Source organism: Phytomonospora sp. NPDC050363, from assembly GCF_040655735.1.
Taxonomy (GTDB): Bacteria; Actinomycetota; Actinomycetes; order Mycobacteriales; family Micromonosporaceae; genus Phytomonospora.
In genome coordinates this window covers 230687-287816 of record NZ_JBFAKK010000009.1, presented here as the reverse complement: position 1 = coordinate 287816, position 57130 = coordinate 230687, and the positions used below count along the sequence as shown (strand labels likewise).

Here is a 57130-nt window from a genome sequence, read left to right as displayed (position 1 = left end):
CTTGAAGGTCTCCACCAGGTTCACCGCGCCGTACATGAAGGCGCCGGAGAGCAGCCCCGTCGACAGCAGTGCGACGACTCTTGCCAAGCGGTCGAACATCGGTCCTCCAGGTTTACTGAGTTAAGACTCAGTAAATGTACTCCGCGTCATCCGATGCCTTGCGCAGCAATGGATCTATCCCGCCGTCAGGCCCGGGATCAGCACGTCCACGATCTCGCCGACCGCACCGGGCACCGGCCCGCCGAGCCCGGCGAACACCGCCCGCTGGTGCGCCGCGCCCATCACCAGCAGTGCCGCCGACTCCACGTCCAGGTCGGCGCGCAGCCGGCCCGCCTCGCGCTCGGCCGCGAAATACGCCGCGATCGGCGCGACACCCCGGCGCGGCCCGATCACCTCGCCGGCGCCCCGGGTGGCGAAACGCGCGCGCAACTCCGCGTCCGACTGCACCGCCGCCAGGATCGGCGCGATCCGCGTGTAGAAGGCCTCCAGCGCCTCCACCAGCGCGACCAGGTTCCCGCGCAGCTCGCCCTCTCCGGCCCGCAGCCCCTCGGCGACGTCCTTGAAGCGGGGCAGATGCAGCGCCACCACCGCCTGGAGCAGCCCCAGCCGGTCGGTGAAGTGGTAGAAGATGCTCGACTCGGCGACACCCGCCCGGCGCGCGATCTCCTTGGTCGACAGGCGCGCCACGCCCGCCTCGGCGAGGATCTCCTCGGTCGCCGCCAGTACCGCCTCGCGCACGCCCGTGCTCGGTCGTCCGCGGCGCCGGCCCGAATCGGTCATGCCGACATCCTGCCGCACCTCTTCCATTTGACGATCTTCGCGACTACCCTCCGAGCCCATGGAGTTTCACAACCTACTTTCAAAATCCCGCCTCGACCGGCCCCTGACCATCGCCATCGCCGGTGCCGGCGGACGCGGCGGCCAGTACGCGCGCATGAACGCCCTGCTGGACACGCCGGCTCACATCACCGCCGTCGCCGACGCCAACGACGTCCGCCTCGACACCATGCGAAGAGAGCACGGCGTGCCGCCGGAGCACCTCTACGCCGACTGGCGCGACCTGGCCGCCCAGCCGCGCCTGGCCGACGCCGTCGTCATCGCCACCCAGGACGCCGACCACCTCGAACCGACCGTCGCCTTCGCCAAACTCGGCTACGACATCCTCCTCGAAAAGCCGATGGCCATCTCGGAGGAGGAGTGCGTCGCCATCGAGCAGGCCTCGCGCAAGTACGGCGTCTCCATCGCCGTCTGCCACGTCCTGCGCTACACGCCCTACACGACCAAGCTCGTCGAGCTGCTGCGCGCGGGCGCCATCGGCGAGATCGTCAGCGTCGAGCACCTCGAACCGATCGGCTTCGACCACTTCGCGCACTCCTACGTCCGCGGACCGTGGCGCACCACCAAGGAGGCGGCCACGATGCTGATGGCCAAGTCCTGCCACGACATCGACTGGCTCTCCTACGTCATCGGCAAGCCCGTCGAGCGCGTCTCCTCCTTCGGCGGCCTGCACCACTTCAAGGCCGACCAGCAGCCCTCCGGCGCCGCCGACAAGTGCGTCGAATGCCCCCTTGTGGACTGTGAGTACGACGCCCGCAAGATCTACCGGATCGGCCGGCTGCCCTTCGCCCTGTCGAAGATGCTCGGCGGCCGCGAGCCCACCGAGCAGCTCATCGGCGAGGCGCTCGCCGAGAGCCCCTACGGCCGCTGTGTGTACAAATGCGACAACGACGTCGCCGACCACCAGGTCGTCAACCTTGAGTACGAGGGCGGGGTCACCGCCGCCTTCACCGTCACCGCCTTCGCGATGATGGGCGGGCGCCGCACGACTTTCTTCGGCACCCACGGGGAGCTCTACGGCGACTCCGACCGTATCGAGATCACTGATTTCCGCACCCGCGAGAAGACCGTTCACGAGACCGCGCCGGCCGACCACTCCGCATCCGGAGGTCACGGAGGCGGGGATCTGGGGCTTATGAAGGCATTCGTCGAGGCGATTTCGCTCGGTCGTCCCGAGCTGATTCTCACCGACGTCTCAGAAAGCCTCGCCACTCACCGCATCGTCTTCGCCGCCGAGCGTTCCCGCACCTCCGGAGAGGTGATCGCCCTATAGGGAACCCGGGCGGGCAAAGGCTTGCGCTGGCGGTGATCCGTACGGGAAGGTGTTGCAGCAGCCTAGTTCCTTAGTAGGGGAGGAGCCCGGTGCGTAATCGCACACGCCTTTTCACCGCCGTAGCAGCGGTGGGAGTAATGACATTCGGGGTGGTGACGCCTGCCCAGGCGTCACCCCCTGTTGACGACTCGGAGTCCCTGACCGCGCTCAAGACGGTCGACCCCAAGAGCACCGAACTGTCCGGTGAGGAGCTTCCGCTCACGCCGCAGCAGCTTGAGCAGCACCAGCGCAAGATGGACGCGGTCAGCGCCGTCGTCGGCGGCGAGGCCGCCATCCAGTCGCGTGGTGAGTCCCGTGGGGTGCAGTTGCCCGACGGGACTTGGGTTCAGTGGGGTACTCCCAAGACCGAGAAGATCCTGAACTTCCTGGTGGAGTTCGGCGACCAGATCAGCGATCACGGCGGTGAGGCGGGACCGAGGGTCAACGAGATCCCCGAGCCCGACCGCACCAAGGACAACTCGACCGCGTGGGCCCCCGATCACAGTCGGGAGTACTTCGAGGAGATGCTGTTCAGCAAGAAGGGTCCGTCCATGACGGACTTCTATCTCAAGCAGTCCACCGGCCGCTACACCGTCACCGGTGCGGTCGAGGACTGGGTGACGCTGCCGTTCAACGAGGCCCGTTACGGCAACAACACCAACGAGAGCGAGGGCTACGGCGCCTTCCTCGCCGACACCGCGCAGGCGTGGTACGACGCCCAGATCGCGGCGGGCAAGTCCGTCGCCGAGATCCGCGACCACCTCGCGGAGTTCGACGTCTGGGACCGCTACGACTACGACGCCGACGGCGACTTCGACGAGGCGGACGGCTACATCGACCACTTCCAGGCGATCCACGCCGGTGAGGGCGAAGAGGCCGGCGGCGGCGCTCAGGGTGAGGACGCCATCTGGTCCCACCGCTGGTTCGCCCAGTCGAACCTGCCCGGCCCGGCCTGGAACCCCGGCGGCGGTGTGCCGATCGGTGACACCGGCCTGTGGCTCGGCGACTACACCACCGAGCCGGAGAACGGCGGCCTGGGCGTGTTCGCCCACGAGTACGGTCACGACCTGGGTCTGCCCGACCTGTACGACACCCAGGGCGGCACCAACGGGACCGGCTTCTGGACGCTCATGTCGAGCGGTTCGTGGCTCAACCCCGGCAAGAACGCCATCGGCGACGTCCCCGGCTACATGGGGCCGTGGGAGAAGTTCTTCCTCGGCTGGCTCGACTACGACATGGTCGACCTGGACGACAACCTCTCCTTCAGCCTGCTCGGCGCGGCCGGCGGCACCTCCGCGTTCAAGGAGGCGACGCTGGTCAACCTGCCACCGGTGACGGTGGTCAAGGAGTACACCAAGCCGTCCAGCGGTTCCTACGAGTGGATGGGCGGCGACGGCGATGACATCAACGCCGCGCTCACCCGCGACATCGACCTGACGGGCGCGACGAGCGCCTCGCTCTCGGCGAAGGTCCGGCTGGACACCGAAGAGGGTTACGACTACTTCTTCGCGCAGGTCTCCACCGACAACGGCGGTACCTGGCAGGTTCTCGGCGACAAGCTCGACGGTGACAACGGCGGCTTCGCCGACGTCTCCTTCGACCTGAGCGCCTTTGCCGGCCAGAACATCAAGTTCCGCTACCGGTACACCACCGACAGCAACACCCACGGCACCGGCGTCTTCATCGACGACGTCGTGCTGACCGTCGACGGTGCCGCCGCCTGGACCGACGACGTCGAGAACGGCGACAACGGCTGGACCGCCTACAACTGGACGCGGACCACCGGTACCGAGGAGCAGAGCCGCGCGCGGTTCTACCTGGTCGAGAACCGGCAGTACACCGGCTACGACAAGGGCCTCAAGACCGGCCCGTACAACTTCGGGTTCGGCAACACCGCCCCCGACTGGGTCGAGCGCTACAAGTACCAGGACGGCGCGCTGATCTGGTACGTCGACACCACCCAGGGCGACAACAACGTCTCGGTCCACCCCGGTCAGGGACTGGTCCTGCCCGTCGACGCCCGTCCGGCCCCGCTCTTCTGGGCCAACGGGACCACGAAGCTGGGCAACCGGATCCAGACCTTCGACGCGACCTTCGGCAACGCGAAGACCGACAAGACCACCCTGCACCTCAACGGTGTGGAGAAGGTCATCCCGGCCAGCTCCGGGATCCCGGTCTTCGACGACTCCGACCCGCTGCGCTACTGGCGGGCCGACAATCCGCAGAACTCGGTGAAGGTCGCCGGGGAAGGCGTGAAGATCCGCATCATCTGGGACGGCTCGGCGCTTCTGCCGATGCTCATCTCGGTGACGCGCTCCTAGCGAGAACCTGGAAACGGCCCCCGACTCGCGTCGGGGGCCGTTTCGGCGTTCAGGGCGGGCTGGTCAGTCGCCGCAGAGCTGCCGGATCTCGGCGGCCCGCGCGTCCTCGCTGCTCTTGGGGCAGACGCGGGCGCAGAACTCGCCGTCGGTCTTGTACGCCAGGCAGCAGGCGGCCGACACCGGCGAGAGCGCCTCGCGGTCGCCGGCGAGCCGGACGCTGGTCCAGCGGCGACGCTGTTCGAGGGGGCCGCGCCCGGCGAGCATCGACTCCAGCAGCTCGCGCGCGGCGCGGGCGCCCGGGTCGGCCGGGTCTTCTGGGAACAGGGCCTGGACGAGCCGGTCGGCGACCATCGCCCACACGGTGCGGCGGCCGAGCCGCGAGTGCGGCAGCGCGTAGGCGACCACGGGCGTGAACAACTCGGTGAGGTGGATGACGAGGGCGGCGTCGAGGTCGCCCCCGTCGACGGTCACCGGCTCGCCGATGGCGATGGCGTTGAACCAGCCGCCGGGGTCGCAGCGCACGAAGGTGTCGTCGGGGTCGAGGAGCGGCACGACGCCGGCGGTGCGCCGGGCGGCGACCATCGGCGCGATGACGGCCGCCGCGAGCCAGCCGACGACGTGGGTGACCTGGACCTCGGCGGGGGAGTCGGCGCGGGCCGACTGGCGCGCGAACTGGCCGCGCATGGCCTCACCGCCGATGAGTTCGCGCAGACTCACCCAGTCGCCCTCGCCGTCCGGCGAGGTCAGCACGGCCGGGAAGCTCACCTCGGAGGCGAGTCGGGCGGCGAGCGCCGGGGCGAAGCTGAGGGTGGTCATCGGGCTCCTCACGAAGCGGTTGCTAAGGCGAGGCTAAGCTAAGGCTTCGGTGAAGTCCAGGGCGGGGTTGATCACACCTTGAGGAACTCGGCGATCATCCGTACCGGCAGCGAACCCGCCGGGGGGAGCTGCTCGGGGCCGAGCGCGGCGACCTCGTCGCGGGTGAACCAGCGCGCCTCGGCGATCTCGGCCGGGTCGACGCGTACCTCGGTGCCGGCCGCCTCGGCGCGAAAGCCGGCGAGCAGCACGTCGGGGTCGCCGAAGGCGCTGGGCGCGCTTCCCGCGTAGGTGAGGTCCGACAGGCTCAGCCCGACCTCCTCGGCGACCTCGCGCCGCGCGGCGTCCTCAAGGGACTCGCCGGACTCCAGGTAGCCCGAGACCAGTGCCCACATGTGCTGTACGGCGTAGCTGTGCCGCACGAGCAGCAGTTTGTCGCCGGAGGTCACCATCACCAACGCGACCGGGCCGAGCCGCACCAGGTACAGCTGCTCGCAGATCGGGCAGCGCCGGGACAGGAAGCCCGGGCAGTCGAGCAGTGGCGCCGCGCACGAACCGCAGTAGCGGTGAGCGGCCCGCCAGCCCACGACCTGCACCGCGCGCACGACCGCCGCCGGGCCGTGCGCCGGGTCGGCGGCCAGCGCCGTCCACGGCGTGTACGAGCCGACGGCCGCGGCCTCGCCGGTCCACACCAGCCGCTCGCCGTCGGTGCCCACGCAGACCATCGTCGCGTCGCCGGCGTCGGCGACGGTGAGCCAGCCGCCACCGGGGGCGTGCCCGACGTCCTTTCCTCGAACGGGGATCCACAGGTCGTCGGGCTGGGCTTCGCGGCTTGCGGCGGTGACGGGCACGAATGGCATGCACCGATTGTGGTCCTGCCCGGTGACCGGTGACAACCGCGGGCGCGGCCGTGAGGTGAGGAGTCGGCCGCGCCCCCGTGGGCTTCTATGACGGACGAGCGGACGGCTTTCCGGCGAGTGCCATCGCGGCGGGCAGGAGGACCCCGCGCACGAGCGTCGCGTCGATGAGGATCGCCACCGCCATGCCGACCCCGAGCATCTTGTACTCGATCGCCGAGAGGGCCACGAAGACCGTGAACACCGCGATCATGATCGCCGCCGCGCTGCTGACCACGCCCGCGCTGCCGGCGACACCGCCGACGACCGCCTCGCGTACGGACACGCCCGCCGACAGGCGCTCGCGGATCCGGCTGAGGATGAAGATGTGGTAGTCCATGCTCAACCCGAACAGCAGCACGAACATGAACAGCGGCAGCCAGTCGACGACGCCCCCGTAGGGCTCGAAGCCCAGCACGGAGGCGAGGTTGCCGTCCTGGAAGACCCAGGTGAGCATCCCGTAGGCCGCGCCGATCGACAGCAGGTTCAGCAGGATCGACACCACCGGGATCGCCAGGGAACGGAAGGCCGCCACCAGCAGCGCGAAGGCCAGGACGAGCACGAAGGCGAACACGAGCCAGGTCCGCTCGGCGACCCGCGCGGCGAAGTCGTGCGCGAAGGCCGTGCGGCCCGCCACCGCGAACTCGATCCCGTCGACCTCCCCGAGCGTGGCCGGCAGATCCGTCGCCCGCAAGTGTTCCAAGGCGGCGTTGGAGGCGTCGTCACTGCCCGAACCCGGCATGGGGACCCGCACGACGATGGCGTCGCCGACGTCGGCGGTGCTCACCGGCACCCCCAGCCGCGACGCCAGATCCCCGACGGCCGCCGTCGTCTCGGCCGACATCGCGCGCGGTCCCCACACCACGATCCGCGCCGGAGTCGGCGCACCCGGGAAGGCCTCCTGCATGCGCAGCGCCGCCTCGATCGTCGGCACGCTCGACGGAAGGCTCTCCACCTGCGCCGGGCTTTGCAGGCGCATGCCGAGCGCCGGCAACGCCATGACGACCAGCACCAGCGCCGCCGCCGAGCCCCACCACAACGGCCGCCTGACCACTGTGCGGGCGATCGCCGCCCACACCCGCGACTCCTCCGCGCCCGTCCGCCGCCGCCCGATCCACGGCAGCCGGCCCAGGTTCACCCTGTCGCCCAGCAGCGCCAGCGCCGCCGGCAGCACCGTCACCGAACCCAGCAGCGCCAGACCGACCACCAGCACCGTGCCCAGCGTCAGCCCACGAAAGTTGTCCAGCCCGGTCAGCAACAACCCGGTCAGGCACAACATCACCGTCAGGCCCGAGACGATCACGACCCGGCCCGACGTGCGCGTCGCCGTCGCCAGGGCCGTGTCGAGATCATGCCCGGCGGCCCGCTCCTCACGCACCCGCCGCAGGTAGAACAGTGCGTAGTCGACACCGACGGCCATGCCCACCAGCATGATCATCACCGAGGTCGCGCTGTTCACCGCGACCCAGTTGTCCAGCACCGCCAGCAACCCGAACCCCGTCGCCACGACGCTCGCCGCCAGCAGCAGCGGAATCGCAGCGGCGACCAGCGCCCCGAACACCACGAACAGGATCGCCAGCGTCAACGGAAGCGAGAAATGCTGCGACCGGCTCATGTCCTCCTTGAGCTTCTCGTCGACCACCGTCGACAGGCTCAGATCCCCCGCCTGCGCCAGCAGCGCCTCGGGATGGCGCTCGCCGACCTCGGCGATCAGCGCGGTCGCGGCCTCGAAGTTCGCGCGTACCGACTCCTCGGCGCCCGCGACGCGGAAGGTCACCAGCGCCGAGGCGCCGGAGAGCAGGGCGGGGTCGCCCCCGTCGAGCGGTGAACGGACGTCGGCGACCAGGTCGGCGCGCGCACGCAGGCTGTCGGCGAGATCTTCCACGGCCCGCGCGGGAAGATCCGTGCCGTTCGCGGGCTGGACGAGCACGTTCTCCAGTGCCGGCTCGTAGGCGTCCTGGGCGCGCAGGACCTCCTGCGCGACGCCCGACTCGCCCGGGTCGGTGGCCGAGGCGTCCTCGCCCGGCACGAGCGCGCTGCCGAGCAGCGCGGCCGCCACGAGCGCGAACCAGCCCGCGAGGGCGAGCACTCGGTGCCGGACCGACCAGCCGGCGACCCTGTCGACGAAGGGTTGCTTCGCGGGTGGGGGAGAGGTCGTGGGCGGCGAGAGCGCGCCCGATTTGCTTTTGGGCAGCATGAGGTGCTGTCCTTCCAGGTGAAGGGGTGTCGCGATGAAGACCCGCCCTCGGGCGGGGTGGTGCCCTTTCGCCGCCGGACCGCCGAGCTGCAACTCGGCGGGCCGGCCTCGGCGCAAGCCCTAGGGCGTGTCCGGTGGATCACTGCGGGGCTGCGACGGGCTCAGCGTTCTTTGGAGCACAGGTCCCCTGGCGGCGCCGTTTCACGGCCCGAGTACAACACCGGTACCAGGGCCGCGAAACGTCTGGCCAGAAGAAAAATGATCTCCGCCTCGCACCCACAAGACCCACAGGACAAGCCCTAGTCGACCTCTTTGAGGATGTTCTCGACGCGTTCCAGTCGCGCCCGCAGGTCGGCGAGTTCGGTGTCGCGGACCGAGCGCTCCCGGGCCAGGACGAGGCGTGTGCGGCGGTTGGCGTTGATCTGCCAGACCGTCACCAGCACCGTCGAGATCACCAGCGTGAACAGGCCGATGGCGCCGATGACCTCCGTCCAGTCGTTGCCGCTCATTCCTGGCTTCCCTTCGCGTCGTCGACGGTGAGGTCGTCGGCGGCTCGCGCGACCGACGCCGGTGTGAGGTGGATGTCGAAGGCGGCGAGTTCGTAGAACTTCATCGCCTTGCCGTCCTCGGAGAGTTCGAGCTTCGAGGTGACCAGGCCGCAGGCCTCCAGCTTCTTGAGGTGGAGCTGGAGGAGGGCGCGGCTGATGCCGAGCCGGCGGGCGAGGCCGGAGACGTAGTGGCGCTCGCGCGCCAGGGCGGCAACGACCCGCATCCGGTGCGGGTTGGCCAGCGTGGCGAGCGTGCGGACGAGGTCGTCGCCGCTCGGTGTCGGCACGGTGGTCATAGCAGAACCCGGCACATGCCAAGAGAATCTAGCAGGTGCCGGGAGATGTCGCCAGTCGAGAACTCACGAGCAGGTCAGAGGCCGGGGTGCCCCGGTGAGACGAAGACCGCGATGCCGTTGTCGACACCCGGCAGCGGCTCCAGCCGGATCCAGCCGATCTTCTCGTAGAACGCGACCGTGTCGACCGCCTTGCCCTTCGTCAGCAGCCACGCACCGTCGGGCGCGCCGTCGACCAGTTCGGCCAGCAGTCGCCGGCCCAGTCCCGTTCCGCGGGCACGCTCCCGCACGGCGAGCTCCTCGACCTCCAGGGCGCCCACGATGAGCCGCTCCAGCCGCTGCGGCCCGAGCTGCTCGGCGACCTTGCCGTAGGCGCGGTTGGCGGGGAAGGGCGCCAGGGTGGTCCAGCCCGTCGCGAAACCGTCGACGCCCGCCGCCGAGCGGGCCGCCACGGCCCGGAAACCGGGTCGGGCGACGTCGACCTCCAGGCGGGCCGGGAAGGACGTGGAGAGCTCCTCAGGGTCCTCGTCCCATGGGGGAGCGGAGAAGACCTCGACGTAGAGGTCGGTGACCTCGCCGGCGATGTCGAGGATCTTTGCGTCGTAGACGTCCATGGGGCCTCCTGAGGGTGAGGTCGACCAAATTACCGCCCGGCTATCCTCGCCACTGCCCCGAACGATCAAGCGAGGAGGACGACGTGGAACAGGCCGAGCCGTGGATCGCCGACCCCGTCGCCGTACCCGTCCGCCGCCTCACCGGTGACGACCGCGAGGCGTGCATGGACCTGGCCGTGGACCGCGAATGGGGCCGCGAGGAGCCCAAGTGGCGATTCCTCTTCGAGGTCGCCGAGGTCTACGGCGTCGACGCCCCCGACGGAGGCCTCGCCGGGTGCTACACCCTCACCCGCTACGGGACGGAGAGCGCGGCCATCGGCATGGTCCTGGTCGCCGCCCGCTACAACGGCCGGGGCCTCGGCCGCCGCATGATGAACCACGCCCTCGACATCGCCGGCGACGCCCTCGTGTCGCTGTACGCGACCGAGATGGGCCGCCCCCTCTACGAGAAACTCGGGTTCGAGGTCGTCGACGTCAACACCTCGCACATCGGCGTCTTCAAGGGTGCCGCCCCGGGCCTGTCGCGGCCGGTCACCGCCGGCGACCTGGACACCGTCCTCGCCTACGACCGCGACGCCTTCGGCGCCGACCGCACCCGCCTGCTGACCGTGCTGCACGCCAGTGCCGCCGCCTTCCGCGTCGTCGAGGCCGACGGAAAGGTCACCGGTTACGCCGCCGCCTGGCGCAACACCCACCACCTCGTGATCGGGCCGGTCGTCGCCGAGGACCTGGACACGGCCGGCGCGCTGATCGCCGACCTCTCCGCCGGCGCGGAGGCGCCGGTGCGCGTCGACGTGCTCCACTCCCGGCCGGCACTGCGGGAATGGGCGACGGCCAACGGGATCGGGCCGGGGTTCGACGGGACGTTCATGGTCGTCGGCGGCGCGGCGGTACCGGGGGACCCGGCGCGGGTGTTCGCGCCGGTGACGCAGGCGGTCTGAGCCGTCGCTTGCTCCAGCCCGCGACAATGACCGCGCCGCTACCCCCGCACGTCGACTGACGAGGACCCCCATGGCCGCCAGACGCAACCCCGCCGCGCCCTCCGACCGGCAGGTCCTCCATGAGTGGTGGCCGACGCTCACCGCCCCGGGATTCCTCGCGCTCCCACCACCCGGGGTCGGCCGCCAACGGGCGCAGGAAGCCGTCGCCGAGGCCGCCCGGACCGCCGCGGCACAAGGCCTGCCCGCCGGCACGTCCTTCGCCTGCTGGCTAGCCTCCGGCACAGCTGTCTTCACCCGAGCGGGCGCGCTGGCCGGCCCGCTGCCGCTGCACTGGGGTGGCGATCACGCCCTGGTGCGAGCCGCGCTCGGCACCCCGCCGGCCGGGTACGCCGTCACCGACGGCGGCCCGGGCGCCGTGTTCGCCTTCGACCGCCAGACCGCCCGCGACGCCGAGGGTCTGCCGTTCCCGGACGACCGGGCCGGTGTCCGCCAGTTCCTGGCCGGACTGCGACCCGAGGTCCCGCTCACCGGCGCCGAGGCGGCCTGGCTTCACGACCGCCTGAACGACCTGTCCGACCTCGAAGCCATCGCGCCCTTCATCCGCGCGCTCGATGACCGCGAACTGCTCACCCCCGACGAACTCGACCGCCTCCTCGCCGCCCGCCGCGCCGCCGGCCGCCCCGGCTACCTGCGAGGCCGCCGCGCCCTCCTGCGCGCGCTCCTGCGCGCCGAACACCCCGAAGCCTGGAACCTCGCCGACGAGGACGGGCCCGACGCGGCGCACGCGCTCGCCGAGGTCCCCTCGGAGCGCGGCCTCCAGACGGTGCGGAGCCTCGTGCTCAACACCGGCGACGTCCGAGCCGTCGACCCGTGGCTGCGGATCCGCCGGGCGCTCCACGAGCGCGACCTCGCCGAGGCCGCCGCCGCGATCGCCGCCGAGATCTCCGGCGACGACCACATGGTGCGGGCCCTGGTGCGCGCCACCCGCGCGGTGCTCGTCGCCGAGTCGGCGCCCGACGGCGACGTCGAGGCCGCCGGCAAGTCGGCCTCCCTCCGGCTCGCCCTCGACGAGCGCCTTCCCCGCGAGGCACGGGTCCACGCCGCGCACATGACCCGCGAGTGGATCGACCGGCTATGGCCGCGGCCGTCGGAGGAGTTCGGCGCCGACATCGGCCGTTTCGAGAGCCTCGCCGGGGACCTGCTGTCGGGGACGGGCCCGGACCTGACCGCGTCCGACGCGAATCTGGGCGACATCTGGCACCGGTACCGCAGGCTCTCGCCCGACGAGGCGGGCCGGCTGAAAGCGCGGATCGCCGACCCGTCGACCGACCAGAAAGGCGTCGCGGTCAGCCTGGAGCTGCTGTACGCCCACGGGATGGCCACCGCCGCGGAAGCCGACGCGCTCGCCGGACGCTGGAAGTCGCTGCTGGCCAAGACCTACCGCACCACCTACACCGAGTGGCGCCACCCGATGGTCACCCTCACGTGCCTGGCGCGCGACCTCGGCCATCCCCTCGCCGAGGAACTTGAGAAGTGGTGGGTGAAGCCCGCGCCCAAGTGGAAGGACGCGCTGCGGCCGCTCACCTGGCTCGGCGCGCCCGGCGAGGACACCGCCGCGCGCCTGTGGTCGTACGCCACCTCCGGTGCCCACGACTCCGGGCACCTGCTGACCTGGGTCCTGATGCGCGCACGCCTCGACGGGGTCCCGCCGAGGCAGGTCGCCGCCGGCCTCGTGGGCAGGCCCGACCTGCGCGAACACGTTCTGAAGCGGGTGCTGGTCGGCGCCGCCGACCCCGCCCAGCCGCTGTGGCACTACGACGTCGACCCGCGCAGCTGGAGCTGGTGGCTGCGGGCCGTGGAGTTGGCCGAGGGCGCCGAGCTGCCGTCGGCGGCACGGGCCCTCGCGCGGAAGGTCGCGGGAGAGCACTACCTGCTGCGTTACCCCGACCAGGTGGCGCCGAGGCCGACGGCGGCGGAGATCGTGGCGGCCGTGAGGTGGGTGGAGGGGGAGGGATAGGGGCCGTCAATCCGCCTGCCGCGGGTGCTCCCGCTCGATCGTAAGACGGCAGCGTTCGGCCTGCCCGGCCGCCTGCTCCATGAACCAGCGCATGATCTCGTAGGGGATGACGTGCTCGTCAGGGCTGCTGGGGCTGGAGACGTGGACGGTCGGCGCTCCAGGCTCGGATCCTCGTCGGGTATCACCGCGACCACCATGGCGGCCCCGGGCAGGTGAGTCTGTGACCCGAAGGCCCTGCGAGCCCCGCCCGTCTCTGCCGTCGCGACGGGTGTCGAACCGCCGGCCGCCGTGCGGAGCCGACGGCCCGGGTGTGGCTGGGGGCGGGAACACGTGCCGTTGGCTCAAGCCAGGAGCCACACCGCGTCGAGGGGGACATCCCAACGGATATTCAGCCAGTTGGAGAGGGCACGCGCCCACGCGAAAGGGCGGCCCTCCCGGACCGCCCCCTCACACGAACTAACTCACCCGAAGGCCCTAGGAGTCCCCGCCCGTCTCGCCCGCGTCGGCGGCCGTGACGTCGGTGATCGCGTACTTCTTCGCCGCCTGCACGGCCGCCTCGGCCGGCACGACCCCGGCCCGCGCGAGCTGCTGCAGCGCGCCGACGGTGATCGACTCGGCGTCGACATTGAAGTGCCTGCGCAGCGCGCCGCGGGTGTCGGACTGCCCGAACCCGTCGGTGCCCAGCGACAGGTACTTCGCCGGCACCCAGGGCGCGATGAGGTCCTGCACAGCGCGCATGAAGTCGCTGACGGCCACGACGGGCGCGTCGCTGTCGCCCAGCTTCTGCGCGACGTACGGAACCTTCTCCGCGGCGTCGGGGTGACGCAGGTTGTGCTCTTCGCACTCGACGGCGTCGCGGCGCAGCTCGGTCCACGAGGTCACCGAGTACACGTCGGCGGCCACGCCCCAGTCGTTGGCGAGCAGTTCCTGGGCCTTGAGGGCCCACTGCATGCCGGTGCCCGACGCGAGCAGCCGTACTCGCGGCAGGTCGGGGTGCCCCTTGGCGGGCGAGTACAGGTACATGCCCTTCAAGATGCCGTCGACGTCGACGTTCTCCGGCTCGGCCGGCTGGAAGATCGGCTCGTTGTAGACGGTGAGGTAGTAGAAGACGTTCTCCTGCTTCTCCCCGTACATGCGCTTGAGGCCGTCTTCGACGATGTGCGCGATCTCGAACCCGAAGGCCGGGTCGTAGGCCACGACGGCGGGGTTGGTCGCCGCGATGAGCACCGAGTGCCCGTCCTCGTGCTGGAGGCCCTCACCGTTGAGGGTGGTCCGCCCGGCGGTGGCGCCGAGGAGGAACCCGCGCGTCATCTGGTCCGACGCCGCCCACAGCGAGTCGGCGGTGCGCTGGAACCCGAACATCGAGTAGAAGATGTACATCGGGATCATCGGCTCGCCGTGCGTGGCGTAGGAGGTGCCCGCAGCGGTGAACGCGGCCGTCGAACCGGCCTCGTTGATGCCGAGGTGCAGGATCTGCCCCTTCTCGGCCTCCTTGTACGACAAGAACAGGTCCCGGTCGACCGAGAGGTAGTTCTGGCCGTGCGGGGAGTAGATCTTCGCCGTCGGGAACATCGCGTCCATGCCGAACGTGCGCGCCTCGTCGGGGATGATCGGCACCCACCGCTGACCGGTCTCCTTGTCCTTCATGAGGTCCTTGAGGAGCCGCACGAAGGCCATGGTGGTGGCCACCTTCTGCTTGCCCGATCCGCGCTTGACGAAGTCGTAGGTGCTCGACGGCGGCAGGTTCAGCGGGATGACGGTGGTGTTGCGCGACGGGACCGAGCCGCCGAGCGTGTTGCGGCGCTCCATGGCGTACTGGTACTCGTCGGATTCGGTACCCGGGTGGTAGTACGGCGGCAGGTACGGGTCCGACAGCTCCGAGTCCGGGATCGGCAGGTACAGCCGGTCGCGGAAGGTCTTGATGTCGTCGGCGGTGAGCTTCTTCATCTGGTGCGTGGCGTTGCGGCCCTCGAAGTGCGAGCCGAGCGTCCAGCCCTTGATGGTCTTGGCGAGGATGACCGTCGGCTGGCCGGTGTGCTCGGTGGCCGCCTTGTAGGCCGCGAAGAGCTTGCGGTAGTCGTGGCCGCCTCGCTTGAGGCCCCAGATCTGGTCGTCGCTGAAGGGCTCGACCATCTTCTTCGTGCGCGGGTCGCGTCCGAAGAAGTTGTCGCGCACGAACGCGCCCGACTCCGCCTTGTAGGTCTGGTAGTCGCCGTCGGGCGTGGTGTTCATGAGGTTCACCAGCGCGCCGTCGGTGTCGGCGGCCAGCAACGGGTCCCACTCGCGGCCCCAGACGACCTTGATGACGTTCCAGCCGGCGCCCCGGAAGATCGACTCCAGCTCCTGGATGATCTTGCCGTTGCCGCGGACCGGCCCGTCGAGGCGCTGGAGGTTGCAGTTGACGACGAAGGTGAGGTTGTCGAGCTCCTCGCGCGAGGCGAGGTGGATCGCGCCGAGCGACTCGACCTCGTCCATCTCGCCGTCACCGAGGAAGGCCCACACGCGCTGCTGCGAGGTGTCCTTGATGCCCCGGTGGTGCATGTAGCGGTTGAACTGCGCCTGGTAGATCGCCGACAGCGGGCCGAGGCCCATCGAGACGGTCGGGAACTCCCAGAAGTCGGGCATCAGCCGCGGGTGCGGGTACGACGGCAGACCGCCGCCGGGGTGCGAGAGCTCCTGGCGGAATCCGTCGAGCTGGTGCTCGGTGAGACGCCCCTCCAGGTAGGCGCGGGCGTAGATGCCCGGCGAACCGTGCCCCTGGATGAAGATCTGGTCGCCGCCGCCGGGGTGCTGCTTGCCGCGGAAGAAATGGTTGAAACCGACCTCGTACAGACTCGCCGACGAGGCATAAGTGGAGATGTGACCGCCCACACCGACGCCGGGGCGCTGCGCGCGGTGAACCATCATGGCCGCGTTCCAGCGGATGAAGGCGCGAATCCGGCGCTCAATGTGCTCGTCCCCGGGGAACCAGGGTTCGCGTTCCGGAGGGATCGTGTTGATGTAATCGGTGCTGGTCAGGGCGGGGACACCGACCTGGTGCTCGCGAGCACGCTCCAGCAGCCGCAGCATGACGTACCGTGCTCGCTGCCGTCCCCGCTCGTCGAGCAGGCCGTCCAGGGATTCCAGCCATTCGGCGGTCTCCGCGGGATCGATGTCGGGCAGCTGGCTTGGCAGACCGTCGCTGATAACCGGGCGCTTACGTTCGGTGGACACGGGCGTTCCCTCATTACTCGACGATGTGGACTACGGTGTCGCTCCCCATCCTGCCTCTTGTGGCCGCGACCGGTAGCGTGAGGACCCGATCTACTGGGACGGCGACCACACGTCGGGCTGGCGGGCATTCCTCAACCACGCATGGGCGGTCTTTCGCTATTCTCAGGGCGCGCGATGACCGAACAACCCATGCGTACGTAGAAGGAGGCACCACACTGTGAGCGCGACGGCTGGCCAGGCGGGCGAAGTCCAGAGCCTGGCGGACCGGCTCAACATCGAGTCGGGACAGGTCGTTATGGAGGTCGGCTACGACGATGACGTGGCCGTAGACCTCCGCGACGCGATCATCGAACGGGTCGAGGAGCTCGTCGATGAGGATACCGACGAGGTCTGCGACGCCGTGCTCCTGTGGTGGCGGGACGAAGACGGCGACCTCGTCGACGTCCTGGTCGACGTCCGCACACCGCTCGCCGAGTCGGGCGTCGTCTGGCTGCTCGTGCCCAAAGCGGGCCGCGACGGCCACATCGAGCCCAGCGACATCGCCGAGGCGGCGCAGACGGTCGGTCTGCAGCAGACCTCGAACGTCAACGCCGGCAAGGACTGGATCGCGACGCGGCTGGTGAGCCCCAAGGTCGGCCGGCGCTGACCCGCCGCCGACGTAGGCTCCCCCGTATCTGACTGATTCCGCAGAGGAGAACACATGCCAATCGAGGTCGGCGCGACCGCCCCGGGCTTCACGCTCAAGGACCAGAACAACCAGGAAGTGAGCCTCGCCGACTACCGCGGCGAGAAGAACGTCCTGCTGGTCTTCTACCCGCTGGCCTTCACCGGTGTGTGCGAGGGCGAACTGTGCGGGGTCCGGGACAATCTGTCGGCTTACCAGAGCGAGGACGTGGCGGTCCTCACCGTCAGCGTCGACTCGCCGTTCACGCACAAGGTCTGGGCCGAGCGCGAGGGATTCGACTTCCCGCTGCTCTCGGACTTCTGGCCGCACGGCGAGGTCGCCGGCGCCTACGGCGTCTTCAACGATGAGAAGGGCTTCGCCAACCGGGGCACCTTCGTCATCGACAAGGAAGGCGTCGTCCGCTTCGCGGAGATGAACCTTCCGGGCGAGCCGCGCGACCAGACCGCCTGGACCAAGGCGCTGGGCGAACTCGCGGGCTGACCGACGAGACCGATCCGACGGTTCCCAGGCGGTGGACGCCGCCTGGGAACCGGTGGGTAGGCTGATCGGACCCGTTGGGGCGCGTAGCTCAGTGGGAGAGCATCCGCCTTACAAGCGGAGGGTCGCAGGTTCGAAACCTGCCGCGCCCACAGTTGGAAGATGCACGGAGCACGGAAGCAGCCGTTGACCTCGCTGAATCGGGGTCAGCGGCCGTTTTGCCTCTGGCCACCGGAGCCTCTCCAGCTCACCCGCGAGGGCGTTACCTGGCGAACAGTCGGTGCTCTTCGGCACATCCGGCGCCACGTGGTTCTCCGGGGAGAGCCGGGATCTCCCGCCTCAGCCTCGCCTGCGTCGCCCGCCGCCGGTTCGACTCCCGCCACGGCTCCCCGTTGGGCGAAGCGCGAACTTCGCGAACGCCGGAGGACCGCCGCCCGATCCGCGCGAGCCCCGATCCGCGCGGCCGAGACCCACCGAATCCCCTCCGGCACCAGGTCACGACACCCGCGTCGCCTCCTTGAAGACCTCGAACACCGCCAGGTAGTTCTCGCCGCCGCGGCCGTCGGCGATCGCGCGCTCGGCGATCGCCCTCATCAGCCGCGGCTGCTCGGAGTGCACGCCCTGCTCCACGCAGGTGCGGGTGATGTGCTCCAGCGCGTTGAGGTTCATCTCCATGGTGCCGAGCTCGCCGGGATAGTGGCCCTTGTCCAGGTCGGCGGCCTGCTCGACGAGGGTCGCGTCCAGCACCGTGGGCATGAACCAGTTGAGCGCGAGGTCGGCGAACGCGACCGCCGGGACCTTCGCCGACCCGACCAGCGCGGTGGCGTGCAGGAAGCCGTTCATGGTCGCGTACATCATGTCGAGCAGTGCCGCGTTGTAGAGCACCGCCAGGCCGGGATCGGAGCCGAGGTACCGGGGGTCGCCCAAGGTCGCCAGCGTCTCGCGGTGCCCGTCGAAGACGTCCTGCGACCCGCTGTAGAGGAAAACGGACTCGGGGTTCCCGACGAGCGGCGGGGGCACCATGACAGCGCCGTCAAGGTAGCCGGCGGCTCGCCCGCTCGCCCAGCCGACCGCGGTGCGCGCCTCACCCGGGGTCCCGGAGTTGAGGTTCACCAGCACGCGCCCCCTCAGGGCGTCTCCGGCGGGGTCGAGAACCGCGTACATGGTCTCGTAGTCCTTGAGGCACACGATCGCGACAGGGCTCGCCGACAGCGCCTCGGCGACGGTCCGCGCGCGGTGGGCCCCCTTGGCGAGGAGGCCATCGGCCTTCTCGGGAGTGCGGTTCCAGACGGTCGTGGGGTGGCCGCGTTCCAGAAGTGTCTCGGCCAGAGCGAGGCCCATGGGGCCGAGGCCGACGACGGTGACGGGTGCGTTGAGCGGACGTGATGATCGTTGGTCGGTCATGCCGCATAGACTGCGATCTCTCATCGATGTGAGAGTCAACCGAACATGGCGGTCATCACATGCACATGGGGGAGTTCTCCCGGCGGACCGGCGTCAGCCAGCGCCTGCTGCGCTACTACGAGGAGCAGGGGCTGCTCAGGCCGTCTCGGCGGCCGAGCGGATACCGCGAGTTCACCGAGGACGACGTCGCCACCGTCAAGGGGATCCGCCTGCTCCTCGGCGCAGGTCTGGGCACCGCCACGATCGCCGAGCTGATGCCCTGCATGGCCCACGACGGGGAGACCCTGGTGCCCGCCTGTTCCGGCATGCTGCCCGATCTCAACCGGGAACGTGAACGCATCAACGAGGCCGTGGCGGGCCTGCTGGCCGCACGGGACACGCTCGACACCGTCATCGCCGCCACCGTGACCACCGGTGGCGACGACCCGGAAGCCTGCCGCGCGGCCGGAATCGGCGTGTGACCACCCGGCCGGCGTCCTACCCGCCGCCCATTCCCACCATCACCAGCGCGTGCTCGCCCGGCCGTCCCTCGGCCGCGGCGACCGCCAGCAGCTGCCCGCCGCCGTAGCCGAGCGTCTCGACCGGCAGGGCCCGCACCGCGCCCGAGGCGAGGTTCACGGTGTAGGTCCAGGGCGCGGAGGCGGGCGTCAGCCCGAACCCGCCCTTGATCACCAGCCAGTCCTCGTCGGCGTGGGCGCCGCTCTCGGTGAACTCCTCCCACGCTTGCGCGTCCAGCGGGGTGCCCCATAGTTCGGCGCCGCTGGTCATGTCCGTTCCGCGCGCGACGGCGTCGGAGACGGTCACGGCGACGCCGTTGCGCGCGATGAGGGGATGCTCGCCGTCGAAGGCGGGGCCGACGGTGCCGTCGGCGAGGTCGAGGAGGCGGCTGAGGCCGCCGTCGCCGGTGCTGTCGAGGAGTTTCCCGCCCGACAGGAGCGCCGCCGGCCGCTGGGGGTCGTTGGGGTCGCGGTAGGGCTCCACGCTCCACAGCCGCTTGCCCGTGACGGGGTCCACGGCGCCGGCGTGCCCGTGGTCGGTGCTGAGCAACCTGCTCCCCAGCACGGCGTAGTCGGTGTACCCGCTCTGCGGTGCCACCCACTCGCCGATGGTCTCGCCGGTGGCCAGGTCGACCGTCTCGACGCGGTCCCCGGGCCCGTCGGTGCTCTCGACGAGCGCGAAGAACCTGGCCTCGGGGTCGGGACGGGAGTCGGCCGGCCGAAACGGAGCCTGCGCCGCCCCCTGGTGCTCCCAGTCGACCAGCGGCCTCGGCCAGACCTGCGTTCCCAGTCGAAGGGCACGGCGCCAGCGCGCCTCGCCGGTGTCGAGCCCGTAGGCGGTCATCTCGCAGGCATCGGCGCGGCAGCCGACGAAGAGCAGCGACTCGGTGGTGATGTGCGAGTAGTGGGTCCAGGGCAGCTCGGGCGGTTCGGGCGCCAGCTCGAAGCGCAGGTTGCCGTCGTCGAGGTCGAGGACCCGGTACCTCGTGGTTTCGACGTCGTCCCGGTCGGTGATCACGACGGCGCCGGGGACCATCTCGACGTCGTCGCCGGTGACGCCGGACAGGTCGGCCTCGAAGCCGTCACCGGGGTCGTGTCGCCAGAGTTCGGCACCGTTCACGCGGTCGTAGGCGGCCAGGCCGTTCCTCGCGGTGACGACCACGACGCCCTCGGCGAAGTCGGCCATGACGGGCGGCCCGAGTTCGAGGGCTAAGCCCGCCGTCCACTGCGGGGGCGCCTCGGTGAGGTGAACGGGCGGAGGGCTGGGCTCGACCGTCTTTACAGCGATGACGCCGCCGACGACGGTCAGTACCGCGGTCACGACGAGCCAGCGAGGCGGGCGGGCGAGCCGGGAGGCTCCGCCGGTGCTCTCGGGCGCGTCGAGATCGATGTGAATCTCGGGCATGTCCGCATGGTAGGCAGCCGGACGCGCGCGTAGGGGGCGCTCAGTCCACCGGGTAGTCCACGTAGGCGAACCTTCGGGAGTCGGGCGCCCAGCTGTTGACGTTGAGCGTGCCCTGCCCGCCGAAGAGGGCGAGCACGTCGCGCGGGGTCTCCCCGGCCGGTCCCATGACGCGCAGGACCACGTCGACGTCGGCGGGGTGCCCGAGCGTCCCGGGCGGGAAACTCACGTAGAGCACGTGGCGCCCGTCGGGGGAGGGGTGCGGGAACCAGTTCACGCGCTCGTCGTCGGTGAGGCGTTCGAGGCACGACCCGTCGGGGCGCATCCGGAAGATCTGCGCGTGACCGGGGGTCGCGGCGCCGTGCTCGGAGTTGAAGTGGATCCACTCGCCGTCGGGGCTGTACTCGGGCCCGTCGGCCGGCGCCGGGCTGTCGGTGAGCCGCGTGTCCGGCCCGCCCGACGCGGGAATCGTGAAGATGTTGCGGTACCCCCACTCGTCACCCGCGTACGGTTCCACGCCCACGTAGGCGAGCGTGGAACCGTCGGGGGAGACGCCGTGCAGGAAGTGCCGGAACGGTCCCGGCGTGTGCTCGTTGGTGACCCGGCGGGGCTGACCGCCGGTGAAGGGCACGGCGTGGATGTGCCCGTCTCCCGCCGACAGGTAGATCGTCGCGCCGTCGGGGGAGAGGACGTGGTCGTTGTTGGCGTCGGTGACCGAACCGGTGTCGATCGGCTCGGGCGCACCCGAACCGTCCGCCGCCACCCGGAACAGCAGCCCGTCCTGGTTGAACACGAGCCACCGCCCGTCCGGCGTCCAGTTCGGCGCCTCCAGGGCGCTCGCGGTGCTCTCGTGGACCAGCCGCGGGGTCCCGCCGTCGACGTCCCCGATGAGGAGACGCGCGCGCTGGCCGGGCCGCAGTGGGCGGATGTTCGTTCCGGTCGTCACGCTCACGACCCTAAGGCGTGTAGAACTCGCGGGTCTTCTCCGCCGCCGCGCGGGCCTTGTCCGGGTCGGTGCCGTGGGCGATGCTCGCCTCGCACCAGGCGTCGCTGCTGAGCTTGGTGAAGCGCTTGCCCTCCTCGGTCCCCGACCACGCCTCCACCTCGGTGGCGTCGTTGGCCGCACCGGTCGCCAGGTGCATGCCGAGCCCCATGAAGGACCCGTCCCAGCCGACTCCGACCGCGCCGGGGCCGTACAGGTCCCACAGCTCCTCCTCGACACGCGCGAGATGCACCAGTGTGAAACGGCTGCGGCCATCGCCCTCGGCGGTGACGCTCACCTCGATCCAGCTCACCCCGCCGCCGAACTCCCAGGTCGCGGTGAACGTGTGCGGCGGGTCGCAGCTCTCCACGGTCCCCGAGGCGTTGCCCTCCAGCTGGTACTTCCCCCCGACGCGCAGGTCCCCGCTGACCGGCAGGAACCACCGCTGGATGCGCTCGGCGTCGGTGACGCACTCCCACAGGTCCGCGGCGTCGGTGTCGTAGGCCTGGCTCACCGTCATCTCCAGGAGCTCACCGGCCTCGTGGGTGCGGTTGCCCAGCCTGCGGCTCACCGCGCTGATCTGCTTGTCGACGTCGATCATGGTGTGTCCCTCTCCTCGTTGGTCTCGTCCTGCGACGCCATCCGGCGCCGCCGCTTGCCGCGCGCGACCTCGGTCTCCAAGGCGGCCAGCGGCGGTGCCCAGAACCGCCGGAAGCGCTCCAGCCACACGTCGACGTCGCGAAGCGCCTCGGGCCGCACGGCGTACAGCCGGCGGGCGCCCTCAGGCCGCACCACGGCGAAACCGTTGTCGCGCAGGACCCGCAGGTGCTGCGAGACGGCCGGCTGGGAGATCCCGAACTCCTCGCCGATGACCGCGCTCACCGCGCCCGAACTGTGCTCGCCGTCGGCGAGCAGTTCGAGGATGCGGCGCCGTACGGGGTCGCCGAGTACGTCGAAGGCGTGCATGCCGACATCGTATCATCGACTGCTTATATAAGTCACTCGTGAAGTCGTCGGCAGTCCTGTCGCGAACCTCGGACAGGGCATGCCGGCGACCTGGCGAGCCCTGTCGGCCGAAGTTTCCGGACCGTTCGGACTCCCCCGGACCGGTGACATCAAGCACAGATGACCTTCGATGCCTTGCGGGCGGCCGTACGCCCGAGAAGTTGACCTTGACCAGAGGCTGACCTGCGGCGACACCGGCTACCCGCAGGTAGCTCAAGATCCGTTTTGTCAGCATGTACCGGGTCTGGCGGCCGACCCCCGTTCGGCCGCCCAGGCTGCGGATGTCGCAGGTCGGCGGTACCTTGGCGCTGAATGAAGGGGGTCGAGTCGTGAAGGTCAAGAAATGGTGGGCCGTCGTCGCCGGTGCCGTGCTCGGCACCGCGGCCGTCGGAACGGGCGCCTACGTCGCCAAGCACCGCAGGAGCCGCAAGAAGTCGTCGCGCACGTCCGGCGCCGACCGCGCGGTGGAGGAGAAGCTGAGCCGGACGCCGCCGGCTCCACTGGACGCCGCGTCGCCGGTCTCGGCGCGCGGGGACGAGCGGCCCTGACCGCTCCGAACGTGACGCGCGGCCGGAGACGTCTCCGGTCGCGCGCTTTCGCCTCCGGGCTCATTCCTCCAGATCGATGACGCCGTAGGGGAGTTCCGTCTCGCCGACCACGTCGTCCTCGCCGGCGAGTTCGCCCGACAGCGCGGGGATCTCGACGCGGTCCCAGTCGACGGTCACCCTGATCGAGTCGTCCAGCTCGCCGGCGAAGATCCGCTCGCGCAACTGCGCACCCGCGTCGCCCGCAGGTATGCCGACGGGCTTGCCGCCACGTGTGAAGGTGATGTCGCCGAACCCCTCGACCGAAACGGTGACGAACGGGTGAAGGCGCACCGACGCGATCCGCTCGCCCTTCTCGTGGGCGTGGAGAGCGAGCGTCGGGCGGGCCCAGCAGAGAAGGTAGACGCCGATGCTGTCGGTGAGCTGGTCTTTCAGGTCCTCGGCGATCTCGGCGAGGGTGGCTCGCACCGCGTGGACGTCCTTGCGGATAGCGCCGGGGGAGACGGCGAAGTGGAGCTCGTAGTGGCTCTTGGACGGCATGGCCCGGACGTTAGCCGACGCGACGCGCGGTCCCCGCTCATCCCGCATCCTCCACCGTCGACTGTGGATGATTGACGTGGGGCTTGGGTACACACCGTCATGGGGGATCCCGGATGAACACACTCGGCAACGGTTGGCGACACGGTGTCGCGTGGCTCGCCGTCACCGGCTTCGTCACGCGCGTCACGACACCGGGCTCGCGGGAGTTCGTCGAACCCGCCGAGCGGGTCGCCGCCTTCGACACCGACGGCACCTTGTGGTGCGAGAAGCCGCTGCCCATCCAGCACGACTTCCTCATCCGCCGCTTCGTGGAGCGCGCGAAACGCGACCCCTCGGTGCGCGACAAGCAGCCGTGGCGGGCGGCGGCGGAGAACGACCTGAGCTGGTTCGGTGAGGCGATGGCGCGGCACTACCGCGGCGACGACACCGACCTCAAGACGCTCGCGCACGCGACGGGCGGCACCTTCGAGGGGACCGACGTCGCCCAGTTCACCGACGAGGTCTCGCTCTTCCTCTCCTCGGCGGCGCATCCGGTGTTACGCCGCCCCTACCTGCACTGCGCCTACGCGCCCATGGTGGAGCTGCGCCGCTATCTCGAAGCCGGCGGCTTCACCTGCTACCTGGCCTCCGGCGGGGATCGCGACTTCGTCCGCCCGCTCGCCGACCGCTTCTACGGGTTTCCTCCCGAGCGGGTCGTCGGCGGCTCGCTGGGCCTGCGCTACCGCGACGAGGGGCACGCCGTGGGCAAGGACCACCTGGACTTCTTCGACGACGGGCGGGACAAGCCCGCGCGGTTCTGGGCCCGCGTGGGGCGGCGGCCGATCCTCACCGTCGGCAACTCCAACGGAGACATCCCGCTCCTGCGCTTCACGGGCGGCCCGCGGCTGCCGGCGCTGCGGCTGCTCGTCGACCACGACGACGGCGAGCGCGAGTTCTCCTACTCGGTCGGCGCGGAGGATGCGCTGTCCCGCGCGGGGGCGGAGGGATGGACGCTGGTCAGCATGCGCGACGACTGGGCGACCGTCTTCTAAGGACAGTCCACAAGGGTCTGTGTGCGCCGCGTCACGCACAGCGGTTGCCGGGGTTCGCGCGCTCAAAGTACGGTGGCGCCGTTGAACGGGCGACGAGAGGGTGCGCGATGACCACGCAGGTGGAGCCGATCTACGACCGCAAGGAACAGTTCAAGCAGGTCGAGGAGGCGCTCCTCGAAGGCGAGCAGATCATCGCGGTCTACGACGCGATCGGACTCGGCACGGGCTTCATCGGCCTGACCGACCGGCGCGTGATCGTGATGGACAAGTCCTTCGCCGGCAAGAAGGAGGCGTTCACCAGCGTCCCCTATTCGAAGATCAGCTCGGTGAGCGTGATGAGCAACCGCTCGCTCGCCGGCCAGTTCTTCTCCTCCGGCTCGATCGCGATCCACGTCGGGACGCAGATCTACGAGGTCGACTTCCGCGGCGACAAGAAGACCAAGCACGCCCACAACGTGATCCTGCACTACATCACCTTGTAGGACCGCTCATCCGCGACGGCTCGTACGCCCCGGCGTGCGGGCCGTCGCGCCCGGCATCTCAAGGCCGCGCCCGTCCGGGCGGGGCCGGTTTCGGCGGTGGGGATCAGATGGACGAGACGCTGCGACGGATCGGCGCGAAGCTCGCACTGCTGCCGGATCTGCACGGCCGCCGGGAGTCCCACGGCGAGCAGGGGCACCGGCTGCGCGTCGCGCCGCTGGTGCCGGAGGGCGATATCGCCGACTTCGAGGCGCGCCACGGCGTCAAGCTGCCCGAGGGTTACCGCCGCTTCCTCACCGAGGTGTCCGGCGGTGGCGTCGGGCCCGGCTACGGCCTCTCGACGCTCTCCAGCAACGACCACCCGAGCTGCGACTACGCCACCGAGAGCGCCGTCCGCGACGGGAACCCCGATGTCGCCGCCTGGCTGCGCGCCTTCGGCGAGGACGACGATCCGTGGGCCGGGACGATCGAGATCGCCTACCACGGCTGCGCCGACTTCACGCGGCTCGTGCTCACCGGCCCCGAGCGCGGCCGGGTCTTCTGCGCGAACCGGGACGCCGAGGACTGCACCTTCGCCGCCGACGACTTCCTCGACTGGTACGAGACCTGGCTCGACACCACGACCCGCGTCGAGGACGCCTCGCGCCGCACCGCCCATCCCGGCGACGAGGCCGAGCTCATCGCCGCCTTCACCGACGCCCCCGACCGCACCTCCCGCTTCCGTGCGGCCTGGACGCTGGCGACGCTGCCGGAACTGACGGCACCGGGACGGGCCGCCGTCGTCGCCGCCACCGGCTCCCCGGAAAGGGCCGTGCGTGCCCTCGCGATCGCGCTCGTCGGCCACCTCGGGATCGACGACGCCGCCGAGGTGGCGCGCGGGATGCTGTCCGATCCGGACTCCATCGTCCGCTCGGCCGCGCGGCGCGTGCAGTCCACCGTCGACCGCGACGCGCTCGACCACGGCTTCTAGGCCGGATCCGCCGCTTCCGGGTACGCCACGCCGGGCGACCGCCCCGCGACACACCGTCCACCGGCGAACGGCGAAGTGTGACTGAAGGTTGCAGTGATTCGCATCACATTCCGTGGGTTCGTCTCGCCCTCTGGCAAGGGAAAACGTTCCGTGCGCACGCAGGCAGAAGCTACTCGCCAGTAGGAAAGCGGTGCACACGTCTGTACAAGCCCGTTCGGGCGCACCTAATCTCGTCAAAGCCCGCGTGCCCATGCGGGCGCTCCCCTAGAGAAAGGTCTCCCATGCGAGACACTTCGTCCCCGCGCCGCCGTTTAACGGCCGGACTCGGACTCGCGGCCGTCGCCGCGATGGCCGCCGCCGTGCTCGGCGCCGGCCCCGCCCAGGCCGAGGGAACCGTCCTCGGCATGAACTCGCCCGACATCGTCAGCGGCCACTACCTGGTCAAGCTGCGCGACGGACTCTCGGCGTCCAGTGTGGACACCGCGGCCGACACCCTCGTCTCCCGGTATGACGGCGATGTCACCGCCACGTTCACCAACACCCTCGGCGGCTTCGCCGCGACCATGACCGAGCAGCAGGCCCGGCGCCTGGCCGCCGACCCGCGCGTCGAGTACGTCGAGGCCGACCAGAAGGTCGCCCTCACCGGCACGCAGGCCAGCCCGCCCTCGTGGGGCCTTGACCGCATCGACCAGGTGGATCTGCCGCTCGACAGCAGCTACACCTACCCGAACGACGCGGCCAACGTCCATGTCTACGTGATCGACACCGGCGTCAACCTCACCCACAGCACCTTCGGTGGGCGGGCGACCTCCGGTTACGACGCCGTCGACAACGACAGCGACGCCACCGACTGCCAGGGCCACGGCACGCACGTCGCCGGGACCATCGGCGGTACTGAGTACGGTGTGGCCAAGAAGGCCCAGCTCGTCGCCGTGCGCGTCCTCGACTGCTCCGGCTCGGGTACCACCGCCGGCGTCGTCGCGGGCATCGAGTGGGTCACGACCAACGCGGTGAAGCCCGCCGCGGCGAACATGAGCCTCGGCGGCGGTGCCAGCACGAGCCTCGACAACGCGGTGGCCGCCTCGATCGCCTCCGGTGTCACCTACGGCGTGGCGGCGGGCAACGACAACGCCGACGCCTGCAACAGCTCGCCGGCCCGTACGGCGGCGGCGATCACGGTCGGCGCCACCGAGAAGACCGACGCGCGCGCCTCGTACTCGAACTACGGCACGTGCCTCGACATCTTCGCCCCCGGCAGCGGGATCACCTCGTCGTGGATCGGCTCGAACACCGCGACCAACACGATCTCGGGCACGTCGATGGCGACGCCGCACGTGGTCGGCGCGGCCGCGCTGTACCTGTCGGCCAACCCTTCGGCGACCCCGCAGCAGGTCCGCGACGCCCTCGTCGACAACGCCGCCAGCGGCAAGGTCACCAACCCTGGTACCGGCTCGGTCAACCAGCTGCTGAACATCGAGTTCATCGGTGACGGCGGCGGGGAACCGCAGCCCGGCGCCTGCACGGCGACCAACAGCACCGCCAAGGCCCTTCCGGACGCGGCGACCACCGACAGCACGGTGGCCGTGACCTGCGACCGCAGCGCCTCGGCGACGTCGAAGGTGGCCGTCGACATCACCCACACCTACCGCGGCGACCTGGTGATCAGCCTGATCGCTCCGGACGGGACCTCCTACACGCTGAAGAACAGCGGCTTCGACAGCGCCGACAACGTCAAGGAGACCTACACCGCCGACCTGTCCGGCGAGGCCGCCGGTGGCACGTGGACCCTGCGGGTCCGCGACGCCTACTCCGGTGACAGCGGCACCCTGAACTCCTGGACCGTCACGCTCTAGCGCGCGACCGGTCCACAGGGGACGGACACACGTCGGCGAGAGGGTGCGATCAGCCCCGAAAGTCGATCCTCGCTCCCTCGTCGATGTGGGCACGAGACGGCGGTTCCGCAACATGCGGGACCGCCGTTCCCTCACCGTCAGTGCCGTCGACCGGGCCGCCGGGCGCTGTCGCGCAGCGGACACCCGCGGTGACTGATCCACAAGGGACGAAAGATGCTGCGGCGCGCCGAACCCCGCGAAGGCGGCCGTCCGCACATCGCCCTTGGTCATCGGAAAGTATCCGTGCGGGTTCGACTTTCCTTGAAAGTTGACTCCTGGTCAACTCTTGTCCACGCACTCCGGTTCTCATAGTCTGCTGTCGATGCCCGGATCCACCCGTACCGGGCGCGCCCCCTGGAGAGGACCCTCCCATGCGAGAAACGAAGTCCCTGAGGCACCGGTTAGCCGCGGGCTTAGGCCTTGCCGCCGTCGCCGCCATGGCCGCGACGATGCTCGGCACGGCGCCCGCGCACGCCGAAGGAACCATTCTCGGCATCAACGAGCCCGACGTGATCCCCGGGCACTACCTGGTCAAGTTGCGCGACGTCTCGGTGTCCAGTGTGGACGCCAGTGCCGCCGCCCTCGCCGGCGAGTACGAGGGCACCGTCACCTACACGTTCCCGACCACCGTGCACGGGTTCGCCGCGACCATGACCGAGGAGCAGGCGCGGCGCCTGGCCGCGGACCCGTCGGTCGAGTACGTCGAGGCCGACCAGGCCGTGCACATCGACGGCGTGCAGCCCAACCCGCCGTCGTGGGGTCTCGACCGCGTCGACCAGAACAACCTTCCGTTGGACAGCAGCTACACGTACCCCAACGAGGCCGCCAACGTCCACGCGTACATCATCGACACCGGCATCCTGATCAGCCACAACACCTTCGGCGGCCGTGCCGCCCACGGTAGGGACACCGTCGACAACGACAACGACGCCACCGACTGCCACGGCCACGGCACGCACGTCGCCGGAACCGTCGGGGGCAGCCAGTACGGCCTCGCCAAGAGCGTCCAGCTCGTCGGCGTGCGTGTGCTGAACTGCTCCGGTTCGGGCACCACCGCGGGCGTCGTCGCCGGTATCGAGTGGGTCACCCAGAACGCCGTCAAGCCCGCCTCGGCGAACATGAGCCTCGGCGGCGGCGCCGACACCACGCTCGACAACGCCGTCACCGCCTCGATCGCCTCGGGCGTCACCTACGGCGTCGCGGCCGGCAACGACAACGCCAACGCGTGCAACTACTCGCCCGCGCGGGTCGCCAACGCGATCACGGTCGGTTCCACGACCAACACCGACGCCCGCTCGTCGTTCTCGAACTTCGGCACCTGCGTCGACATCTTCGCGCCCGGCTCGTCGATCACGTCCTCGTGGATCGGCTCGAACACCGCCACCAACACCATCAGCGGCACGTCCATGGCGACTCCGCACGTGGTCGGCGCCGCGTCGCTGTACCTGTCGGCCAACCCGTCGGCGACACCGCAGCAGGTTCGCGACGCCCTGGTCAACAACGCCACCAACGGCGTGGTCACCAGCCCGGGCACCGGATCGCCGAACAAGCTGCTCTACACCGGCTTCATCGGCGGACCGCCGCCCGGCGACGACTTCAGCATCTCGGTCAGCCCGGCCAGCGGCACCATCAACCAGGGTCAGTCGACCTCGGCGACGGTCACCACGGCCACCACCAACGGCTCCGCGCAGAGCATCACGCTCAGCGCGTCGGGCCAGCAGAGCGGTGTGACCGTGACCTTCAGCCCGTCGACGATCACCTCGGGCCAGACCTCGACGGTGACCTTCACGGCCTCGGCGACCGCGGGCACCGGCACGGCGAACATCAGCCTGACGGGCACCGGTACCGCCGCGACCCACGCGGCCACCTACACCCTGACGGTCAACGGCACCGGCGGTGGCGGCTGCTCCGGCACCAACGGCACCTCGACGCCGATCGCCGACCTCGCGACGGTCAACAGCACCATCGCGATCTCGGGCTGCAACCGCAACGCGAGCGCGACCTCGACCGTGGCGGTCAACATCAGCCACACCTACCGCGGTGACCTGGTCATCGACCTGATCGCCCCGGACGGGACGGCCTACCGCCTGAAGAACAGCAGCCTCTTCGACGGTGCCGACAACGTGATCACCACCTACACGGCGAACCTGTCGAGCGAGGCCGCCAACGGCTCGTGGACCCTTCGGGTCCGCGACGTCTACTCGGGCGACTCGGGAACCCTGAACACCTGGACCCTGACGCTGTAACGGGTCCGCCCCACACGACCGCGCGGGCGGTGGGCTCCGCGACCCCTGGGGTCTCGCCCGCAACGACGACGGGCCGTGGCCGGGAAAACCCGGCCCGGCCCGTCCACGGAGGCGAAACGTCATGACACGCAACGAATCCGGGCGCGCCGCGCGCGTGCTCGGCCTGGCCGCGGTCGCCGCCCTCGCGGGCACGCTGCTGGCGAGTCCGGCGCAGGCCGAGGGCACCGTCCTCGGCGCGGGCGGACCCGGCGCGATCGACGGGCACTACATCGTCACGCTGACCGCCGAGACGGCCAAGGCCACAGTGGACGGCACCGCGAGCGGGCTGGCCGCGCGCTACGACGGCGAGGTCACCGCGACCTACACGACCGCGCTGCACGGTTTCGCGGTCTCGATGGACGAGCGGCAGGCGCGGCGCCTGGCCGCCGACCCGTCGGTTGCCTCGGTCGAGGCCGACGCGACGGTCACCGCGCAGGGAGTGCAGCCGAACCCGCCGAACTGGGGCCTCGACCGCATCGACCAGCGCACGCTGCCGCTCGACGGCTACTACCGCTACCCCAACGACGGTTCCGGGGTACGCGCCTACATCCTGGACACCGGCGTCTACAAGGGACATACGTCCTTCGGTGCCCGCGTCGTCGGGGGAGTAGACCTCATCGACGACGACGGGAACCCCGACGACTGCAACGGACACGGAACGCACATCGCCGGCATCGTCGGCGGCACCGAGTACGGGGTGGCCAAAAAGGTCACCATCGTGCCCGTCCGCGTCCTCAACTGCACCGGCTCGGGCACCACCGCCGGTGTCATCGCCGGCATCGACTGGGTCACCGCCAACGCGGTCAAGCCCGCCGTGGCCAACATGAGCCTCGGCGGCGGCATCTCGGTGGCCCTCGACACCGCCGTGACCAACTCCATCAACTCGGGCGTCGGCTACTCCGTGGCGGCCGGCGGCAGCAACGCCAACGCCTGCAACTACTCACCGGCCCGTGTGGCACCCGCCGTGACGGTCGGGGCGACGACCCAGACCGACGCGCGCGCCTCGCACTCCAACTACGGCACCTGCCTGGACATCTTCGCCCCGGGCCAGTCGATCACCTCGTCGTGGATCGGCGGACCGACGGCGACGGCGACCCTGAGCGGTTCGTCGATGTCGGCGGCGTTCTTCACCGGTGCCGCGGCCCTCTACCTGCACAGGTATCCCACGGCGACGCCGGCGCAGGTGGCGACCGCCTTCCGTAATAACTGCACCACCGGCGTCATCACCGGAGTGGGCGCGGGTTCGCCGAACTGCCTGCTCTACATCGGCTTCATTCCACCGGACCCGTTCGCGGGAGGCGCGGTGGGCTGACGGCTGCGGCGAGGACCTCGCGACCTCCGTCCCGGCTCGGGTGGTCGCGCCCTCCACCGACCGGCGGTACGAACACAGTGGACGGTCCCCCTCAGGGGGCCGTCCACTGTGCCCTTTAAATATGCATAACATATGTTACGAAACGAATCTGTGGAAAATCAACGGCCTGTGACCTCTTGTCCATGCATGGGTATGTCCAATAGCCTGCTGGCAATGCCCGGCTTATCCCGGCCGGGTCGCGAAGGAGGACCCTCATGTCCCATCCCCGAATCGCACTCCGCCGCTTAAGCACGGCCCTCGGTGTGGCCGTCACGGCCATCGTGGCCGCGGCACTGCTCGGCGCGGCACCCGCGCAGGCCGAAGGAGTCGTCATCGGCGCCGAGAACGCCGGCGTCATCGAAGGCCACTACCTGGTCAAGCTCGCCGACACCCGTTCCGGCGTGGAGGCCACGTCCGCGAAACTCGCCGACCGCTACGCGGGCGAGATCACCCACACCTTCCCGACGACCCTCGGCGGGTTCGCCGCCAAGATGACCGAACAGCAGGCCCGGCGCCTGGCCGCCGACCCGCGCGTGGCCTTCGTGGAGGCCGACCAGGTCGTCACCACCGCGGCCACCCAGACGAACCCGCCGTCGTGGGGCATCGACCGCATCGACCAGCGCAACCTTCCGCTGAGTCGCAGCTACACGTACAACAACACCGCCTCCAACGTGCGCGTGTACGTCATCGACACCGGCATCCTGACGACCCACACGACCTTCGGCGGACGGGCCACGCACGGCCGTGACACCGTCGACAACGACAACGACGCCACCGACTGCAACGGCCACGGCACCCACGTCGCCGGCACCGTCGGCGGAAGTCAGTACGGCGTGGCCAAGGCCGTCCGACTGGTCGCCGTCCGCGTTCTCAACTGCTCCGGCTCCGGCACCACCGCCGGCGTCGTCGCCGGTATCCAGTGGGTCACCTCCAACGCCGTCAAGCCGGCCGCGGCCAACATGAGCCTCGGCGGCGGTGCCAGCACCAGCATCGACAACGCTGTCGCGGCCTCGATCAACTCCGGCGTCACCTACGCCGTGGCGGCGGGCAACTCCAACGCCAACGCGTGCAATTACTCCCCGGCCCGCACGCCCGCGGCCATCACGGTCGGCGCGACCACGAGCACCGACGCCCGCGCGTCGTACTCCAACTACGGCACCTGCCTGGACATCTTCGCCCCCGGCACGTCCATCACCTCGGCGTGGATCGGCTCGAACAGCGCCACCAGCACCATCAGCGGCACCTCGATGGCGTCACCGCACGTCGCCGGCGCGGCCGCGCTCTACCTCCAGAACAACCCGGGCGCCTCACCGGCGACGGTCCGCAACGCCCTGGTCAACAACGCCACCAACGGCGTCGTGACCAACCCGGGCGCCGGCTCGCCGAACAAGCTCCTCTACACCGGTTTCATCTAGGAGCCAAGGGATCCGGCCGCCCCTGAGGCCGCAGACCCGGCAACGCCGAGCGGCGGCCCGCGCACTCGCGGGCCGCCGCTTCGCCGTGCCGTCGCCACCGTCGCCCGCCCGGAACCGCCGGGTCATTAACGGGCGTTCAGGCCTTGTCCATCGTGGAGGATGTGGGTAACGTCGGCCATTAGTCGCATTTAGCGCGACTCGTACCAACCCAAGGGAGTTGATTACCTTGCGTCCCAATACATCCCGCGGTCACCGTTTAGCGGCCGGACTCGGCCTGCTCACCGCCGCGATCCTCGGCGGGGCACTGCTCGGTTCGGCACCGGCGCAGGCGGAGGCGGCCGTTCTCGGCGCCGACAGCCCAACGGCCATCGAAGGCCACTACATCGTGTCGCTGCGAGCCGATCTGGCCGCCTCGTCCGAAGACACCGCGCGGACCCTCGTCACCCGGTACGACGGGCAGGTCACGCGGACCTTCGGCAGCGCGCTCGACGGCTTCTCGGCCAGCATGACCGAGCAGCAGGCCCGGCGCATGGCCGCCGACCCGCGCGTCGCCTACGTCGAGGCCGACCAGGCCGTCTCGATCACCGGCACCCAGGCGAATCCCCCGTCCTGGGGCCTCGACCGGGTCGACCAGGCCAACCTGCCGCTCGACAACAGCTACACCTACCCCAACGACGGCACCGGCGTGCACGTCTACATCATCGACACCGGCATCCTGACGACGCACGACACCTTCGGGGGCCGGGCGACGCACGGGACCGACACCGTCGACAACGACAGTGACGCCACCGACTGCCAGGGCCACGGCACGCACGTCGCCGGGACCGTCGGCGGTTCGGAGTACGGGCTGGCCAAGAACGCCCAGCTCGTCGCCGTCCGGGTGCTCAACTGCTCCGGATCCGGCAGCTACGCCGGCGTCATCGCCGGCATCGACTGGGTGACCGCCAACGCGGTCAAGCCGGCCGCGGCCAACATGAGCCTCGGCGGCGGATTCAGCCAGGCCGTCAACGACGCCGTCACCGCTTCGGTCGGCTCCGGTGTCACCTACGCGATCGCGGCGGGCAACTCCAACGCCGACGCCTGCTCCTTCTCGCCGGCGAGCACGCCGGACGCGATCACGGTCGGCGCCACGGAGAGCAACGACGCGCGTGCCTCGTACTCGAACTACGGCACCTGCCTCGACATCTTCGCCCCCGGCAGCGGCATCACGTCGTCGTGGATCGGCTCGAACAGCGCCACCAACACCATCAGCGGCACCTCGATGGCATCCCCGCACGTCGCCGGCGCGGCCGCGCTGTACCTGTCGGCCAACCCCACGGCGACGCCGCAGCAGGTCCGCGACGCCCTGGTGAACAACGGCACTCCCGGCGTGGTCGGCAACCCCGGACCGGGTTCGCCGAACGTGCTGCTCTACGTCGGCTTCATTTAGGCCCCCGCCGATCCGGTCCGGGCTGAGACCGGAAGAAGGCAGCGGACACCGAGCGGCGGCCCGCCGAGCGCGGGCCGCCGCACCATGTCTTCGGCCGAGCAGTCTCATCCGAGCAGGTCCCACCACCTAGCGGTGTCCTGGCGCGTCATCATCCCACCGCACGTCCGCCGGCACCTGGCCGACGTGGCCCGCCAGGCCATCGAACGGGACCCCGTGTAGCCGGTCCCTGCTCAACGCGCCCCGCGCCCGCCACGGTCGACGAACGCGGGGACGCGGCCGCAATACCGTCGCGCCAAGGGGTCCGGGCTCCATACCCTCGTCGGCATGGATCCCAAGAAACTGGTCACGATCAGCAAGATGCTGTCCAAGACACTTCGGCACGACCCGGCGCGGCTGGGCCTCACCCTCGACGCCCAGGGCTGGACGGGTGTCGACGAACTCCTCACGGCCCTGGCGTCGAAGGGGTACCCGCTCACCCGCGCCGAACTCGACGACGTGGTCGAGGGCAACGACAAGCGGCGCTTCACCATCGCCGACGGCCGCATCCGCGCCAACCAGGGCCACTCGATCGAGGTCGACCTCGCCCTCGAACCGGCCGAGCCGCCCGCGCTCCTCTTCCACGGCACCGCGATCGGCAACCTCGACGCGATCCTGGCCGGCGGCCTCGTTCGCGGCGGACGGCATCACGTCCACCTGTCGGCCGACACCGAGACCGCGACGCGCGTCGGCACCCGGCACGGGAAACCCGTGGTCCTCACGGTTCTGGCGGCGCAGATGGCCGCCGCCGGCCACGACTTCTACGTCTCGGCCAACGGCGTCTGGCTCGCCGACCACGTTCCGGCGCGGTTCCTGCGCAAGCCCTGAGCCGGCGGCTGGCGCAGACCGGCGAAGATGGCCGAGTCCCCCTGAGAAAGGAAGAAACGTGGAAGACCGCTTTTCGGCGTTCCATCATGGACTCGATCCGGCCGAGCGCGCGGTGATCATCGACGAGGGCATGGTCGCCGGCCTGCTCGACCGGCTGGAGATCAACCACACCGTCGACGAGGACGGCGACGTCCTCGCCCCCTGGGACGACCTGCGCGTCTATTTCGGCTTCCGGGAGGAGGGCGCCGACCGGATGTTCTCCGTGCGGACCTTCTACGACCGGCGCTACGACGAGGGCCTGCGCCGACGCCTGCTCGCCGCCGTCGACGACTGGAACCGCCGGACGCTGTGGCCGAAGGTCTACACGCACACCTTCGACGACGGCACCATCAGCTGCGTCGGCGAGATCTTCCTCCACGCCGGATTCGGTGTGCTCCGCTCGCACTTCGAGCACAGCCTCGAACGCTGGATCGCGGCCTCCCTGGAGTTCGAGGCCAAACTCCTGGACCGCGTCGGCGAGGGCGAGCGCGGGACCTGCTGAACCGCAGGCCCCGCTCGCGCCGCTAACTCGCGTGGTACCTGCGCAGGTACTCGCCCGTCAGGGATCGCCGCGATTCGAGCAGCTGCGCCGGGGTGCCGGTGAAGACGATCTCGCCGCCGTCCTTGCCGCCGTCGGGGCCGAGGTCGATGATCCAGTCGGCCTGCTGGATGACGTCGAGGTTGTGCTCGATCACCACCACGGTGTTCCCCTTGTCCACCATGCGGTTCATCAGCGCCAGCAAGGTGTCCACATCGGACATGTGCAGGCCGGTGGTGGGCTCGTCGAGGACGTAGACGCTGCCCGTGCGGTGCAGCTGGGTGGCGAGCTTGATGCGCTGCCGCTCGCCGCCCGACAGGGTGCTCAGCGGCTGGCCGAGGCTCAGGTAGGACAGGCCGACGTCGACGAGGGCGCGCGCCTTGGTCAGCATCGGCTTCTCGGTGAGGAAGTCGAGCGCGTCCTCGGCCGAGAGCTCCAGGACGTCGGCGATGGACTTGCCGCGCAGCCTGTGCTCCAGCACCGATTCCTTGAAGCGGCGTCCGTCGCAGCTGCCGCAGTGGGTCGTGATCGGGTCCATGTAGGCGAGTTCGGTGATGATGACGCCCTTGCCCTGGCACTCCTCGCAGGCGCCGGTGGAGTTGAAGCTGAACAGGCCGGGCGCGACGCCGTTGGTGGTCGCGAAGGCCTTCCGCAGCGGGTCCATGATCCCGAGGTAGCTCGCCGGGGTCGAGCGGGAGGAGGCGCCGATGGCCGACTGGTCGACGAAGATCGTCTCCGGGTAGGCCGCCGTGAACACCTCGGAGATCAGCGTGCTCTTGCCCGAGCCGGCCACGCCGGTCACGGCGGTGAGCACGCCGGTGGGCACGGCCACCGAGACGTTCTTGAGGTTGTGCAGGTCGGCGTCGTCGATGCTGAGCTTTCCGGTCGCCTCGCGCACGACGGCCTTCACCGTCGCGTTGCGGCGCAGGCCGCGGCCGGTCGGGGTGTCGGCGTCGCGCAGTTCGGCGACGCCGCCTTCGAACACGATCCGTCCGCCGTGCGCGCCGGCCATGGGGCCCACGTCGACGACGTGGTCGGCGATGACGATGACGTCGGGGTCGTGCTCGACGACCAGGACGGTGTTCCCCTTGTCCCGCAGCGCGCGCAGGAGGTCGTTGAGGCGGCCGACGTCTCGCGGGTGGAGGCCGGTGCTGGGCTCGTCGAAGATGTAGGTCACGGCGGTGAGGCTGCTGCCCAGGTGTTTGACCATCTTCAGCCGCTGCCCCTCGCCGCCGGAGAGCGTGGCGGTGGCGCGGTCGAGGCTCAAGTATCCCAGGCCGATGTCGGCGACGCGCTGGAGCTGCACCCGCGCGCCTTCGGCGATCGGGCCGGCGACGGGGTCGTCGAGTTCGGCGAGGACCTCGATCAGGTCGGTGATCTGCATCCGGGACCAATCGGCGATGTTGCGGCCGTTGATCGTGGTCGCCAGCGCCCGCGGGTTGAGCCGCGCGCCCTCGCAGGCGGGGCAGACGCCCTCGGTGAGGAACTTCTGGATGTTCTCCCGGGTGCGCTCGCTCAGGCCGCTGAGGTCGCGTTTGACGCCCTGGCGGACGAACTTGTCGTGGATGCCCTCGTAGTTGGCCTTGAAGTTGCCGTTCTTCATGCTCAGCTCGACCTTGCCCTCGCTGCCGTGCAGGAGGGTGTGCCACTCGGCCTCGGTGTAGTCGGCCAGGCGCTTGGCCGGGTCGAGGCCGGGGTAGTTGCCGTAGTTCTGCCACTCCAGGCCGCCGACCTTGTAGCCCGGCAGCAGGATGGCGCCCTCGTTGAGGGACTTGGACCGGTCGAGCATGAGTTCGAGGTCGGGGCGGATGGTGCGGCCGATGCCGTCGCACTCGGGGCACATGCCCTGCGGGTCGTTGAAGCCGTACATGCCGACGTTGTCGGTCACCGGGGAGCCGCACTTGGCGAACAGGCCGCGGATCATCCCGTAGATGTCGGTCATCGTGCCCACGGTGGAGCGGGCGTTGCCGCCGACGGGCTTCTGGTCGACGATGATCGGCGTGGTCAGGTTCTCGATGGCGTCGGCGTTGGGGCGTTCGTACTTGGGCAGCTGGTTGCGGATGAACCAGCTGAAGGTGCCGTAGAGCTGCCGGGACGCCTCGACGGCGATCGTGTCGAAGACGATGGAGGACTTGCCCGAGCCGGACACGCCGGTGAACACGGTGATCCGGTTGTTCGGGATCGTGAGGGAGACGTCCTTGAGGTTGTGCTCCCGCGCGCCGGTGATGCGGATGTCGGCGCCGGCGTGCCCCGAAGGGAGGTCGTGCGTGGCGGTCACTGGGGTCCTCTCGCTGGGTCCTGCGTGGAGTGCGGCATTGATCGTACACTGTACGCAGTAAGGATCCGCTCTCCGCGGGCGTGACCTTCGCCTCTGGAGTCGCCGACACTACGGGCGAGGGGTGACGGTCACGACGGGATCGAGACCCCGGGCACACCAAAATGTCGGAAGTTCCTGCGATGATGTTCGGCGTGAACAGTGACGCGACCTCCACCCCGGATCAGTCGGCGGCGGCCTCGGACACCCCGGTTCCGCAGGATCTCGACGCCGCGCGCGCCCGGCACGCGGCCCTCGCCGCCGAGATCGACGAGCATCGGTACCTGTATTACGTGCGCGACGCCTCGATCATCTCCGACGCGGAGTTCGACGCCCTCATGCGCGAGCTCATCGCCATCGAGGAGGCGCACCCCGAACTGGTCACGCCGGACTCGCCCAGCCAGAAGGTCGGCGGCTTCACCACCGACTTCGCCTCCGTCACACACGCCGAGCGCATGCTCAGCCTCGACAACGCGATGAACGACGAGGAACTGAGCGCCTGGGCGGAGCGGATCCACCAGCAGGTCCCGCGCGTCGACCTCCTCTGCGAACTCAAGATCGACGGCCTCGCGCTCAACCTGACCTACGAGAACGGCCGCCTGGTTCGCGGCGCGACCCGGGGCACCGGGACCGTCGGCGAGGACGTCACCGCCAACGTGCGCACCATCGCCAACATCCCCGACGTGCTCACCGGCACCGAGGAGTTCCCGGTCCCGGAGTTCATCGAGGTCCGCGGCGAGGTGTACTTCCCGGTCGCGGAGTTCGCCGACCTCAACGCCGCCCTGGTCGCCGACGGCAAGCCGCCCTACGCCAACCCGCGCAACACCGCCTCGGGCAGCCTCCGGCAGAAGGACCCGCGGGTGACGGCCAAGCGGGCCCTGCGGATGACCGTCTACGGCATCGGCGCCGCGCGCGGCTTCACGCCCACCGCGCAGTCGGAGTCCTACGCGGCGCTGACGGCCTGGGGCCTGCCCACCAGCGAGTACTTCAAGGTCGTCCCGGACATCGATGGCGTGCGCGCCTACATCGCCGAGTACGCCAAGAAGCGCAACCGGCTCGTCCACGAGATCGACGGCGTCGTCGTCAAGGTCGACCAGGTCGCCATCCAGCGCCGCCTCGGCTCGACCAGCAAGGCCCCCCGCTGGGCCATCGCGTGGAAGTTCCCGCCCGAGGAGGTCACCACGCCGCTCCTCGACATCCGCACCAACGTCGGCCGCACTGGCCGCGTGACGCCCTACGCGGTCCTGGAGCCGGTGAAGGTCGCCGGATCGGTCGTCACCTACGCCACGCTCCACAACGCCGACGAGGTCGAGCGCAAGGGCGTCCTCATCGGAGACCGCGTGGTCGTCCGCAAGGCCGGCGACGTCATCCCCGAGATCGTCGGCCCGGTCACCGAGGCCCGCACCGGCGACGAGCGCGCCTTCGTGATGCCCTCGACCTGCCCGTCCTGCGGCACCGCGCTGCACCGCGAGAAGGCCGACGACGTCGACCAGCGCTGCCCGAACGCCGAGTACTGCCCCGGGCAGGTCAAGGAGCGCATCCTCGCCGTCGGCGCCCGCCGCGCCTTCGACATCGAGGTGCTCGGCGAGAAGTCGGCCGGCGCCCTGTTCGACTCCGGCGTGGTGGGCAACGAGGGCGACCTGTTCGCGCTCGACGAGGAGAAGCTGCTCGGCTGCCCGCTGTTCGTCACCAAGGACGGCCACCTCAGCGCCAACGGCCGCAAGTTCCTCGCCAACCTCGAAGAGGTCAAGAGCGTCCCGCTCGCCCGCGTCATCGTGGCGCTGTCGATCAGGCACGTCGGACCGGCCGCCGCGCGCGAACTCGCACGCGAGTTGGGTTCGCTCGACACCATCATGAACGCCTCCGTCGAAGAGCTCGCCGCCGTCGACGGAGTGGGGCCGCGGATCGCGGAATCCCTTGCGGCGTGGTTCATCGTCGGCTGGCACCGCGAGATCGTGGAGAAGTGGCGAGCGGCCGGTGTGCGCATGGAAGACGAACGGGTGGAGACCGACGGCCCTTCGCTGGAGGGTGTGACCGTCGTGCTGACCGGTACCCTCGAACAGTACTCAAGGGACGGTGCGACGGAGTTGGTGCAGGCGGCGGGCGGGAAGATGTCCGGGTCGGTGTCGAAGAAGACCAGCTTCGTGGTCGTCGGCGAGTCACCCGGTTCGAAATACGACAAGGCGCTCAAGCTCGGTGTCCCGGTTCTCGACGAGGCCGGTTTCGCGGCTCTCCTGACCTCCGGTCCCGAGGCCGCCGCGCAACTCGCGCGTCACCAGGCGCAATGATCGTCGTTGCTCAATGGGGGGAATCGCGGTAGGACTAGGAGACGCAATCCTGGCTGACGCGTGTCAGTTGCCGGCTTCGACGTCTGGGAGGGGCTTATGACGTCGATGAACTTCCGCAATACCGCCCCACCGAACCGCGCCGGGATCTTCTTCGGGTACGTCGGTCTGGTGATGGCGGTCAGTGCGGTGATCTTGACGTTGACCGCGCCTTCGATCGGGGACGTACTGGCGGTCGCACCGGCCGCCTTCTGGGCCCTGGCCGTTCTCGCGGTCGTGGTCGACGCGCTTCCGCTGTCCCCGCCGGGGCCGCGGCAGTCGGCGATCGTGGTCATGTCCACCTGTTTCAGCTACGCCATCCTGTTCGGATGGGGCCTCGGCCCGGCGATCGTTGTGCAGATCCTGGCCACCGCCGTGTCCTCTTGGCGCTGCCGGTACACCGTCTGGCGCGCCGGGTTCAACGCCGCCCAGTACACCCTGTCGCTGAGCGCGGCGTGGCTCGTACTGATCGCCATCAACGGCACCGAGATGGTCGCGCCGAACGTTCCGCTGCCCGCCGAGGTGCAGACCCTGGTGGCCGTCGTCGGCAGCGCCGTCGCGTGGCTGCTGGTCAACCACACGATGGTCAGCCTCGCGGTGTTCCTGCGCTTCGGCAGACCTTTCTGGAAGGGCTTCCTGGGCAACCTCGGCAACGACACGCTCGGCGACGGCGCGCTGCTCGCGCTCGGGCCGGTGCTGCTGACCGCCGCGATGCACAACGTGTGGCTGACGCCGCTGATCGCACTGCCGCTGTACGGGGTCTACAAGAACGCCCGCCTGTCCAACGACATGGAGGACCTGTCGCGGACCGACCCGCTGACGGGGCTGCCCAACCGCACCGCCCTCCAGCGCTGGGTCGACGCGGAGATCGCCTGGTACCGGGAGCGCGGGGGAGGCGTCGCGCTGCTCGTGTGCGACCTCGACCGCTTCAAGGCCGTCAACGACGCCATGGGGCACGCGATCGGCGACCAGTTGCTGATCGAGGTCGGCAGGCGCCTGTCGGCCAACATCCGCGAGGGCGAGCACCTCGCCCGCCTCGGCGGGGACGAGTTCGCCATCGTCGTCACCGGCGCCGCGGCCGACCCGGTGCAGGTCGCCGAACGTCTCGGGGCGGCGCTCAACGAGCCGGTCCAGATCGGTGAGATCACCATCGACGTGGCCGGCGCGATCGGCGTGGCCAGGTGCCCCGAGCACGGCACCGACTTCGAGGCCCTCATGCAGCACGCCGACGTGGCGATGTACGAGGCCAAGCGCCGGGGCGACCCGGTGAACGTCTACGCGCCGGAGTCCGACCAGAACACCCCCGAGCGCCTCAGTCTCCTCGGGGATCTGCGCCGGACGCTGGAGGACGACGCGCTGCCCGGCATCGAGCTGTACTGGCAGCCGCAGGTGTCGATCCTGACGGGTGAGGTCCTGGGCGTCGAGGCGCTGCTGCGCTACCGGCATCCCAAGCAGGGCAAGGTCGACCCGGAGGAGCTGATCAGCCTCGCCGAGCACAGCGCGGTGATGCGCCTGCTGACCTTCCGCGTCCTCGACAACGCCATCCAGCAGCTGGCGACCTGGTCGAAGGAGGGCCTCGACCTTCGGGCCTCGGTCAACGTCAGCGTCCGCGACCTCCAGAACCCGACCTTCGTGGAAGGGCTCACCAGGCGCCTGGTCGCCAACGACGTCGCGCCCTCGCAGCTCCAGCTGGAGATAACCGAGAGCGCCCTGATGGCCGACCCGCGCCGGGTGCTGACCACGCTGAAGGGCCTCGAAGCGCTCGGTGTGGCCTTGAGCCTCGACGACTTCGGCACTGGTTTCTCCTCGCTTCAGCACCTGCGCAGGCTGCCGGTGTCGGAGGTGAAGATCGACCGGTCCTTCGTGCTCGGTATGGACAACGAGAGCGGTGACGACGCGGCCATCGTCCGCTCCATCATCGATCTGGCGGGCTCGCTGGGCCTGCGGGTCGTGGCCGAAGGGGTCGAGGACGAGACCACCTGGCGCGCGCTGGCCGTGCTCGGCTGCGACATCGCGCAGGGCTGGTTCCACGCCCGGCCGATGCCCGCCGACCAGCTGTCCGGCTGGCTGCACCGCTACCGTCCGCCGAACCTCCTGCTTCCTCCGGTGCGGGCCGCCGAGCCCCTGGGGCCGGCCGCGGGATCCTGAGCGTGCGCGCGGCCACGGTGAGAGCCGTGGCCGCGCGCTCTCACAGCAGCTTCTCCCAGTGCTGGTCCACCACGGAGTGCCCGTGCCCGCCGACCTTGTCGACGCGAGCGAATCCCGCGCGCTCGTAGATGCGCCGGGCGGCGTGCAGGTCGCCGTTCGTCGACAGCACCATGCGGCGGTACCCGACGCGCCTGGCGAAGTCGACGCACTCGTCGACCAGGCGGAAGCCGATCCCCGTTCCCCGCGCCCACGGCTCGACGAGCAGCACGCGCAACCGGGCGGTCTCGGCGTCCTCGGCCAGGCACATGACGCTGCCGGCGCGGTCGCCGTCGACCTCGGCGATCCAGGTGCGCTCGCGGTCGGGGTCGTGGCCGCCGGCGGAGGCGAAGTCGGCGACGATCCGCGCGCAGACGCCCTCGAAGGTCTCGTCGAAGCCGTGCTCACCGTTGTAGAGGACACCGTGGCGGTAGGCGATCCAGCCGTAGTCGCCGGTGCGGGCGGTCCGGACGGTGACCTGTCGTGGGGTCGGGCCGTCGAGGATGTCGCGGGCGGTGGTCAGCGAGCGCACGAGCCGCTCGCGGTCGGAGGGCGTCAGGGATTCGAGCAGTTCGGCGACCTGGTCGTCGGTGCGGCCGTCGAGGGCGGCCTGGGTCTTGCGGCCCTCGGGGGTCAGCGTGAGGATCTGCTGCCGGGCGTCGTGGGGCGAGCGGTCGCGGGTGACCAGCCCGTCGGCGTCGAAGCGGTGGAGGATCCGGCTGAGGTAGCCGGCGTCGAGGTCGAGCTCCTTGCGCAGGGCGACCACGGGCATGGTCTCGCGCTGCGCGAGCTCGAAGAGGACGCGCGCCTCGGTGAGGGTGTGACCGCTGTCGAGAAGGCTCTCGCCGAGCGTGCCGATGACCTTGGTGTAGAAGCGGTTGAAGGACCGCACGGCGGCGATCTGGGGAGTGAGCTCGGACATTTCTCTGCCTCCGTCAATGAAATCCTTGACTCCGGCAACGATATGTCCGCGGGCGTGAGCCGCGCAACCCCCGGGCGCTCAGCCGTGCAGAACCTCGTCGAAGAAGCGGTCCAGCCGTGTCCGCACACCCGCCACGCGCTCGCCGACCGTCAGTGTCCCGTCGAGCTGCGTGTCGGCGGTCGCCTTCTCCAGCCGCGCGTTGCGCGAGCAGCCGAGGTCGTTGCAGATGTAGGTCCCCACGGAGTTCCAGTCGCGGCTGTCGGTCTTCGCCCGCCGCGCGGTGAACAGCGACACCGACCCGCCCTGCCGGGTCGAGCGGCACAACCCGCACATCGCCGAGACCCGCCGCGCCTTCGGTGAGTCGGCGACCCGCAGCGCCATCCCGACCGGCTCACCGTCGCGCCACGTCACGATGTAGGACCGCAGCGGTGCCTTCGGGTCGCGCCAGCCCAGGAAGTCGACGCGGTCCCACGCGACCTCGTCGAGCTTGCCCGGCAGGGTCAGCTTGTCGGCCTCCCCGCGCGAGCAGTTGGTCATCGAGCGGCGGATCTGTGCCTCGGTCAGCGGGTCCACGGCGATCTCCTTCACGTCGGACGCGACGCACGACGTTACCGGCGCGCCCGGCGAACCCGCGACCGATTTGATCGACTTCACTCGGCCCTATGCCGACACAGATCGTCGGGCGGCGACCTTGCAGTCATCCTGCGGCCGCGACGCCCGGCCGTGCGTCGCGGAGTGGCCGACGCCGGCTTCGCCGGGGCGCCGGGACGGCCGCCACCGCCGCCCGGAGCGGGCGGCGCCGGGTCCGCGCCGGGGTCAGGAGGGAACTCCCGCCCCCGGCCCATCCCCCCTCTGAGCCCACGCCGACCGGCGCCATAGACTCAAGCGGCCATACGAAACCGCCGAAACCGCTGGCCGAGGGGACCCACCGATGTCTGCCATCTCCCGTGACGAGGTAGCGCACCTGGCGCGCCTCGCGCGGCTCGCCGTGACCGAGGACGAACTCGACAGGTTCGCCGGGCAGCTGGACGGCATCCTGCAGTCCGTCGCCCGGATCGGTGAGGTGGCCGCCGACGACATCCCGCCCACCTCCCACTCGGTCCCGCTCACGAACGTGCTGCGCGCCGACGAGCCCGAGCCCTCGCTGGGCCGCGACGCCGTACTGGCCGGCGCGCCCGATTCCGCCGAGGACCGTTTCCGGGTGCCCCGCATCCTGGACGAGGAGGAGTAGCACCCGATGAGCGACGTAACGAGCCTCAGCGCGACCGAGATCGCCGCCCTCATCGCCGACGGAAGCGTCTCGGCGAGCGAGGTCACGGGCAGGTTCCTGGACAAGATCGCCGCCGAAGACGGTGACGTCCACGCCTACCTGCACATCGACGCCGACGGCGCCCGCGCGGCGGCCGAAGCGGTCGACACCGCCCGCGCCGCCGGCGAGAAGCTCGGCCCGCTGGCCGGCGTGCCGGTCGCGGTCAAGGACGTGATGACCACCAAGGGCGTCCCGACCACGGCCGCCTCGAAGATCCTCGAAGGCTGGATCCCGCCCTACGACGCCACCGTCGTCGAGCGCCTCAAGGCGGCCGGCACGGTCATGCTCGGCAAGACGAACATGGACGAGTTCGCGATGGGCTCCTCCACCGAGTACTCCGCCTACGGCGCCACGCGCAACCCGTGGGACCTCGGCCGCATCCCCGGCGGGTCCTCGGGCGGCAGTGCCGCCGCGGTCGCCGGCGGCCTCGCCCCGATCTCGCTGGGCACCGACACCGGCGGCTCGATCCGGCAGCCCGGCGCGGTGACCGGCACCGTCGGCGCGAAGCCGACCTACGGCGGCACCAGCCGCTACGGCCTGATCGCCTTCTCCTCCTCGCTGGACACCCCCGGCCCGTTCGCCCGCAACGTCCTCGACGCGGCCCTGCTGCACGAGGTCATCGCCGGTCACGACCGCCGCGACTCGACCTCGATCCCGCAGCCCGTTCCGCCGGTCGTCGAGGCCGCTCGTGAGGGCGCCCGCGGCGACCTGTCGGGCATGCGCCTCGGCGTGGTCCGCGAGTTCGGCGAGACGGAGGGCGCCGAGCCCGGCGTCATCGCCGCCTACCAGGCGGGCGTCGACACCCTGGTGAAGCTGGGCGCGGAGATCGTCGAGGTCTCGTGCCCGCACTTCTCCTACGCGCTGCCCGCCTACTACCTGATCTCCCCGAGCGAGTGCTCCTCCAACCTCGCGCGCTTCGACGGCGTCCGCTACGGCCTGCGGGTCGGCGACGACGGCCGGCACTCGCTGGAAGAGGTCATGGCCCTGACCCGCGAGGCCGGTTTCGGCCCCGAGGTCAAGCGCCGGATCATGCTGGGCACCTACGCGCTGTCCTCGGGTTACGTCGACCAGTTCTACGGTCAGGCGCAGAAGGTCCGCACGCTCATCAACCGCGACTTCACCGCGGCCTTCGAGCAGGTCGACGCACTGGTCTCGCCGACCACGCCCTTCGTGGCGTTCCCCTTCGGCTCGCGGACCGGCGACCCGGTGCAGATGTACCTGGCCGACCTGTACACGATCCCGTCGAACCTGTACGGCGGCCCGGCCATCTCCGTTCCCTGTGGACTCTCGGAGGGCCTGCCGGTCGGCCTGCAGATCATGGCGCCGACCATGCGCGACGACGTGATGTACAAGGTCGCCGCCGCGTTCGAGACCACGCAGACGCCGCTGGTCCCGCCCACGCGCTGATCCCACCGCACGTCAACGGCCGCCCGGTGTACCGGGCGGCCGTTTTGTCGCACGGCCCGACTACCCTCGCCCACCATGTCCGACGATGATTACGAACCCACCGGCCGCGCCCTCTTCGACGAGGAGGAGTGGGAGGCCTTCGTGGACGCCGTCACCTCGGTGCTCTACGGCTACGGCGCCGAGGACCAGGACGTCGAGTCGGGGACCCTCGAACTCGCCGCGGGCCAGCCGGTCGAGATCTACTACTTCGACCTCGACCCGCTCGCCGCGCTGTGCCGGCAGAGCCCTCGCGAGGAGTGGCGCCGCATCTGCAACGACCGGATCGACGCCTGGTGCGACGGCGCCGACCAGCGCGCGTGGATGGTGGAGGTGGGTTTCGCCGAGGCCGCCGAGACCCTGGACGTGTGGCTGGCGCACGAGCCGCAGACGATGTTCGTGGAGAAGGAGCCGGGAGCGGTCAACCCCGACGACCCCTATTCGGTGCGGGTCGCCGAGGGCCTGTACGCGGCCTTCACCGTCGAGGCGCCGGAGAACGAGGTGACCGATGAGCTGCGCACCTGGGTGTCGAAGGGCGTCGTCGAGGCGTGGGGCGTCGACGACGAGACGCTGCTGGAGGCCGCCCGCGCCCGCATGCGCCGGCAGCCGGCACCGGTCTGGCACCGCCGTGAGTACCCCGTGCGCGATCGTGACGGTGCGAAGGTCAACGCGCGCGCTCTCTCGGCGCAGGCCCACGAGGACGCCGAGTCGCCGCTGGCGGGCTGGATCCTGCTGCTCGACGAGATCCTGACCGACAGCGTGCCCGACTCCATGTCCGTCGGCGTTCCCGCCAGCGACAAGCTCTTCGTGGCGGCCGAGCACGTCGTCGCGCAGCGCATCCCCAAGTATTACGACAGCGGCCACACCGACGGACGCCAGCCGGTGTCGCCGCTGGCCTACCCGCTCAGCGCAGTACGTCGCCGACCTTGAGCTCGGCGCGGACGACTTCGAGGAGGCGGCCGATCCAGTTCGTGCCGCCCGCGCACCAGTAGTCGCCACCCATGCCGGTGTAGACGATCCGCCCGTCACCGGTGGCCAGCAGGATTGCGGCGAGCGCTGGGTGTGCGCTGAAGTTCGCACGCAAGAGGGCCGCCATGACCGCCAGCCGTGCCTCGGGCCAGCCTTCGCGCCGGGGCACGGCCGCGGCGAGCTTGTCGGCGTCCCAGCCGCGTTCGGCGGCTGCGATGCGGTCGTGTGCCTCGGGGTCGGTCGTGGACAGCGCCCAGTAAGCGTGGGCGACGCTGGGGTAGTCACGGTCGCGGAAACGGATCGGTGCGGGGTATTCGATCTGGAGCGCCTCGGTTCCCGGGACCGTCGGCCACCCGCTCGGGTAGATCGTGCCGCTGATGGCGACGGTCGGCGACGCCGGGGTCTTCGGGCCGTCGGCGGGGACTTTCGCCTTCCACGCGGCCTCCGCCTCGGCCTGCTCGGTGAAGTAGTGCCGCGCCCGTTCGTGAAGCTCGGCGGTGACCGTGAACTCGCGGTCGCGGGACTTCACGTGCTCGCCGACGTCGGTGATCGCGATGCGGTAGAACCGGTCCAGGTTGTCCATGTCGCCGAGATACCTCCGCAGATGCTCGGGCACGGCGTGATACGCCTCGCGCAGGGTGAAGCGCTTGTCCTCGCTCGGGTCGGCTGCCCAGGCGCGGGCGGAGGCGAGGCACCGCCACCGGGAGTCGGGGCGGCCGTTGAGCAGCTCGATCTCGTCGGCGACCTCGCCGAGCAGCATCGGCGGGGTCAACGCGGAGTGCGGCGCGGCGAAGGTCCAGGCAGCGAGATGGTGTGCGGATGCCCGAGCGCCCTCGGGCGGCGCGACCGAGATCCGCCCCGACGCGAGTTCGGTGGCAAGCCCGTCCAGGTTCAAGTGCCCCGAGCAGTGGATGACGCCGTCGGCGTAGATCTCCAGGTCGGTGAGGAAGTGGATACCGCCGTTGTTCACGAACACCGGGCGCCGGGTGCCCTCGACGCGGACCCCGTCGACCTCGCGCCAGGTCCTGTTGCGGCTCACCCCAGTCGCTTCCGCAGCGCCGCCACGACCCGCTCCCAGGCGTCGTGCGCGACGGCCTCATCCCATTCGGGGCGGTCTTTGCACATGAACCCGTGCTTCACACCGGCGAACCGCACCCGCTCGTGCGAGACGCCGTAGTTGGTGAGCCGCTGCCCGATCCGGTTCCACTCGTCGTCGCCGATGAGGTGGTCGTCGGCGCCGGCGAGGATCATCACCGGCGTGCCGTACGCGGCGATCGAGGCGGCGTCGGCCAGCGGCGGCTCGGGCTCGGCGAGGGGCACACCGCCGTCGATGGTCCAGCCGCCGTAGAAGTCGACGGCCAGCACGTAAGGGGCAGCCGTCGCCGCGAGGAGCGCGATGTGGCCGCCGAGGCTGAAACCGACGATCGCCGGCACGGCGTCCCCGGCCAGCGCGCGGGCGGCCTCCAGGTCGGCCAGGACGTTCTCCCGGCTAAGACCGCGCATGTGCTCCATCGCCTCGGCCCGGCCCTCGTCGTCGTAGCCGAACTCCAGCCGGGGCCCGGCGCGCCAGTAGAAGTCGGGCGCGGCGGCGGTGTAGCCCCGACGGGCGAGGGAGTCGCACATGTCGCGCACGTGCCCGCTCACACCGAAGATCTCGGCGGCCACCAGGACCGTCCCGCGCGACTCGGCGGGCGTGGCGACGTAGGCCGAAAGCCCCTCGTCGAGAGTGGTCCAGTCGGTGGTCACCTGCATGTCGGTACTCCTCGTTCACGCGGCGTGGGGAGGTCACGGTAACCCGTCACCGCACGGCGGGTTCCCCCACGTCGTCGGCCCAGTCCTCGATCGCGTCCTGCGCCAGCAGGTCGGCGTACTTCCCGCCGAGGGCGACCAGTTCGGCGTGCGTCCCCCGCTCGGCGACGCGCCCGGCGTCGAGGACGACGATCTGGTCGGCGTCGCGGATCGTGGACAGCCGGTGGGCGATGGCGATCGTCGTACGGCCCTGCGCGAGCGCGTCGAGGGCCGCCTGTACCTCCTGCTCGGTGCGAGTGTCGAGAGCGCTGGTCGCCTCGTCGAGGATCAGCACCGGCGGGTTGCGCAACACCATGCGGGCGATGGCCAGCCGCTGCTTCTCACCGCCGGAGAAGCGGTAGCCGCGCTCGCCGACGACGGTGTCGTAGCCCTCGGGAAGGCCTGCGATGTGCTCGTGGATGCGGGCGGCGCGGGCGGCGGCCTCCAGCTCGGCGTCGGTGGCGCCGGGTTTGGCGAAGCGCAGGTTCTCGGCGATCGAGGCGTGGAAGAGGTGGGTCTCCTGGGAGACGACGCCGACGGTGTCGGTGAGGCTCTCGAAGGACAGGTCGCGTACGTCCACGCCGTCGATGGTGACCGCGCCCCCGGTGACGTCGTAGAGGCGGGCGACGAGGTAGCCCAGCGTCGTCTTGCCCGAACCGGTCGCGCCGACGACGGCGAGGCTGGTCCCGGGCGCGACGGTCAGCTCGATGTCGCGCAGGGTCGGGCTGTCCTCGCGGTAGGCGAAGCCGACGTGGTCGAAGCGGACCTCGCCGCGGACACCGGAGAGGGTCTTGGGGCTGGGCTTCTCGGTGATGTCGATGGGCAGGTCGAGGTAGTCGAAGATGCGCCCGAACAGGGCCATCGAGCTCTGGAGCTGGACGCCGGCCGACATCAGCGACATCAGCGGGCGGAACATGCGCACCTGCACGGTGGTGAAGGCGACCAGGGTTCCGATGGAGACCAGGGCGTCGCCGGAGGCCGCGGCCACACCGGCGGCGAAGTAGACGAGGGCGGGGATGACGCCGAAGAAGACCTGGATGCTCGCGAAGCGCCACCGGCCGGCGAGCTGGGTGTTGACCTCCAGCTGGGCGAGGCGGTCGGACTCGCCGGTGAAGCGGGCGACCTGGGCGGGGCCGCGGCCGAGGGTCTTGCCGAGCAGGATGCCCGAGACCGACATGGACTCCTCGACCAGCGAGGTCACGTCGGCGAGCTGCTGCTGGCGGCGGGCGGCCAGGGCGCGGCGCTGCTTGCCGACGCTGCGGGCGATCCACACGAACAGAGGGATGGTGGCCAGGCACATCAGGGCCAGGCGCCAGTCGAGCAGGAGCATGGCGGCCACGGCGGCGATGAGGGTGGTGGTGTCGCCGACGAGGTTGCCGACGGTGTTGGTGAGGACGGAGTCGACGCCGCCGATGTCGTTGTTGATGCGCGACTGGACGTCGCCGGTGCGGGTGCGGGTGAAGAAGCCGAGGGACATCCGCGACAGCCGGTCGTACACGCTGACGCGCAGATCGTGCATGACGCGCTGTCCGACGATGTTGGCGATCCAGGACTGGAGGACGTTGCCGGCCGCCCCGGCGACGGTGACGATGAGGGTGGCGACGGTCAGCCATGTGAGCAGTTCCACGTCGGCTTCGGGGATGGCCACGTCGAGGATCTGCTGGAGAAGGAATGGGGACACCGCGGTGAACGCTGAAGTGACCGCGATGATGAGGAGCATGAGGCCGAGCCGGCCGCGGTACGGGATGAAGAGGCGCGAGATACGCCGCATTTGTCTTGGTTTCCGTGCGGATTTCGCTCCGCTGAGCGCTGTGATGTCTGCTGTCATGATTAGGAGCTTAGCTCTTTACGAGCTAACCTCGCAATAGGGCGTGCGCCACGCCGCACGGACGGTGACGGTCCATCACGTACGCTCAGCCCAGACTCACCACAGGAGCCAGCGATGCCGACCACGGACGCAACGCAGCCGCACGTCGAAGAGGACGTCATCGGCGATCTCACCCACCTCTTCTTCCGGTTGGGGCGACGGGTTCGGCACCGCGCGAACAAACAGCTCGCCCCCACCGGCATGACGGCCTCACAGGCGCGCGCCCTGCGCACCATCGACTTCCACGGCCCGCTGCGGATCGTCGACCTCGCCCGCAAGCTCGACATCGGCGCCCGCTCGGCCGGCGACATCGTCGACATGCTCGTCGACGGCGGCTTCGTCGAACGCAACCCCGACCCCGACGACCGCCGCTCCATCCGCGTGTCGGTCAACGACGAGGGCTCGCGCCGCGCCGAGGAACTGCGCCAGATGCGCCGCGAGGGAGCCGAGGAGATCTTCACGACCCTCCCCGCCGGCAAGCAGCGCGACCTGCTCGCCCTCCTCACCGAACTCGAGGCGGCCTCCCGGCCGGAGTGCTCGCCCCAGCAGGCCGAGCCGAAACCCGGCTAATTAGGCTGGGGAGTCGCAACGCGTCGCAACTGACCGGAAGGCCGATGATGAGCACCAGCACCCTGCCGTCGTACGACGACGTCGTCGCCCGCTATGAGCCCGTCATCGGGCTGGAGACCCACGTGGAACTGGGCACCCGGACGAAGATGTTCTGCGGGTGCCGCACCGAGTTCGGCGCCGACCCCAACACCCAGGTGTGCCCGGTCTGCCTCGGACTTCCCGGCAGCCTCCCGGTGGCCAACGCCGCCGCGATCGAGGCCACCATCCGCATCGGGCTCGCGCTCAACTGCGACATCGCCGAGTGGTGCCGCTTCGCGCGCAAGAACTACTTCTACCCCGACATGCCCAAGAACTTCCAGACCTCGCAGTACGACGAGCCGCTGTGCGGGGAGGGGTACCTCGACGTCGACGTGAACGGCGAGACCGTGCGCATCCCGATCGAGCGCGTTCACCTCGAAGAGGACACCGGCAAGAGCCTGCACGTCGGCGGCTCCACCGGCCGCATCCACGGCGCCACCGAGTCGCTCGTCGACTACAACCGCGCCGGGATCCCGCTCGTCGAGATCGTCACCAAGCCCGTCGCGGGCACCGGTGCGCTGGCGCCCGAGGTCGCCCGCGCCTACGTCACCGAACTGCGCGACGTGATCCGCTCCCTCGGCGTCTCCGACGTGCGCATGGAGCAGGGGTCGCTGCGCTGCGACGTCAACCTCTCGCTGAACAAGGCCGGCGAGGAGTGGGGCACCCGCTCGGAGACCAAGAACGTCAACTCCCTGCGCAGCGTCGAGCGCGCCGTCCGCAGCGAGATGCTGCGCCAGGCGAGCGTCCTCGACGAGGGCGGCCGCATCGTCCAGGAGACCCGCCACTTCCACGAGGACTCCGGCGACACGACCTCCGGGCGCAGCAAGGAGACCGCGACCGACTACCGCTACTTCCCCGAGCCGGACCTGACGCCCCTGGCGCCCGACCCGGCGTGGGTCGCCGAGCTGAAGGCCGCGATGCCCGAGCTGCCGCGCGTGCACCGCAAGCGGCTCCAGGCCGACTGGAACATCTCCGACCACGACATGGCCTCGATCATCAACGCCGGCGCGACCGAGCTGATCGAGCAGACCATCGCCGCCGGCGCGAGCTCGGAGTCGGCCCGCAAGTGGTGGCTCGGCGAGCTCTCGCGCCGCGCCAACGAGTCGGGCACCGAGCTGTCGGCGATGCCGATCACGCCGGCCCAGGTCGCCGAGCTCCAGTCCCTCGTGGACGGCGGCAAGGTGACCGACAAGATCGCCCGCAGCGTCATCGAGGGCGTCCTGGCCGGTGAGGGCGGCCCGGCCGAGGTGGTCGCCTCGCGCGGCCTGGAGGTCGTGTCCGACACCGGCGCGCTGACCGCCGCGATCGACGAGGCCATCGCGGCCAACCCCGCCGTCGCCGAGAAGATCCGGGGCGGCAACCACGCGGCCGCCGGTGTGCTCATCGGCGCGGTCATGAAGGCCACGAAGGGCCAGGCCGACGCCAAGGCCGTCCGCGAACTGGTCATCGCCCGCCTGTCCTGACAATCGTTCATCCGACGACCGGCCCGACGTGACCCGTCGGGCCGGTCGTCGCGTTTCGCACCCCTTGGGAGACGAGTTGAGCAGCGACCCGGGCAGACGCCTCGCGGAGTTGTCGGCCGAGATCCGCGCACTGGCGGCCAACGGCCTTCACTACGCCGAGGATCCGTACAACAAGGCGCGCTTCGAGCGGCTGCACGAGATCTCCGCCGAAGTGCTGTCCATCGTGGACACCCGTACCGCCGGTGAGATCACCGAGGAGTACCGCGGCGCCCTCGGCCACCGCACGCCCAGCGCCGCCGCCGACGCCGCCGTCTTCGACGACGACGGGCGACTCCTGCTGGTCCAGCGCGCCGACGGCTCCGCCACCTGGTGCATGCCCGGCGGGATCTGCGACGTGGGGGAGAGCCCTTCGGAAGCGGCCGTGCGCGAGTGCCGGGAGGAGACCGGGCTGGAGGTGGAGGCGCGGGAACTGATCGGGCTGTACGACAACAGGAGGCTCTACGATCACCGGCCGGCGTTCCACCTCTACATTCCGGTGGTGCGCTGCGAGGTTGTCGGCGGCGAGCTGGGGCTGAGCAACGAGACGCTGGACTTCGGGTGGTTCACCGAGGCCGAAGCGGCGGGGCTGACATTGTTCCGGGGCTATCGGACGAAGGTGGCGGACGCGTTCCGGCACCTTCGCGGCGAGCTGGGGTGGGCGGTGCTGCACTAAGGGTGGGTGCGGGGCCGTGTTCGCAAGCGAGTCCATCCGGACCGGCCGCGAGCCCTCCGCCCGCACCCCCAAGCCAACCCCTACCCGGCCCCCAAGTCGAACTGGTACGTCACCTCCCGATGCGTCTCCCGGTACCCGAACCGGTCGTTCACCGCACGCATGTACCCGTTGCTCTCCGCCGTGTCCGTCAGCAGCCCGCCCAGCCGCGGGTGCGTTCCCCGCGCCTGGCGGATCGCCTCGGCCTTCATCCACACACCGAGGCCGTGGCCGCGGTGTTCGGGCAGGACCGCGGTCCCGTAGTGCTGTCCGTCGCCCTCGCCGTTGCCCGCGACCACCAGTTCGGTGAACCCGACGATGGACCCGTCGTCTTCGGCGACGGCGGCGACGGTGTGGAGCAGCTCCCCGCGCTTCTCGACGGCGGCGGCCGCTTCCCGCACGCGCTCGACATCCCAGACGACGGTCCCGTAGTCGGTGTCGTCCATGGGCATGTCGTCCATGGCCCGGCGGGAGTCGGCGTAGCTCTGCGCCAGGTCGCCGGGGACGGTTCCGGTCCACGACGTCAGCCGGTACCCGGGGTGGGGGTGCCCGGCGGCCTCGGCGACGGCGGTCATGTCGGCCTCGTCGAGGCCGAGCCGCGCGAAGACCAGCGTCAGCACCTTCCGGGCGCCCTTGGCGGCGAGGAACGCCTGCCCGGGGGAGTCGGCGCCGGCCGAGGCGGTCACCGCCCTCCTGGCCTCATCGCGGGCGGCGGCCAGGGCGTGCTCCAGCAGCGCCGACCCGGCGCCCTTGCGGCGTTCGGCGGGGTGGACGGTCAGGTCGAGTTCAGCGAGGTGGTCCTGGCCGGGCTGTGTGTGGACGCGCAGGAACGCCGAGCCGAGGGGCACGCCGTCGCCGTCGGCGGCGAGCCACGCGAGGCGAAAGGAGGCCGGCCGACGGTCGGGGTCGGTGAGCGGGATGACGCGAAGAGACAAGGCTGCTCCGGGGTGGGGCGGGAAAGGATCGACGCACAGAGTAGCGATCTCGGCCTTTCCGGCCCAACGCATTGTTACCGTCGCCCCATGGAACGTGTGACAGGCATCGGCGGAGTCTTCTTCCGCGCCGCCGACCCCGAAGCGCTCGCCGCCTGGTACGAGGCCAACCTCGGCATCACCGGCCCCGCCAACGGCCGCCTGCCCTGGCTGCAGGACGCCGGCTACACCGCATTCAGCCCCTTCCCCGCCGACACCGAGTACTTCGGCCGGGAGCAGCAGACCATGCTGAACTTCCGCGTCCACGACCTCGACGCGATGCTGGCGCAGCTGCGCGCGGCCGGCGCCGCCGTCGAGGACGGAGTCGTCGAGGAGAGCTTCGGCCGCTTCGGCTACGCCGCCGACCCGGAGGGCAACCGCTTCGAGCTCTGGCAGCTCCTCGACGGCTAGGCCTCGTCCTGTGGGTGCCGCAGCTCCGCAACGATCCACCGGACACGCCCCAGGGTTCAGCTCCCCGACGGCGCGGGCGCCGACGGCGCCGAGGGATCGGTCTGCGGCGGCGGGACCACGCCGTCGGCGATCCCGTCGATCACGTTGCGCTGCAAGGTCACCTCGGTCTGCCCCGCGCCGCCCAGCGTGATGTCGTCGTAGGCCTGCAGCGAACGGTCGTCCTTGCTGAAGTACAGCACCGACAACTCCAGCGGCGTGGGCGTGTCCCCTTCGAGACCGCGCAGGCCCGCGCCACCGGTGGATCCCTGGACCATCAGCCTGGTCGTCGAGTCGGGCATCACCGTCACCTCCCGCGCGTGCCGGTGCCCGGACAGCACCAGCGGCGTCAGGTCCGCCAGCGGCCCGGCCGAGACCGGATCGTGCACGAGGCACACGTCGACGGGAACATCGGAGTCCTCGACGACGTCGGCGAGTTCGGCGCCGGAGTTGTACATGACCTGCTCCTCGCGCAGGTCGCCGGGCGCCGAGGTCTTGTCGGGCGTGAAGCGCGGGTCGCCGATCCCGGCGAACGTGAGGCCCGCGACGGTGACGGTGTCGCCGTCGAGGACGATCGCGTTGTCCTGCGCGGCGACGGCCTTGGCGGTGGCCTCGGAGTCGTGGTTGCCGCGAATGTAGATGTAGGGGACCGGCAGTGCCCCGATCGACGACGTGTAGGCCTTCGCCTCCTGCTCGGTGCCCCAGTCGGTGATGTCGCCGGTGTCGACGACGGCCTCGATCTGGAACTGCTCGACGACCGTGCCGATCACCGACCACGCCGAGGGGTTGAGGTGCAGGTCGGACACGTGCAGGATCCGCACGGTGTTGGGGTCGGCGTCGAAGGTCGGCAGGGTGCTGGCGGTCGTGTAGAGCTGCGCGGCGTTGGTGACCATCCGCTGGAGCTGCGCGCGGTACTCCTCGTAGCGGTCGGCGATCTTGCGCGCGTCGCCGACCACGGCGGGCGCGTTGGCCAGCAGGCCCTCGTAGCGAGGCTCCTCGATCGACTGCGGCCGCAGCGTTCCGGCGGCCAGACCGACGACCGCGACGGTGAGCGCCAGCGACAGCGCACCGCAGATCGCCGAGCGCCGCACCGATCGGAACAGCAGCCCGCCGAGCACCAGCCCGGCGAGGGCGGCACCGGCCGCGGCCCGCAGCGCCACCGAGATCAGTCCGCTGATGAGGTCCTCGGCGACGGTCGCGCTGGCCTTGTTCAGCCCGTCGGGATCGGCGACCAGTGCCTGCGTGCGGGCCTGGTCGAGGGAGTCGAGGCTGACGCTGAGCTTGAGGGGCCCGGTGTGGCTGTCGAGGGTCAGCGAGCCCAGCGGCGGCAGCGCCACCCAGGTCTCGCCGGTCACCGAGGGCTGTACCTCCAGCGAGGACTGGAACGGCCCGATCGGGATCGACGCCTTCCCCGCGAGGGTCACCCCCAGGACGGATCCGACGAGCGCGACGGCCATGAGCGCCAGCGCGATCGCACCGCGCCGCACACCCCGGTTCCCCCGCGCCCAGCGCCACATCCGTCGGCCGCCGCGTCCCAGGTAGGCGAGCCGCGCGGCGACCGGCCCCTCCTTGAAACGCTCCCAGGACGTGTAGCGCCACTCCTCGAACTCGCGACCCCAGCGCGCCATGTCGCCGCGCCACAACCGGGCCGTCAGCGAACCGGCCCAGGCGAACACGCCCGACACCGAACCCGCCGCCCGCGACCCCCGGACACGCTCCAGCGCCGAATGCGGCCGTCGGTCCTGCTCGTGCGGCTCGCCTGCCTGGTCCACGTCGCCCACCCGATCGCCTTCTCCGAGAATGTCAAGCCTTGCCGATACCCGAACTGCCCGCGACTATGCGCAGAATCTTGTCGTCGCCGGGTGCCTCCTCGCCGCGACCGTCCTTGTTGGACGTGCTC

50 protein-coding genes, 1 tRNA gene and 1 pseudogene (2 of these 52 cut by a window edge) are annotated in these 57130 nt (G+C 70.4%); 28 read left to right on the top strand and 24 right to left on the bottom strand.

Annotated features, from left to right (window positions below):
• Positions 1-99, bottom strand: the 5' end (the start) of a protein-coding gene (locus AB0I28_RS25035; protein ID WP_357497140.1) for an anthrone oxygenase family protein. It extends 366 nt beyond the left edge of the window; 99 of the gene's 465 nt are visible here — the first part of the coding sequence; the start codon lies at positions 97-99; its stop codon lies beyond the left edge, outside the window.
• A 75-nt stretch (positions 100-174) separates the two neighbouring features.
• Positions 175-780: a TetR/AcrR family transcriptional regulator gene (locus AB0I28_RS25030; RefSeq protein ID WP_357497138.1), complete on the bottom strand. Its 606-nt coding sequence runs from the start codon at positions 778-780 to the stop codon at positions 175-177.
• Positions 781-838: 58 nt separating this feature from the next.
• Between AB0I28_RS25030 and AB0I28_RS25025 the strand changes: the two genes are divergently transcribed.
• A complete protein-coding gene (locus AB0I28_RS25025) occupies positions 839-2110 on the top strand; it encodes a Gfo/Idh/MocA family oxidoreductase (protein ID WP_357497137.1) in 1272 nt (423 codons plus the stop codon).
• Positions 2111-2262: 152 nt separating this feature from the next.
• A complete protein-coding gene (locus AB0I28_RS25020) occupies positions 2263-4470 on the top strand; it encodes an immune inhibitor A domain-containing protein (RefSeq protein ID WP_357497135.1) in 2208 nt (735 codons plus the stop codon).
• A 63-nt stretch (positions 4471-4533) separates the two neighbouring features.
• On the opposite strand, the gene AB0I28_RS25015 is transcribed toward AB0I28_RS25020, so the two are convergent.
• The 6 genes from AB0I28_RS25015 to AB0I28_RS24990 form a co-directional block, all read right to left on the bottom strand.
• Positions 4534-5286 carry a ferric iron reductase gene (locus tag AB0I28_RS25015; protein WP_357497133.1) on the bottom strand — a complete coding sequence of 251 codons (753 nt, stop codon included), beginning with the start codon at positions 5284-5286 and terminating at the stop codon, positions 4534-4536.
• A 71-nt stretch (positions 5287-5357) separates the two neighbouring features.
• On the bottom strand, positions 5358-6143 hold the full coding sequence (locus AB0I28_RS25010; protein ID WP_357497131.1) for an NUDIX domain-containing protein: 786 nt from the start codon (positions 6141-6143) through the stop codon (positions 5358-5360).
• Between the two features lie 85 nt (positions 6144-6228).
• Positions 6229-8376, bottom strand: coding sequence for an MMPL family transporter (locus AB0I28_RS25005; protein WP_357497129.1), 2148 nt, complete (start codon positions 8374-8376; stop codon positions 6229-6231).
• Between the two features lie 299 nt (positions 8377-8675).
• A complete protein-coding gene (locus AB0I28_RS25000; protein WP_357497127.1) occupies positions 8676-8885 on the bottom strand; it encodes a hypothetical protein in 210 nt (69 codons plus the stop codon).
• Entirely contained in the window at positions 8882-9220 is a 339-nt protein-coding gene (locus AB0I28_RS24995) for a helix-turn-helix domain-containing protein (RefSeq protein WP_357497125.1), read from the bottom strand. The genes AB0I28_RS25000 and AB0I28_RS24995 overlap by 4 nt, the downstream gene beginning before the upstream one ends.
• Before the next feature lie 74 nt (positions 9221-9294).
• Positions 9295-9831: a GNAT family N-acetyltransferase gene (locus tag AB0I28_RS24990; RefSeq protein ID WP_357497123.1), complete on the bottom strand. Its 537-nt coding sequence runs from the start codon at positions 9829-9831 to the stop codon at positions 9295-9297.
• 83 nt (positions 9832-9914) lie between these two features.
• Here AB0I28_RS24990 and AB0I28_RS24985 point away from each other — a divergent pair, with 83 nt between their 5' ends.
• Positions 9915-10772, top strand: coding sequence for a GNAT family N-acetyltransferase (locus AB0I28_RS24985; RefSeq protein WP_357497121.1), 858 nt, complete (start codon positions 9915-9917; stop codon positions 10770-10772).
• Positions 10773-10842: 70 nt separating this feature from the next.
• The gene (locus AB0I28_RS24980; RefSeq protein ID WP_357497119.1) at positions 10843-12789 is read left to right on the top strand and encodes a hypothetical protein; all 1947 of its coding nucleotides are present in this window, start codon (positions 10843-10845) and stop codon (positions 12787-12789) included.
• Between the two features lie 474 nt (positions 12790-13263).
• Here AB0I28_RS24980 and aceE read toward each other — a convergent pair whose 3' ends face one another.
• On the bottom strand, positions 13264-16002 hold the full coding sequence (gene aceE, locus AB0I28_RS24975) for a pyruvate dehydrogenase (acetyl-transferring), homodimeric type (protein ID WP_357497117.1): 2739 nt from the start codon (positions 16000-16002) through the stop codon (positions 13264-13266).
• Between the two features lie 217 nt (positions 16003-16219).
• Between aceE and AB0I28_RS24970 the strand changes: the two genes are divergently transcribed.
• The 3 genes from AB0I28_RS24970 to AB0I28_RS24960 all read left to right on the top strand — a co-directional run bounded on the left by AB0I28_RS24970 (position 16220) and on the right by AB0I28_RS24960 (position 17316).
• Positions 16220-16648: a DUF3052 domain-containing protein gene (locus AB0I28_RS24970; protein ID WP_357497115.1), complete on the top strand. Its 429-nt coding sequence runs from the start codon at positions 16220-16222 to the stop codon at positions 16646-16648.
• A gap of 54 nt (positions 16649-16702) precedes the next feature.
• Positions 16703-17167: a peroxiredoxin gene (locus AB0I28_RS24965; protein WP_357497113.1), complete on the top strand. Its 465-nt coding sequence runs from the start codon at positions 16703-16705 to the stop codon at positions 17165-17167.
• Positions 17168-17244: 77 nt separating this feature from the next.
• A tRNA-Val gene (locus AB0I28_RS24960) sits at positions 17245-17316 on the top strand.
• A gap of 343 nt (positions 17317-17659) precedes the next feature.
• Here the strand turns inward: AB0I28_RS24960 and AB0I28_RS24955 are convergent.
• A complete protein-coding gene (locus AB0I28_RS24955) occupies positions 17660-18568 on the bottom strand; it encodes an NAD(P)-binding domain-containing protein (protein ID WP_357497111.1) in 909 nt (302 codons plus the stop codon).
• A 65-nt stretch (positions 18569-18633) separates the two neighbouring features.
• Here AB0I28_RS24955 and AB0I28_RS24950 point away from each other — a divergent pair, with 65 nt between their 5' ends.
• Complete coding sequence (locus AB0I28_RS24950) at positions 18634-19029, top strand: MerR family transcriptional regulator (protein WP_357497109.1); 396 nt, start codon at positions 18634-18636, stop codon at positions 19027-19029.
• Positions 19030-19045: 16 nt separating this feature from the next.
• On the opposite strand, the gene AB0I28_RS24945 is transcribed toward AB0I28_RS24950, so the two are convergent.
• Genes AB0I28_RS24945 through AB0I28_RS24930 form a run of 4 tightly spaced genes read right to left on the bottom strand, consistent with a single transcriptional unit; the run spans position 19046 to position 22415 of the window.
• Entirely contained in the window at positions 19046-20470 is a 1425-nt protein-coding gene (locus AB0I28_RS24945) for a PQQ-binding-like beta-propeller repeat protein (RefSeq protein WP_357497107.1), read from the bottom strand.
• A 40-nt stretch (positions 20471-20510) separates the two neighbouring features.
• Positions 20511-21413: a hypothetical protein gene (locus AB0I28_RS24940; RefSeq protein WP_357497105.1), complete on the bottom strand. Its 903-nt coding sequence runs from the start codon at positions 21411-21413 to the stop codon at positions 20511-20513.
• Between the two features lie 10 nt (positions 21414-21423).
• Positions 21424-22050, bottom strand: coding sequence for an SRPBCC family protein (locus AB0I28_RS24935; RefSeq protein WP_357497103.1), 627 nt, complete (start codon positions 22048-22050; stop codon positions 21424-21426).
• Positions 22047-22415: a metalloregulator ArsR/SmtB family transcription factor gene (locus AB0I28_RS24930; RefSeq protein WP_357497101.1), complete on the bottom strand. Its 369-nt coding sequence runs from the start codon at positions 22413-22415 to the stop codon at positions 22047-22049. The genes AB0I28_RS24935 and AB0I28_RS24930 overlap by 4 nt, the downstream gene beginning before the upstream one ends.
• Before the next feature lie 368 nt (positions 22416-22783).
• Between AB0I28_RS24930 and AB0I28_RS24925 the strand changes: the two genes are divergently transcribed.
• A complete protein-coding gene (locus tag AB0I28_RS24925; protein WP_357497099.1) occupies positions 22784-23002 on the top strand; it encodes a hypothetical protein in 219 nt (72 codons plus the stop codon).
• 60 nt (positions 23003-23062) lie between these two features.
• Here AB0I28_RS24925 and AB0I28_RS24920 read toward each other — a convergent pair whose 3' ends face one another.
• On the bottom strand, positions 23063-23539 hold the full coding sequence (locus AB0I28_RS24920; RefSeq protein WP_357497097.1) for a hypothetical protein: 477 nt from the start codon (positions 23537-23539) through the stop codon (positions 23063-23065).
• 113 nt (positions 23540-23652) lie between these two features.
• Here AB0I28_RS24920 and AB0I28_RS24915 point away from each other — a divergent pair, with 113 nt between their 5' ends.
• The 10 genes and pseudogenes from AB0I28_RS24915 to AB0I28_RS24870 all read left to right on the top strand — a co-directional run bounded on the left by AB0I28_RS24915 (position 23653) and on the right by AB0I28_RS24870 (position 35797).
• Positions 23653-24570 (top strand): HAD family hydrolase, encoded by a 918-nt coding sequence (locus AB0I28_RS24915; protein WP_357497095.1) that lies wholly within the window; start codon positions 23653-23655, stop codon positions 24568-24570.
• Between the two features lie 107 nt (positions 24571-24677).
• Complete coding sequence (locus AB0I28_RS24910) at positions 24678-25052, top strand: PH domain-containing protein (RefSeq protein WP_357497093.1); 375 nt, start codon at positions 24678-24680, stop codon at positions 25050-25052.
• A gap of 107 nt (positions 25053-25159) precedes the next feature.
• A complete protein-coding gene (locus AB0I28_RS24905; protein WP_357497091.1) occupies positions 25160-26020 on the top strand; it encodes an SMI1/KNR4 family protein in 861 nt (286 codons plus the stop codon).
• Between the two features lie 281 nt (positions 26021-26301).
• Positions 26302-27873, top strand: a complete 1572-nt coding sequence (locus AB0I28_RS24900) for a S8 family peptidase (RefSeq protein ID WP_357497088.1) — start codon at positions 26302-26304, stop codon at positions 27871-27873.
• 410 nt (positions 27874-28283) lie between these two features.
• Entirely contained in the window at positions 28284-30158 is a 1875-nt protein-coding gene (locus AB0I28_RS24895; RefSeq protein WP_357497086.1) for a S8 family peptidase, read from the top strand.
• Between the two features lie 121 nt (positions 30159-30279).
• A complete protein-coding gene (locus AB0I28_RS24890; protein ID WP_357497084.1) occupies positions 30280-31509 on the top strand; it encodes a S8 family peptidase in 1230 nt (409 codons plus the stop codon).
• Between the two features lie 254 nt (positions 31510-31763).
• Complete coding sequence (locus tag AB0I28_RS24885; protein ID WP_357497082.1) at positions 31764-32963, top strand: S8 family peptidase; 1200 nt, start codon at positions 31764-31766, stop codon at positions 32961-32963.
• A gap of 304 nt (positions 32964-33267) precedes the next feature.
• Positions 33268-34383 (top strand): annotated as a pseudogene (locus AB0I28_RS24880) (S8 family peptidase); the annotation flags it as partial.
• A 333-nt stretch (positions 34384-34716) separates the two neighbouring features.
• Positions 34717-35256 (top strand): RNA 2'-phosphotransferase, encoded by a 540-nt coding sequence (locus tag AB0I28_RS24875; RefSeq protein WP_357497080.1) that lies wholly within the window; start codon positions 34717-34719, stop codon positions 35254-35256.
• 58 nt (positions 35257-35314) lie between these two features.
• Positions 35315-35797, top strand: a complete 483-nt coding sequence (locus tag AB0I28_RS24870) for a YbjN domain-containing protein (protein ID WP_357497078.1) — start codon at positions 35315-35317, stop codon at positions 35795-35797.
• 22 nt (positions 35798-35819) lie between these two features.
• On the opposite strand, the gene AB0I28_RS24865 is transcribed toward AB0I28_RS24870, so the two are convergent.
• Positions 35820-38111, bottom strand: a complete 2292-nt coding sequence (locus AB0I28_RS24865) for an excinuclease ABC subunit UvrA (RefSeq protein ID WP_357497076.1) — start codon at positions 38109-38111, stop codon at positions 35820-35822.
• A 182-nt stretch (positions 38112-38293) separates the two neighbouring features.
• Between AB0I28_RS24865 and ligA the strand changes: the two genes are divergently transcribed.
• Both ligA and AB0I28_RS24855 read left to right on the top strand, forming a co-directional pair.
• Positions 38294-40435 (top strand): NAD-dependent DNA ligase LigA, encoded by a 2142-nt coding sequence (gene ligA, locus AB0I28_RS24860; RefSeq protein WP_357497263.1) that lies wholly within the window; start codon positions 38294-38296, stop codon positions 40433-40435.
• Between the two features lie 96 nt (positions 40436-40531).
• Positions 40532-42619, top strand: coding sequence for an EAL domain-containing protein (locus tag AB0I28_RS24855; RefSeq protein ID WP_357497074.1), 2088 nt, complete (start codon positions 40532-40534; stop codon positions 42617-42619).
• 40 nt (positions 42620-42659) lie between these two features.
• Here the strand turns inward: AB0I28_RS24855 and AB0I28_RS24850 are convergent, their stop codons facing one another.
• Together AB0I28_RS24850 and AB0I28_RS24845 are read right to left on the bottom strand one after the other, a co-directional pair.
• Positions 42660-43577 (bottom strand): helix-turn-helix domain-containing GNAT family N-acetyltransferase, encoded by a 918-nt coding sequence (locus tag AB0I28_RS24850; protein ID WP_357497072.1) that lies wholly within the window; start codon positions 43575-43577, stop codon positions 42660-42662.
• A gap of 78 nt (positions 43578-43655) precedes the next feature.
• Positions 43656-44150 carry an FBP domain-containing protein gene (locus AB0I28_RS24845; RefSeq protein ID WP_357497070.1) on the bottom strand — a complete coding sequence of 165 codons (495 nt, stop codon included), beginning with the start codon at positions 44148-44150 and terminating at the stop codon, positions 43656-43658.
• Positions 44151-44508: 358 nt separating this feature from the next.
• Here AB0I28_RS24845 and gatC point away from each other — a divergent pair, with 358 nt between their 5' ends.
• The 3 genes from gatC (at position 44509) to AB0I28_RS24830 (ending at position 47259) form a co-directional block, all read left to right on the top strand.
• A complete protein-coding gene (gene gatC / locus AB0I28_RS24840; protein ID WP_357497068.1) occupies positions 44509-44808 on the top strand; it encodes an Asp-tRNA(Asn)/Glu-tRNA(Gln) amidotransferase subunit GatC in 300 nt (99 codons plus the stop codon).
• A gap of 6 nt (positions 44809-44814) precedes the next feature.
• A complete protein-coding gene (gene gatA / locus AB0I28_RS24835; RefSeq protein WP_357497066.1) occupies positions 44815-46293 on the top strand; it encodes an Asp-tRNA(Asn)/Glu-tRNA(Gln) amidotransferase subunit GatA in 1479 nt (492 codons plus the stop codon).
• Between the two features lie 75 nt (positions 46294-46368).
• Entirely contained in the window at positions 46369-47259 is an 891-nt protein-coding gene (locus AB0I28_RS24830) for a hypothetical protein (RefSeq protein WP_357497064.1), read from the top strand.
• Here AB0I28_RS24830 and AB0I28_RS24825 read toward each other — a convergent pair.
• Genes AB0I28_RS24825 through AB0I28_RS24815 form a run of 3 tightly spaced genes read right to left on the bottom strand, consistent with a single transcriptional unit; the run spans position 47234 to position 50857 of the window.
• Positions 47234-48337, bottom strand: a complete 1104-nt coding sequence (locus tag AB0I28_RS24825) for an NADAR family protein (protein WP_357497062.1) — start codon at positions 48335-48337, stop codon at positions 47234-47236. The genes AB0I28_RS24830 and AB0I28_RS24825 overlap by 26 nt on opposite strands.
• Positions 48334-49050 (bottom strand): dienelactone hydrolase family protein, encoded by a 717-nt coding sequence (locus tag AB0I28_RS24820; protein ID WP_357497060.1) that lies wholly within the window; start codon positions 49048-49050, stop codon positions 48334-48336. The genes AB0I28_RS24825 and AB0I28_RS24820 overlap by 4 nt, the downstream gene beginning before the upstream one ends.
• Before the next feature lie 46 nt (positions 49051-49096).
• The gene (locus tag AB0I28_RS24815) at positions 49097-50857 is read right to left on the bottom strand and encodes an ABC transporter ATP-binding protein (RefSeq protein WP_357497058.1); all 1761 of its coding nucleotides are present in this window, start codon (positions 50855-50857) and stop codon (positions 49097-49099) included.
• Positions 50858-51028: 171 nt separating this feature from the next.
• Here AB0I28_RS24815 and AB0I28_RS24810 point away from each other — a divergent pair, with 171 nt between their 5' ends.
• From AB0I28_RS24810 to AB0I28_RS24800, 3 genes are all read left to right on the top strand, one after another.
• Positions 51029-51523, top strand: coding sequence for a MarR family transcriptional regulator (locus AB0I28_RS24810; RefSeq protein WP_357497056.1), 495 nt, complete (start codon positions 51029-51031; stop codon positions 51521-51523).
• 47 nt (positions 51524-51570) lie between these two features.
• The gene (gatB, locus tag AB0I28_RS24805; RefSeq protein WP_357497054.1) at positions 51571-53064 is read left to right on the top strand and encodes an Asp-tRNA(Asn)/Glu-tRNA(Gln) amidotransferase subunit GatB; all 1494 of its coding nucleotides are present in this window, start codon (positions 51571-51573) and stop codon (positions 53062-53064) included.
• Positions 53065-53140: 76 nt separating this feature from the next.
• Positions 53141-53776, top strand: coding sequence for an NUDIX hydrolase N-terminal domain-containing protein (locus tag AB0I28_RS24800; protein WP_357497052.1), 636 nt, complete (start codon positions 53141-53143; stop codon positions 53774-53776).
• An 80-nt stretch (positions 53777-53856) separates the two neighbouring features.
• Here AB0I28_RS24800 and AB0I28_RS24795 read toward each other — a convergent pair whose 3' ends face one another.
• Positions 53857-54747, bottom strand: a complete 891-nt coding sequence (locus tag AB0I28_RS24795; protein ID WP_357497050.1) for a GNAT family N-acetyltransferase — start codon at positions 54745-54747, stop codon at positions 53857-53859.
• Positions 54748-54834: 87 nt separating this feature from the next.
• Between AB0I28_RS24795 and AB0I28_RS24790 the strand changes: the two genes are divergently transcribed.
• Positions 54835-55194: a VOC family protein gene (locus AB0I28_RS24790; protein ID WP_357497048.1), complete on the top strand. Its 360-nt coding sequence runs from the start codon at positions 54835-54837 to the stop codon at positions 55192-55194.
• A 56-nt stretch (positions 55195-55250) separates the two neighbouring features.
• On the opposite strand, the gene AB0I28_RS24785 is transcribed toward AB0I28_RS24790, so the two are convergent.
• Both AB0I28_RS24785 and AB0I28_RS24780 read right to left on the bottom strand, forming a co-directional pair.
• Entirely contained in the window at positions 55251-57011 is a 1761-nt protein-coding gene (locus tag AB0I28_RS24785; protein WP_357497046.1) for a metallophosphoesterase, read from the bottom strand.
• A 22-nt stretch (positions 57012-57033) separates the two neighbouring features.
• On the bottom strand, positions 57034-57130 hold the 3' portion of the coding sequence (locus AB0I28_RS24780) for a PQQ-dependent sugar dehydrogenase (protein WP_357497044.1). It continues 1034 nt past the right edge of the window; 97 of the gene's 1131 nt are visible here — the last part of the coding sequence; its start codon lies off the right edge, out of view — the gene reads right to left on this strand; the stop codon is at positions 57034-57036.

Excerpts from the sequence above, each read along its gene's own strand:
- AB0I28_RS24830 (WP_357497064.1), top strand. The coding sequence starts at position 46,369 with ATGTCCGACGATGATTACGAACCCACCGGCCGCGCCCTCTTCGACGAG.
- AB0I28_RS24935 (WP_357497103.1), bottom strand. The coding sequence starts at position 22,050 with ATGATCGACGTCGACAAGCAGATCAGCGCGGTGAGCCGCAGGCTGGGC.
- AB0I28_RS24810 (WP_357497056.1), top strand. The coding sequence starts at position 51,029 with ATGCCGACCACGGACGCAACGCAGCCGCACGTCGAAGAGGACGTCATC.
- AB0I28_RS24895 (WP_357497086.1), top strand. The coding sequence starts at position 28,284 with ATGCGAGAAACGAAGTCCCTGAGGCACCGGTTAGCCGCGGGCTTAGGC.
- AB0I28_RS24885 (WP_357497082.1), top strand. The coding sequence starts at position 31,764 with ATGTCCCATCCCCGAATCGCACTCCGCCGCTTAAGCACGGCCCTCGGT.
- AB0I28_RS24915 (WP_357497095.1), top strand. The coding sequence starts at position 23,653 with ATGAACACACTCGGCAACGGTTGGCGACACGGTGTCGCGTGGCTCGCC.
- AB0I28_RS24980 (WP_357497119.1), top strand. The coding sequence starts at position 10,843 with ATGGCCGCCAGACGCAACCCCGCCGCGCCCTCCGACCGGCAGGTCCTC.
- AB0I28_RS25025 (WP_357497137.1), top strand. The coding sequence starts at position 839 with ATGGAGTTTCACAACCTACTTTCAAAATCCCGCCTCGACCGGCCCCTG.
- gatB (WP_357497054.1), top strand. The coding sequence starts at position 51,571 with ATGAGCACCAGCACCCTGCCGTCGTACGACGACGTCGTCGCCCGCTAT.
- AB0I28_RS24875 (WP_357497080.1), top strand. The coding sequence starts at position 34,717 with ATGGATCCCAAGAAACTGGTCACGATCAGCAAGATGCTGTCCAAGACA.
- AB0I28_RS25015 (WP_357497133.1), bottom strand. The coding sequence starts at position 5,286 with ATGACCACCCTCAGCTTCGCCCCGGCGCTCGCCGCCCGACTCGCCTCC.
- AB0I28_RS24920 (WP_357497097.1), bottom strand. The coding sequence starts at position 23,539 with ATGCCGTCCAAGAGCCACTACGAGCTCCACTTCGCCGTCTCCCCCGGC.
- ligA (WP_357497263.1), top strand. The coding sequence starts at position 38,294 with ATGTTCGGCGTGAACAGTGACGCGACCTCCACCCCGGATCAGTCGGCG.
- AB0I28_RS24905 (WP_357497091.1), top strand. The coding sequence starts at position 25,160 with ATGGACGAGACGCTGCGACGGATCGGCGCGAAGCTCGCACTGCTGCCG.
- AB0I28_RS24900 (WP_357497088.1), top strand. The coding sequence starts at position 26,302 with ATGCGAGACACTTCGTCCCCGCGCCGCCGTTTAACGGCCGGACTCGGA.
- AB0I28_RS24955 (WP_357497111.1), bottom strand. The coding sequence starts at position 18,568 with ATGACCGACCAACGATCATCACGTCCGCTCAACGCACCCGTCACCGTC.
- AB0I28_RS24950 (WP_357497109.1), top strand. The coding sequence starts at position 18,634 with ATGGGGGAGTTCTCCCGGCGGACCGGCGTCAGCCAGCGCCTGCTGCGC.
- AB0I28_RS25005 (WP_357497129.1), bottom strand. The coding sequence starts at position 8,376 with ATGCTGCCCAAAAGCAAATCGGGCGCGCTCTCGCCGCCCACGACCTCT.
- AB0I28_RS24990 (WP_357497123.1), bottom strand. The coding sequence starts at position 9,831 with ATGGACGTCTACGACGCAAAGATCCTCGACATCGCCGGCGAGGTCACC.
- AB0I28_RS24995 (WP_357497125.1), bottom strand. The coding sequence starts at position 9,220 with ATGACCACCGTGCCGACACCGAGCGGCGACGACCTCGTCCGCACGCTC.
- AB0I28_RS24790 (WP_357497048.1), top strand. The coding sequence starts at position 54,835 with ATGGAACGTGTGACAGGCATCGGCGGAGTCTTCTTCCGCGCCGCCGAC.
- AB0I28_RS24815 (WP_357497058.1), bottom strand. The coding sequence starts at position 50,857 with ATGCGGCGTATCTCGCGCCTCTTCATCCCGTACCGCGGCCGGCTCGGC.
- AB0I28_RS24850 (WP_357497072.1), bottom strand. The coding sequence starts at position 43,577 with ATGTCCGAGCTCACTCCCCAGATCGCCGCCGTGCGGTCCTTCAACCGC.
- AB0I28_RS25030 (WP_357497138.1), bottom strand. The coding sequence starts at position 780 with ATGACCGATTCGGGCCGGCGCCGCGGACGACCGAGCACGGGCGTGCGC.
- AB0I28_RS24930 (WP_357497101.1), bottom strand. The coding sequence starts at position 22,415 with ATGCACGCCTTCGACGTACTCGGCGACCCCGTACGGCGCCGCATCCTC.
- AB0I28_RS25010 (WP_357497131.1), bottom strand. The coding sequence starts at position 6,143 with ATGCCATTCGTGCCCGTCACCGCCGCAAGCCGCGAAGCCCAGCCCGAC.
- AB0I28_RS24945 (WP_357497107.1), bottom strand. The coding sequence starts at position 20,470 with ATGCCCGAGATTCACATCGATCTCGACGCGCCCGAGAGCACCGGCGGA.
- gatA (WP_357497066.1), top strand. The coding sequence starts at position 44,815 with ATGAGCGACGTAACGAGCCTCAGCGCGACCGAGATCGCCGCCCTCATC.
- AB0I28_RS24890 (WP_357497084.1), top strand. The coding sequence starts at position 30,280 with ATGACACGCAACGAATCCGGGCGCGCCGCGCGCGTGCTCGGCCTGGCC.
- AB0I28_RS24965 (WP_357497113.1), top strand. The coding sequence starts at position 16,703 with ATGCCAATCGAGGTCGGCGCGACCGCCCCGGGCTTCACGCTCAAGGAC.
- AB0I28_RS24855 (WP_357497074.1), top strand. The coding sequence starts at position 40,532 with ATGACGTCGATGAACTTCCGCAATACCGCCCCACCGAACCGCGCCGGG.
- gatC (WP_357497068.1), top strand. The coding sequence starts at position 44,509 with ATGTCTGCCATCTCCCGTGACGAGGTAGCGCACCTGGCGCGCCTCGCG.
- AB0I28_RS24910 (WP_357497093.1), top strand. The coding sequence starts at position 24,678 with ATGACCACGCAGGTGGAGCCGATCTACGACCGCAAGGAACAGTTCAAG.
- AB0I28_RS24820 (WP_357497060.1), bottom strand. The coding sequence starts at position 49,050 with ATGCAGGTGACCACCGACTGGACCACTCTCGACGAGGGGCTTTCGGCC.
- AB0I28_RS25000 (WP_357497127.1), bottom strand. The coding sequence starts at position 8,885 with ATGAGCGGCAACGACTGGACGGAGGTCATCGGCGCCATCGGCCTGTTC.